Origin of the sequence: Paenibacillus roseus (assembly GCF_016424485.1) — a bacterium.
GTDB lineage: Bacteria > Bacillota > Bacilli > Paenibacillales > Paenibacillaceae > Paenibacillus_D > Paenibacillus_D roseus.
The window spans coordinates 64,345-122,015 of the sequence record NZ_JAELUP010000004.1 but is presented as its reverse complement, the minus strand read 5'-3'; the positions used below and the strand labels follow the sequence as shown (position 1 = coordinate 122,015).

Here is a 57,671-nt window from a genome sequence, read left to right as displayed (position 1 = left end):
CATGCCGGTAATAGACGGAACTGTTCTTAAGGCCTTTGCTATGAGCCGTTCGTACATAATCCTCCCCTAGCTGCTCGAGCATCGTTGTCCGCAGATACCGCACGACAATTGCAATTTGCGGGATCGCCAGCGCAATTGCCGGAAGTGTCAGCGATTTGAGAGACAACCATATATTTTCCGACCAGGGCACATAAGCGCTGACCGAGAACCATTTCAGCATAAGTCCAAAGACGAGAATAAGCAGAATGCCTGACCAGAAGGATGGGATGGCAAGCCCCAACTGTGTGCCAATCGAAATGATCAGATCCACGGCCTTCCCTCTGGCTCTGGCGGCAGCAATGCCCAGCGGAACAGATACGATTATTGTAATGAACAATGTCAGAACAGCTAATGAGAATGTCACAGGGAGCCGACTGACGATCAAATCAAGCACCGGTTCGGAAAATCGCAGCGATTGTCCGAAATCAAATTGCAGCACGCCGCCGATCCAGCTAAAAAACTGCTCATGCAGCGGTCCTCCGAGCCCGAGCTTCTGTTCCAGCTCTGCGATCTGCTCCGGGGACGCATCCATGCCAAGGATCGTATGCGCCGGATTGCCGGGGATAATCCGAAAGGCCAGGAAGGTCAGCAGAATGACGAAGAGCAACGTAAGAACAAGAGTCAGCATTCGCCGCGCTACGAACACTTTAGGCACCTCCCCTTCCTTGCTATCTGATTGCACGGCGTAAACGCGCGTGCCGGCCGCCCGAGCTTGAATCAAGCTTGGACTTCCGGCCGCTGCTTCTGAGAACGTCTTCCCCTTACTTCGTCCAATAGACGGTGGACAAATCCTGCACATAAAGCGGATATTGCTTGTAGCCCTGGAGCTTCGGCTTGAGAGCAACATTCAAGTAAGGGTCCATAATGTACACCGCTGCCGCGTCCTTGGCCAGTATGGTCTGCGCCTGCTTGAACAAGTCTGTACGTTTGGCGGCATCTACCTCAGTCACCGTAGCTGTCAACGTTTTGTCGAATTCAGGGCTGTTGTAGTTAAAGAAATTATTCGACGAGTCGGATAAATACTTGTTCAAGATATCATAAGGGTTGAGCTTGCCGTCAAAGCCAATAATTGTCGCCTCGTAATCCCGGCCTTTATAGATGCGCTCCAGCCATACTGCCCATTCCACCGGCTCAATCGTTACTTTGATACCTACCTTGGACAATTGCTGTGCAATCACTTCTCCCGTCGATACATGGAACGCGTAATTGGACGGAACCGACAGTTTGATGGAAATATCGTCAGCATGTCCAGCCTCAGCGAGCAATGCTTTCGCTTTATCTGCATCATAAGCGTACAGATCCTCCAGCCCTTCTTGGAAATAATGCTTCATAATCGGACTGAGATGGGAGCCTAGTTTGATGCCACGGCCAATCGCTACGCCTTGAATCAGCTCATCCTTGTTGACCGCGTGATTGATAGCCTGGCGTACCCGAATGTCATCGAACGGTTTTTTCGCAATATTGTACACCAGCACTTGCACCAGATTTTGCGGTCCGCTGACAGCCTGGTAGCTGTCGCCAAGCTCTTCCAGCTTTTCTGTTCCGATTCTCGGGTAGATATCGGCCTCTCCGGATTTGAATGTCAGGAATCCTGCTTCCTGGTCCGGTATAATGCGGAACTCGACTTTATCGAGCGATGGAATTCCACTGACATAGTAGGTTTCGTTCTTTTCTACAACAAGCCGCTGGCCAGGCAAATATTCCTTGAACTTGAACGGCCCGGTGCCGATTGGTTTCGTGTTGCTGTCGGCATAATCCTTTGGAATAATTGCTGCTGTCAATGCCGTGAGGAAAGATGAATTATTCTCCTTCAGTTTGAATACAACGGTCGATTCGTCGGGAGTCTCAATATTCGCTATACCGGCAAAACTGACATTGAGCGGCTTGCCTGTATCTGCACCTGCCAGACGGTCGTAAGAATATTTCACATCCTCAGCCTTGACCGGGTTGCCGTTGTGGAATTTAACACCGGAGCGAAGCTTGAACGTATACGCCAGTCCATCCGGTGAAATCTCATAGGACTCGGCAACCGCCGGGTAGAGTTCGCCTTTTTCATTCGGCTTCAGCAATCCTTCGAAAACATTGAACATAATTTCTGTCGTCCCGGCAGCGACAGCCAGGTGAGGGTCGAGATAATCCGGGTCTTGAGGGACGATGACGACAGCATTTCCCCCTTCGATTTTATCCCCTTCGGCCGGCGTATCTTCTTTTTTGTCCACTTTGTCCGTTTCATTGGATGATGCCGGCGGATTGGCGGCTTTGGCAGCATTGTTTTTGTTCCCCGTATTTCCCCCGGCACAGGCAGCCAGCATGACAAGTGCAAGCAGGCTAACGCTTATCTGCAGCAGATAGCGGGCGGATTTGGATTTGACAGTTGGTTTCACAGACTTCTCCTCCTATAGGCACTCGTTAAGAGCGATGGAATTTCCTCAATAGAATGAACAGTCAGGTCATGCTGGATCTCCTCAATGCCCAGTCGGCCAAATCGATTGACCAGTATTGAGTCAAGGCCAGCCTTTGCGCTGCCTGCAACATCGTCATAGTAATTGTCTCCGACATAGATGCATTCACTCGGGGTTACTCCTGCCAGACGGAGGGAATAATCGAAAATTTTACGCGATGGTTTCTCTTCTCCTGCTTCGGATGAAATGACAATATGATCAAAAAATGGCGTCAATCCATTCTCATCCAATACACGGCGCGCTGTATGGTCCCAATTGCTGATCAGGCCGATGCCGATGGAACGGCGTTTAAGCTCTTGCAGCACTTGAACAGTAAAGGGGAAGGCCCGCCAGTCGTGGCCCTGCTCCTTCCCAATGGCGGTCAGCCGCTGATGCTGCTCATGTAGACCAACATGGACGCCAAGCTCATAATTAAGCAGCCCCAGATACCAGGGGAAAAAAGTCTCCTGCGCTTTTCCCAGCACGCCGGGGTACTGGCGCATAAACAGTTTGTCTGTCAGATGATAGGCGCGCTCGATTTGTCCGATATCCCGGTGAATGCCCTTCTCCTGCAACCATTGTTGAAATCCTTGTTCTCTGGGCAAGTAAACCAGGGTATAGCCCAGATCAAACCAAGCGTAAGATTTATTCATGCTTCCTCCAAGCGATTATGTAGTTGCAGATGAGCTGACAGGCAGCAGAATGTGTGACGGATAGCGCTCGTCATGATAAACGGTCTGAGTAGCCGTACGAAAATCTGCCTCCCTCACCTCCCCCGGCGGCAAAATGCGATTCGGATTGCGATCGAATGTCGGGAACAATGAACTGGTCACATCCAGACGGATTGCATGACCCTTCTTGAGCAGAATGGCGGTCGAGCCGAGCGATATTTCATAGCGGATGACCTTCCAGGGCTCTACAGCTTCCTGCTTCTCCAGAGAGTTGCGGCATGAAGCGCGTATGATGCCTTCTGCAATGTTATAAGCTGAACCATCGGGATAGACGTCTACAAGCTTGGCGACGAAGTCGGTATCCTCTGTCGATGTCGCTGCATACAGCACAACCTTGATTTCACCGGCGATGACTGTATCCTCAGCAAGAGGCGCTGACGTATAGACCAGCACATCGTTGCGGATCTCGATCGGAAGCTGATTCTTCGGCCCCATAGGCGTCAAATCAGGTACTGCGCCCGATCGGCCGCCTAACGCCGGAACCGGGATTGACGGATGATAGACGAATAGATCCGGCTGCTCCTGCAAGGGAGGTTCAGGCGACAGACTGCCGTCCCCGTTAATAGAATTGGCTCTTTCTTTGCTGTGCAAATAATAGGGAACTTGCACCGCGTCGGCAGGCGGCCACTGTGGAGACTGCTCCCAACGGTTCGCACCCATCAAAAAATACTGTACAGGGGCAACTCCATCCCAACTTGCTTCCTTTCCCTTGAGCCAGCGGTCGAACCACCGCAGTTGAAGCTGGTCAATCCGGTTGTCAGCCTCTGACCCAAAGTCGAGTTCGCCGACATACCTGGACCATGGCATATGGAACCAGGGTTCAACTATCAAATATTGATGCTCTCTTGCCTCGCTGCTCGATGCCAGCTGGCGCAATCCGCCAAAATTCTCAATCGTGCCATCAAGGAAAATATCGTACCAGCCTGCCAAGTGCAACGCAGGCACGCCGATCTGATCATACTGCTCCTTGATCGAATGCTTTCGCCAGTAATCGTCACGCAACGGGTGATCTAGCCATTCCTTGTAGTAAGGAGCAAGCTCTCCGATTATACCGGGCGTCTCCGTCAATGGAAGATGCTTGTAGAGCGCAGTTGCTGCTGCATAACGGGCCGAAATCTCGGAAGCCCATTCGCCTCTCCCTTGTCGCAATGCGGTGTCCTGACTGACAAATAGCACCCAGGACAAGTTGCAGGCAAGCGCGAAAGCACCATTGCGATACACCTTGCCCTGATAGGCATCCGAACCTATCATTGCCGGTACGATGCATGTGAGCGCTGGCGGATGCGCCGCCGCAGTCAGCAGTTGGGCAGCGCCGACATACGAAAATCCATACATGCCTACACGTGGCAGTGCAAATGGAAGTGCTGCCGCCCATTCGACCGTATCGTAGCCGTCCTCGGCTTCATGGTCATATGGATGAAAATCCCCTTCGGATGACCACCTTCCTCGAGTATCCTGGGCAATCACGACATAGTCGTGACGCGCGTACCAGGCAGGGTGGGCATAGTTCATCGTCTGTGCATCTTCTTTGTTGTAGGGCGTGCGTATGAGCAGCACGGGATAGCGATCAGCCGTATCAGGCCGATAGATGTCCGCATACAGCTTGACGCCGTCGCGCATGACTACGGGCACATTCCGCTCGATCAGGATGTCTTCGATTCTGTTCTGACTTGCCATCGCTGTCTCTTTCCCCCTTCATCGAACTCAAAAAGGAGATGCACTGCTCGCACAGCACATCTCCGGTTTACCGGTCAATATGACTATTCCCATTAAATTAGTTGGTTTTATGGAGAGATATTACCATTTCTTTCCGTTCGACGTCAACTCTTTTTTGAGAGGAGTTTATAATTCAGGGTCTTTCTTTCCCTTTTAAGCAATGGTATAAATGAGTAACTAGATAAAGTTGTGTCGCAGGTTTCGTATAGGTGTCTAAATAACATTTGTTTTGAATATTAATGCGTGCAAACACGTATAATTATGTCACGTATATTGGTCAATTATGTTATAATAAGACTCAAATAAACACTGTCTATCCACAAAACAGGAACTGCCGAAGGAGGTTATGAACGATGAAGGATTACGATACGGATATTGAGAAAGAATCGTCACTCGGCCATGTGGTCAAAGTCCAGCATGTCATTGATTTTCTTGTTCTGGCTGAGCTGCAAAACGGGCGCCGTTATGGAAAACAGCTGGATCGTGTAATTACAACGGCGCTGCAAGGCGTCGGCGTCAACGACTCCTACCTCGCTCAGCGCTTGAAGAAACTTGCTGAGAAAGGCCATGCCGCCAGTCAATGGGATGACGACAACCGTTATAACCGGTTTTATGAAATCACGGACTCGGGCCTCGAATACTTCAGACAGCTTCAGCGTGATCTTCCCGAACGCGTCGCTCTGGCTCTTAAGGTGTACAAGCTGTTCGAGAATACAATAAAGAAGCATCAAGTGTAACCTTCTTGTGATTCGATCTACTTCTTAACTAGCATTTCGTAGTGTACTGGATTCCCCTTTCCGTTGTATAGTACAATTTTAAAAGTTGCAGAAATTCGGGAACAATAGCGATCGGAAGAATCTCTCACGCAGGCCTTGCCTGACATTCAACAAAGGGGACGATTAAATTGGAATATCGCCAGCTTGGAAGATGCGGAATGAACGTGTCCGTACTAGGACTTGGCACGAATGCCTTCGGAAAACGAGCCGATGAGGCAACATCAATCCGGATCATTCATCAAGCGCTGGACAGTGGCATTAATTTCATTGATACCGCCAATATTTATGCTGGTTCAGAGTCGGAGCGGATTATCGGAGAAGCACTGAGCGGCCGACGTCAGAGCGCCGTCCTGACCACCAAGGCCGGGCTAATCAACGGGCAAGGCCCCAATGACCGCGGCTCTTCACGGTTTCATTTGCAGCAGGAACTGGAAAGCAGCCTTCGCCGTCTGAAGACGGATTACGTCGACTTGTATCAGATTCATACATTTGATCCGTACACCCCGCTGGAGGAAACGCTTCGCACACTCGATGATATGGTAAGCTCAGGAAAGGTCCGTTATATCGGCGCCTCCAACTATGCCGCATGGGAACTGATGAAAGCGCTTGGCATCAGTGATTATAAGGGCTTCATTCGCTATACCTCCACCCAAAACAGCTATTCGCTGGCTGATCGTACAATTGAGCAGGAACTGGTTCCGTTATGTCTGGATCAGGGACTTGGCATTATCCCTTATTTCCCGCTGGCAGGCGGTATCTTGAGCGGCAAGTACGGCAGCAGGGACATTCCGGCTGCATCCAGAGCGAGCACAGACCCAGGCTTTAACCGCTTCCTGGAAGAGAGGAACATTCAGCTTGGACAGCAGGTCAGCAGACTCGCAGAAGCATACGGCACGACGCCAAGCACCCTCTCGCTTGCCTGGCTAATAGACCGCCCTGCCGTCTCTACTGTTATTGTCGGCGCTACGCGTACGGAGCAGCTTGAGGAAAATCTGCAAAGCACCGCGCTTGTGCTAAGTCAGGAGCAGAAGGATGAGCTGGATGCCATTAGCGAACCGTTCCGCCATGGCAAACCTTTTGCCGTTTACCGCTTGCCATAAATGAAACCCATGCAAAAACCGGCTGTCCTCATCTATATCGAGAGACAGCCGGTTCATATTTATGGATATGGCAGTGATTAATAAAGCGTGGCTACGGACTCCCTGGTGTAAGGAAGGGTCTCTTCATCGCGGCCGGTACGAATTTTCTCAACCCATTCCGGGTCAGCCAGCAAAGCGCGGCCAACAGCTACAAGATCAAATTCCTGGTTATCCAGCTTCTCGATCAATGTCTCGATCTTGGAGTCTTCCGTATGCTGCCCGGTCATGTCTACATTAAGCCCGACGGAGCCTACTGTAATGACCGGTTTGCCGCTCAGCTTCTTCACCCATCCGGCAAAGCTTAAAGGCGATCCCTCGAATTCCGGCTCCCAGAAACGGCGTGCCGAGCAATCGAAGATATCTACGCCTGCCTTGACGAGTGGCGCCAGGAATTGTTCCAGCTCCTCAGGGTTATTGGCAAGCTTGGCGGCATATGCTTCCTGCTTGAATTGTGATATGCGCAGCACGATTGGAAAGTCTGGCCCGACAGCCTTGCGGATGGCCTCTACAATTTCAACTGCAAACTGTGTGCGGCCAGCGATATCGCCGCCATAGCGGTCTGTACGTTTGTTGGTGACTTCCCAGAAAAACTGGTCAATCAGATAACCATGCGCCCCGTGCAGGGCCACCCCGTCAAAGCCAATCCGCTTCGCATCGGCTGCAGCCTGTGCAAAAGCCTGTACAATATCCGCGATTTCCGCTTCTGTCAGAGCTTTGCCTGTTTCGTCTCCTTTTACATTCAATCCAGACGGACCTACCGGAAGAACCTCGGGATTGGATACAGGGTCGCCTTGCTTCCGGGCTGTTCCCACATGCCAAATTTGAGGAATAATTTTTCCGCCTGCTTCGTGAACTTCCTTCACTACCTGAGCCCATCCGTTCAGGGCAGCTTCGCCGTGGAAGGTCGGAATATTCGCATGATTAGAAGCAGCCGGATGGTTAATGGTCGTCCCTTCCGTAATTATCAAGCCCGTACTGTTGGCCGCACGACGACGGTAGTAGGCCGCCACATCAGCTCCAGGCACTCCGCCAGGGGAAAAGAGTCTCGTCATTGGCGCCATTACGATCCGATTTTTCACACTGATTTTCTCAGTTGTAAGTGGCTGAAACAGGGAATGAACAGCTTGCACTGTAGAATTAATGGTCATTGGAAGGCCTCCTGAGTTTTTGAATCGATCCAGTTAAAATCTGCGTCTTCTTGTGACATCAAGCCAATCGGGAGTCCATCCGCGCTCGAGATCGTCGAGCGTTATTCCCGGAGGCACAATGGCGTCGATAGCGTCAAGAACATCCGACGTCAAGCTTATCGTTGCAGCCTGGAGCGAATCCTCCAGTTGCTCCACTGTGCGCGGACCAATAATTGTAGAGGTTACCCCAGGGTGCGCCTGGGTAAAGGCCATCGCCATATGCCCCAGCGTCAGGCCCGCGTCATTGGCAATTGTCTGAAGCTGTTTGATCACCTCAAACTTGACCTTGTTTTCCTCACGTGTTGGGTCGACAATTTTACCCATAAAATGTCCCTGAAACTTCTGGGCTCGCGAGCCTTCTGGCGCTTTCTCGCCTTGCGTATATCTGCCGGAGAGCAGCCCCCCGGACATTGGGCTCCATATTAGAATACCCAGTTCATACTTGCGCGCCGCTTCCAGCACATCCAGCTCGATAGCGCGATTTATAATGGAATACGGCGGTTGCTCGCTTGAGAAGCGCAGCAAGTTGCGGCGATCGCTGATCCGCTGTGCTTCTGCCAGTTGCCAGGCTTGAAAAGTGGAAGAGCCAAAATAACGAATTTTCCCTTCGCGAACCAAGTCCGTCAGCACATCCAGCGTTTCCTCAAGATCCGTATTCAGGTCAGGCCGATGGAGCTGGTACAGATCAATGTAATCCGTTTGGAGCCTGCGCAGACTATTCTCGACCGCACGCCTGATCCACAGCCGGGAATTTCCTCTTTCATGCAGCCCTTTCCCCATCGGATTACCCACTTTAGTTGCCAGTATAATTTGCTCCCGGCGGCCCTTGAGGGCTTCACCGACAATCTCCTCAGAACGTCCAGCCGAATAAACATCAGCCGTATCGATGATGTTAACTCCTTTTTCGAGCGCAGCATCAACGATCCGAATACAATCCTCCGTATTCGCGTTTCCCCATTCCCCGAAATTACCTGTACCGAGCGTATAACTGCTAATCTTCAAGCCTGTACGCCCCAGAAGCCGATATTCCACCTTCACCACTCCTTAACAATCGTGACTGTGACGAGACTTGCGAACTGACCACAAACAGACCAATTTCTGAGCATCAACAAGCCTTCATTAAATCAACTGTAATTTAAGAATAATCATTCTTAATCTAAAATGCAAACTGCATTACGTCTCGCAATGACTATACCTGATTTAAGAACGGTCAGTCAAGTATGTTTTTTGAATAAAATTTTTGGCCTAACCTTCAAATCAAGGAATCGGGCTTTAACAGCGATCGGAACAATCCTCTGCCCTGTAGCGTTCCCCGCCTGCCTGGAGATAAGCATTAATTATTGTTTACTGATCATTCTTAAACGGGTATGATAAAAGAAAAACAGGAGGCGCAGATGGCACGACCAAGAGAATTTGATCAGAATCAGGTGCTGGAGAAAGCAATGGAACTGTTTTGGGCCAAAGGTTATGAACGTACCTCCATTGCCGATCTGGTTGCATACACCAACGTCCATCGGGGCAGCCTTTACGATACATTTGGCGATAAGTATCAATTGTTTCTGGCTTGTTTGAATCGTTTTCAACAGAGCAGTTACAAATTCGTGGCGGAGCGACTGAACTGCCCCGGCGATCCGAAGGAAATATTAAGATTATTTTTTGAGCAAACGATTGACTGGGCCTTGAATGAAAATGAGAAAGGTCTAAAGGGATGCTTCATGACAAACACGGCAATGGATCTGGCAGCTTTCGACGCGAACATAGCGAGTCATGTAGAAGCCTTCAATTTGAAGCTGGAATCAAGTTTTTGCGATTTGCTGCAGCGAGCGCAACCTAACGGCAATCTCGCCAGCAAGCATAGCGTGCGTGATTTGGCGAGATTTTTAGTCAATACCAGACACGGTCTGTATACGATGGCCAAAACAGCGACCGACCGCGCGGCGCTGCAAAGCGTCTCTAACGTGGCCCTTTCATTCCTGGGCTAGGCATTATCGCTGCACAAGCGTAAACGGCTTTGCCGTCCTTTGACGGAGAAACTTCATTTCGTGGTGAAAATATAAGCACATTTTAGGCTCAACCTAAAAAACAGTGTTTGACAGACAGGAGAAAGCAGCGAAGGGGCAAAGGAATTCTGGAGAAACGATCGTGGTCGCCTTTAAAACCCGATTCCCTCGCTAATGGTCAAGCACTGATTTTGGTTTTGAGCCTCATTTTATAGAAGGAACTTTATAAATGCTTATTTAAAAAGCTGCCCCGAAAAAATTACGGGACAGCTTTTAAGCTTAACTGTATTGATATTGTGCATGATGTAGCCGGCTATAGATGCCGCCGGAAGCAATGAGTTCCTGATGACTGCCTTGCTCTGCAATGCCACTTTCGTCAACGACAATAATCCGGTCCGCATTCTTGATTGTTGCCAGACGATGAGCGATGACGAGTGTCGTTCTCCCCTGGGATAGTTCGGACAAAGATTTCTGGATCATCGCCTCTGTCTCTGTATCGAGCGCCGAGGTCGCCTCATCCAGGATCAGAATCGGCGGGTTCTTGAGGAACATGCGGGCGATTGCCATCCGTTGCTTCTGACCGCCAGAGAGCTTGACCCCGCGTTCCCCGATGACCGTATCCATGCCATCTGGAAGCTGCTTGATCATGTCCAGCAAGGATGCCCGCCGCGCAGCCTCCCAGATTTGCTCATCGGTAGCCTTCAAGTCGCCATAGGCGATATTCTGCCTGATCGTACCGGAGAACAGGAACACATCCTGCTGGACAATCCCGATATTTTTGCGCAGCGACTGCAGCTTGAGCTTGCGAATGTCTTTGCCATCGACTGTAATGCTGCCCTTATCCACATCATAAAACCGCGGCAGCAGGCTGCAGATCGTTGTTTTGCCCGCTCCGGACGGACCAACGAAAGCTATGGTCTCCCCGGCACGAATGGACAAGTTAATGCTTTTTAAAATATCTCTGCCCTGCTCATAACCGAAGGTCACATTGTTGAAGCGAATGTCTCCGCTTAATGACTTGGCCTCGGTCGCATCCTTTGCATCCACGATATCCGGTTCTGTATCCAGAAGCTCGACATAACGCTTGAATCCGGCGATTCCCTTTGGATAGCTCTCGATGACGGCGTTGATTTTCTCGATTGGACGGAAGAAGATATTGGACAGCAGCAAAAATGCCATAAATTCCCCAAGCTCCAGCTTGCCGTTAATAAAGAACCAAGCACCGCAGATCATAACAAAGACCGTAATCAAACGCATCAGCATGTAATTGATGGACAAACTTTTCGCCATCGTTTTGTAGGCCATCAGCTTCGTTTCACGGAAATTCTGGTTGTCCTTGGCGAACAGCTTTTTTTCATGCTCTTCGTTTGCGAACGACTGAACCACGCGAATTCCGCCCACATTTTCTTCAATTCGAGCATTGAAGCTGCCGACATTGCCGAACAGGCGGCGATAGGTTTGCGTCATTTTGCCCCCGAACACAATAATGAGCCAAGCCATCACCGGAATAATAACAAACGTCAGCAGCGCCAGTTCCAGATTAATATACGCCATCACAGAGAATGAGCCGATAAGCGTCATAATCGCGATGAAAACATCTTCCGGACCGTGGTGCGCAACCTCACCGATCTCATTCAAATCATTGGTCACGCGACCCACCAAATGACCTGTCTTGTTGTTGTCATAGAACCGGAATGAGAGCTTCTGGAGGTGGTCGAACACTTTCCTCCGCATATCAGTCTCGATGTTGATCCCCAGCATATGCCCCCAGTAAGTGACCACATAATTCAACAAGGTATTGAGTGCATATATGGCAAGCAGTCCAATACCTGCCACCACGATCATCCGCCAATTTCCGCTTGGCAGCAATTCGTCAATAAATCTGCTCACAGCCAGTGGAAAAGCAAGTTCGAGCAGTCCGGCAATAATGGCGCAAGTAAAATCGAGCACGAATAATCCTTTATAAGGACGATAGTATGAAAAAAATCTTCGAAGCATGCCTTCCTGATCTCCTCTCTCTTTTCCTGATCATTCTCCAATTCTATTCGTCTGATCCTGAAGCCTGCCGACTTGCCGCTCATGCAAGAAGGCAGGACGCTGTCCTGCCTGCGGTCTGTGCTCCGGTACCAAACGAATAACCAATCTGTGTACAAATGTATACGATTAGGCGCCTGCTGTCAACGCTCTGGACAGTAAAAAGGACGAACTTTTCATTAAATCTCAGATGGTACTCGTTGCCATTGATAGTCTTCCAGGCCGCCGGGATTTGATTGGAGACTTCGCAGGGTTTACAATACATTCAGGCAATCTGATTGATACCTATTAAAGGGAGGTTATTTTGATGGAGACATTGCTGTTGCTCGGCAGCTTGAATTTGGCGGTTGTCATCATGCTGGGAGCATTCGGCGCTCATGCGCTTAAGAAAAAGCTCACTTCGGAGATGCTCGACATTTACCAGACAGGGGTCCACTATCATATCGCTCATGGTCTTGGACTGTTATTGCTCGGGGTGCTGGCTGGAGGTGTATTGCAAAGCGGGCTTGTGCTGACAGCAGGCTGGCTTCTGTTTGCAGGGATTATACTATTCAGCGGCAGTCTGTATGCGCTTGCGCTTACCGGGGTCAAACGACTGGGAGCCATTACGCCGCTTGGCGGCTTATGCTTTATCGCCGGATGGATTGTTCTGGCTCTTGCTGTTATTCAAGGTTAGTTCAGGCATAAAAACACCGGCAAGCGCGGCTTGCCGGTGTCATTTTGAACCGTTATTATTGCTCTTACTTGGCTTGTACTTGAGCTCTCAATGCGTCATTAGCAATGACGATTTTTCCAAAGCCGCTTCCTTTTTTCACATCTTTTTGTCCAAATCCGATTGGTGGAACCATAGGCGCACCTCCTTTTGTGACGTTTTGTAACTACTTTATCCATTATAGTGAATAGAGATGTCAAAATATAGTGCCTGGATCACAAAAAAACGATTCACACCTTGCGTACACTAAGGTTAAAATTTGGGCATTGGATCGGGCAATTCTCGCCAATTGCCTGCTGTCATTTCCGCATCGGTCAGCAACGTCTCATCCAATGTGCGGATGATTTCCTCACGCTCCATCTGTACCCCGATGAATACAAGCTTGTTCACGCGGTCGCCCCACTCTTCATCCCAATCCGGGGTTTTTGGAATATTGCTGCCAAAATAAGCGAACCGCTCCTCTACCGACAGTGCCGCCACCCAAAGTCCCGCAGGCGACAGCTGCAAAGATATGCCGGCTTGGCTAAACGACAATGCCATATTATTGCGGGTAGCAAGCCACATAATGCCTTTGGAACGAACAACGGACTCCGGCCATCTGCTCATCCATTTCCGCAATCGTTCGGGATGAAACGGCCTTTTCCTCAAATAAACGAAGGATGATATGCCGTATTCCTCCGTCTCCGGTGTGTGATGTTCCTTCTCCAGCTCCTGAATCCAGCCTGCCGAGCGGCTGGCGGCTTCAAAATCGAACAGACGGGTGTTCAGAATCTCCTTCGGATCAACAGCCCCATGTGAAGTACGGATCAGCTTCGCTCTCGGCTGAAGCCCTCTTAAGGCAGTTTCCAGCTTTTGAAGTTCGTCTTCGCTTGCCATGTCGCATTTGTTAATGATTAGCACATCGCAGAACTCCACCTGATCAATCAACAGATCGACAACACCTCGGTTGTCCCCTTCACTCGCTTCCTGACCACGATCCATAAGACTTTCCCGTGTGTGATAGTCCTTCCAGAAGGAGCTTGCGTCAACGACGGTTACCATACAATCAAGTCGGGTCAACTTCGACAGATCGATGTTCTGCTCTTCATCCACGTATGTAAAAGTCTGTGCCACCGGCAGCGGTTCTCCTACACCTGTCGATTCAATTAATATGTAGTCAAATCGCTTCTCCAGTGCAAGCCGCTCGACCTCCTTCAGCAGATCATCCCGCAGTGTACAGCAGATGCAGCCGTTAGACATCTCCACCAGCTTTTCCTCTGTGCGGCTTAAACCGCCCCCGCCCTTCACCAATTCTGCATCGATGTTGACCTCGCTGAGATCGTTGACAATTACTGCTACCCGAAGACCTTCACGATTGTTCAGGACATGGTTGAGAATCGTAGTTTTCCCCGCTCCCAGATAGCCGCTCAATACCGTGACGGGGATTTTATCCTCTATCGTCTGAGTGTTCATGCTTTAACACCTCTTTAATAGTAATTATTACTATTAATTAATATACAGACGTTTTAGTGGACTGTCAACACATCAAACGTTGTCGTGTTGAAGGCAATCCCCTGTCCGCCCCGGTTGCAAATACGGTTTTGTTCATCGTTATCCCCTTTCCGTCCTTTGACGGGCAAAAACTTCGTTTCGTGGTGAAATATAAGCCATTAAAAAGACCGCCTCAAGGACGGTCTAACAAATAAATGAGTTACCGAATTATTTTGGTTGAATGTAGCCTTCTGCTTTCAGCAACTCCGCGATCAGGACGGCTCCGCCGGCAGCCCCGCGCAAAGTATTGTGGGATAGACCTACGAATTTGTAATCGTAAAGGGAATCCTCACGCAATCTGCCTGCGGATATGCCCATACCATGCTCAATATCACGGTCCAGATTGGTCTGAGGACGATTCTCTTCCTCGAAGTACGTGATGAACTGCTTTGGTGCGCTTGGCAATTCCAACTTCTGCGGACGGCCTGTGTACTGCTGCCAGCGGTCAAGTATTTCTTCCTTGGTCGGCTTTTGCTCGAAGGATACGAATACCGTAGCCAAATGACCGTCTGTAACCGGTACACGAATACATTGAGTTGTGATAAGCGGCTCGCTTGCTTTTACAATTTCCCCGTTCTCCACACTGCCCCAGATGCGCAGCGGCTCCTGCTCGCTCTTCTCTTCCTCGCCGCCGATATATGGAATCACGTTATCCAGCATCTCTGGCCAGTCGGTAAAGTTCTTGCCTGCGCCGGAGATCGCCTGATAGGTGGAGGCTACGACGGTGGTCGGCTTGAATTCCCGAAGAGCGTTCAGCATCGGCACATAGCTTTGGATCGAGCAGTTCGGCTTCACTGCGATAAACCCGGTGGAGGTGCCCAGCCGCTCGCGTTGAGCAGCAATCACTTCCAAATGTTCCGGGTTGATCTCCGGAATAACCATCGGCACGTCCGGCGTCCAGCGGTGTGCGGAGTTGTTGGATACAACAGGCGTGCCAGTCTTCGCGTACGCTTCCTCCAGCGCCTTGACTTCATCTTTCTTCATATCGACTGCACAGAAGATAAAATCAACTTCTGCAGCGAACGCATCGACTTTGGAAGCGTCCTGTACAACAATAGATTTAATCTCCTCAGGTATCGGAGTGCTTAGCTTCCATCTTCCCTGAACCGCTTGCTCATAGGCTTTTCCTGCCGATCCGGCGCTTGCGGCAATCGCTGTAACCTGGAACCAAGGATGCTGATCCAGCAGTTCAATAAAGCGCTGGCCGACCATGCCGGTGCCGCCAACGATTCCTGCTCTTAATTTTTGTGTCATGTAGGTATTCCATCCTTTCAAAGGTTGTCATAAGTTGTTGTAATCTTGCCAATAGATAACAAAAAAATCCCATCCCTAAGACTATTGTCTCAGGGACGAGATTGTATCCTCGTGGTACCACCCTAAATTTGCTCATATGTCGCCATATCAGCCTCTTCAAGTACGGCATTGCCTTGGCAATGCATATACTCTAGCTCTGTAACAGGAGCCCCTGGCACATCACCCTCCCTATGCGGGATTCCGATATGCTGCTCAGAGTCTTTCTTCAATAAACAATTCTTTACTCCTTCTCAGCTTCCGGAGCTCTCTGCGAAAGAATTCATTTATCTACTCATCTCGTCATCGCATTTGCTTATGGAAGTTATATTATCAAAAATTAAAGATCAGGTAAACAGTATTTTTGAAATTTGGGCAAAATATTTGCTGACTGCCATGGACAAGACCAACAATCGGGAAATGAAAGACGAATTACTCTCTAACATGTCGACACCGGCTCTAACAATTGAAGCTGAGAGGGTTTGCTTTCAAATAGTCCAACACTTGTCGATAGGAGTCCAGCAAATACGGAATGCTGCCGTACGGAGAGCGGATCAGCTCCGTCTTTATCCCAGTGATACTCTCCAGCGTCGCCTGGCCTTTGATCATCTCGTCAAAAGCCGTTTGCTCGGAATGGTAAAATTTATGCTTATCATGCGTGACGCCATGTATCCCAACCCCATGGCCTTCCTTCACCATCCGCTTCAGGATTTCCGGGTATGTCCTCATATGAGGCTCCAGCATGAAAAACGTTGCTTTGACCTTGTACTGATCCAATATATCCAAAATTTTATCGCTTACAGATGATGGGCCGTCATCGAACGTTAAATAGATCCATTTCCCGTCACTGCCTGTATCTTCGTCGTCGGCATCCGGATCAAGGAGCAAGTGCTCGGTATCTGTAAAATTTGTGCTGTCAGCAGAACCTGCTGAAGTCGAATCGACAGGAGACTCAACCGGCGGCGTCCGGGACTTGGTTCCGATAATGTAATGGTTGCCCCATACAAGCAGAAGAATGATCCTAATTGCTAAAATAATAGCCAGGATGAGTTTCTTCATGTTATATCGTGAGTTTGTTCGAATTGTATGAACTGGTATAGAATAAATTCATGCTTTCCATTTGGACCAGTCAGGCGTATAATCGCTCTTATTAATGTAACATACAACCACTTCAGGGGGTAAAAAATGAACTCAAAATTAGCTGTAATTGTAGGAGCGGGTCCTGGTGTCGGCAATCATGTAGCCAAGAAATTCGGAGAGAATGGGTTCCGCATTGTGCTCATTTCGCGCAACCCGAACAGCCTGGAGCAATATGTTGACGAGCTGCGCGCTCTAGGCATTGAAGCCCACGGAGTAGCGGGGGATGCAGGAAGTACCGAGTCTCTGCAAGCTGCCTTTGCTCAGGTGAAGCAGCATCACGGGGTAACGGACGTATTGGTATACAATGCCGCTGTACTTGGGGGTGGAAAACCAACCTCCCTCACGGCAGAAACGCTGATCCGGCATTTGCAGGTTGATGTGGCGGGAGCTTTAACAAGCGCCCTGCAGGTAGTTCCTGATCAGACAGAGCGGCAGGACGGTACGATTCTGTTTACAGGAGGCGCTCTGTCTCTCTATCCTTCGGCAAACTATGCGTCTTTGTCCATCGGAAAAGCAGCCATGCGCAACCTGGCGCTCTCTTTGGCCGAGGAGCTTTCACCCCAGGGTATCTTTGTAGGTACGGTGACGATAGCTGGACAGGTAAAGCCTGGCACTAATTTTGACCCCGCCCGGATTGCTGAGTTGTATTGGGACTTGTACGAGACACGGGAAAAGCATGAGATCGTATTCACAGGAAAAGAATGAAATCGTGTATTCGTTGGAAATATTTCGGAGGGGGTTGGGAAAATGGCTGCTGATACAGATCAAATTCTGACCGAATTTCCTGAAAGTTTTGAAAGTGAGAGGCTGCTTGTTCGCGCCCCGCTGTGGGGAGACGGCGCAGTGGTTAACGAAGCGATTCGGGACAGTATTGAAGAGCTTCGCCCGTGGATGCCTTGGGCACAAACCGTTCCTTCGGTTGAAGACACGGAGTCGAATATTCGGTATGCCCGGCTGGACTTTTTGGCACGCAGAGATTTGAGGCTTCATATATTTCTTAAAAAAACGGGAGAGCTTGTCGGCGGCAGCGGCCTGCATCGGATAGACTGGCAGGCACGCAAGTTTGAGATTGGGTATTGGGCGAGAACATCGCAAGTCGGAAACGGGTATATTACGGAAGCGGTCCATGCCATTACGAACTATGCGATCCATGAGTTGCAGGCCAATCGCATTGAAATTCGCTGCGACTCCCGCAACTCGAACAGCCGGAAGGTCGCAGAGCGTTCAGGCTACACATTTGAAGGCACGCTTCGTAATGATGCATGTGATGTAAATGGCGGTCTTCGACACACGCTGGTCTTTTCCAAAGTTCGCGGGGATGAGTTTTAAAATAGAGGGGTTTCCCCCTCTTCATGCTCCGAAAGTCTAGTGTGATGAAACCGCAGGCAATTCGGCGAACTCACGGAAAATTGTACGTTTCAGTTCCGGCCACTCCGTATGAATGATGCTGTAATACACATCATCTCTGCTTTCTCCTCTGGCATTCAAATAGTTATTGCGGAAAATCCCTTCCTGCTTGGCGCCCAGCTTGAGGACCGCCTTTTGAGACCGGATATTTTCTATATCAACGCTAAACTGCACACGGTGGAAGCCCATTGCCTCAAAGGCAAACTTCAGCAGTTCAAACTTGGTCGCTTTGTTAATTTGCGTGCCTCTGTAAGGCGCGCCATACCAGGTCCACCCGATTTCCAGTCTTTTGCTGAAAAATGCCAGATTTCCATATCGGGTTGAACCGGCTACTTCACCTGTTGCCTTGTCAATGACTATGAACGGATAAGAGACTTTCTCCACCTGGTCAGCCAGCGTTCTCGCTATATAATGCTCCAGCGCATAATCGTCCAGGATATGATCCTCGGTATATTTCGTGATTTCCTTATCGAAAATAATTTTTCGCAGGCCATCTTTATATTTGCCGTGAAAGGGCACAAGTTTCACAATATGATTCTCTAGTACAATATCCCGTTGAAAAAAATGCATACCGGATACACCATCCTTCGTTCGCAAATGCTAGTCTTCCTTTAGCATAATACTTTCCTGGCGTTTAAAGGATGGAGGAAATGAATGAAAATTTAGAATTATTGTATACAAAGCGGTATCCAGGCTGACTGGCGCACAAAATTAGTGGTTGCCCTCCAGGTGGAGGGAACGCTGCGTGGCAGAGGATTCTTCCGATCGCTGTTAAAGCCCGATTCCTTTATAGGATAGAGGCTAGCAGAGGGACTCGGGCTTTAACAGGCGAGCGCTTCGCTTCTCCAGAATTCCTCTGCCCCTTCGCTGCTCTCTCCTGTTTGTCAGCACTGATTTATAGATCAACTCTCCTGAATCATCCAGGGACCTCGCTTCAGATGCGGCCTGTTACAGCAGCAAAAAGGAAAATGATGAATTGTTTGTTTTTCTTATTGCTGCTCCACCTTCCGGCTAACATTGCATTTCGAATTTGCTTGTGAATGAGAATCAGAATAGCACCTTTTGTATCTTTTTTGCTTTTAAAATGTAAACATACGAAAAAGCCCTCCGTCTTCCTCAGAGGGCCTCAAATCACTACAGAGTAGTGGAGTTGTCAAAAAAAGTGCAGTTTGAAAACACCCTCATACAGAAATCCCGTTGCTATGCTGCTTGTAACAGCATTCTTTCGCGATAAATAGCTGGGGGCCAGCCTCCTGGATTAGAGGTGTAGATCCGCCGCCTGTTGTAGTAAACCATAATGTATCTAAAGATGATCGATTTTATATCGGCCATCGGATAGCGCTCCGTTTTGATCTTGTACACCTTCTCTTTCTTTAGCGTAGCAAAAAAGCTTTCCTTGCGTTGTCATAACAACGGCCCGTGCCGTTCATGCTTTGAATGGCGTTACGTTTAGCCAGACTCTCCCGGAAAGCATGACTCGTGAATGGGCTGCCTCGATCGCTGTGAAAAGTCATTCCGCGAGCATTTCTCGCTTTGCAGGCGTTCTCAAAGGCTTGGATGCAGAGTTCCTTACGCATGTTGTCGTCCATGGCCAGGCCCACGATCTCTCCGTTGAAACCATCCAGGACCGCGGACAGATAGAGCTTGCCGTCTGAACAAGGGATTTCGGTGATATCCGATAGCCATTTCTGGTTGGGTGCTGAGGCTTTGAAGTCTCTCTGGATCAGATTCTCGCTCTTTTGAGCTGCGGCATCTTCGCGTGTAATGCCGTGTGGGTGACGCCTCACTTTCTTCAGCAGGTCATGTTTCTTCATGATTCGGTAGACGGTGCTGTAGCTGGTTGTGATCTCGATTTGGGACAGCGCCAGCAGAATACGCTGGACACCGTAATTCCGGTTGTCTTCATGTTCACCAATGATATCTTTGATTTTGACCAGAAGAAGTTGCTGCCTCTCCTGTTTGGGTATGGGCTTCAAGCTACGGTAATAACCCGATTCGCTGACAGCAAGTACCTCGCACATCTCCTTGACGGTCCACTGATTCCGTCGTTCACGGATGTATGCATAGAGCTGGCATGCCTTTACCGCTTCCGGTCTTTTGCGAAAAAACCGAGTGCGTCCTTGAGAATGTCATTCGCGCGACGCAACTCGCCTATTTCTCTTTCTAATTCGATTTCACGGGCCGTCTTGATCCAATCTCATCGCTCAATCTTACGGCTTCTTCTTTAAATGCTTTGTCGTATCGATTCATTGTCACTTGTCCCCTCGTTTGCTTTCATTTTATTTCATATAAGGGAGTTTTTCGACTGCATTTTCATCGTTGTACTCCACGATAAAGTACGGCTCAAAAATCTCAAATAGGTTTGGAGCTAAGTTACTCATCCCGTCGCATTGGGGGTCGGGACACTCATCAGCCACAAATGCATATGCAGCTGTTTTAGCTGTTTTAGCTGTTTTAAGTCCCTCATCTACCTGAAAATGATCATACTGCCTTTTATTTCCCCCACCCGGGTATAATACCTCGGCAGGAAATGCCACGAATCTCATTGAACCTTCCATACATGTAGCCTCCTTTAAGTGATTGTGTGATTTTCAATCGTTTTTCCCTTCTTGTATCCAGGGCTCCTTACCTTATTATTCTATGTACCCCCTCCCAATTGCGACTCTAGTAGTTACCTATTTTTAATATCAATGATCCAGGAACCTCTACGCGCTGATTTCAGAAGTAATCGTTTCCTGTTTATATCGGTGTGCCCGTTCCTTACTAACTGCTCGTAAAGTGATCTGTTGGCTTGCCATTTTGAAAAAAGGCACGGGAAATCAGAGCCGTATCCTTGTGAGGAGCTGCAGGGCAGCCCTTAAAAAAACTGTCTGAGTTACTGCTGACAATCCACCCTGCTATACTGCCGTCAGGATTCAGTTTTGCAAGATTGCTTATTTCAGAAAATTTATCATTTGCCTCTTCCCATAACGGCGGTACCCAGCTGGACCCTTCTGTAGCAAGTCCCTGACCTAGTTTTCCGATAACTGTAAATTTAGATTTAACAACTATATCAATCATTTGTCTTCCTCCCTCTGTCTTTCCCTCAAATTAAGGATATAAATAACGGCTCAACCTAAAAATTAGTGGTTTACATAGGGAGAGAACAGCGTAGTGGCAGAGGAATTCTGGAGAAGCGAAGCGCTCGCCTTTTAAAGCCCGATTTCCCCTGCTAACCTCTATCCTATAAAGAAATCAGGCTTTAACAGCGATCGGAAGAATCCTCTGCCACGCAGCGCCTCCTCCACCTAGATGGCCAACCACTAATTTTGGTTTTGAGCCGGAATAACGAACCTACATTTCTTTTGCATTTCGGCTAAAGAAAGCAACCAGCCCTGCCGCTATTAGAAGTCCTGAACAAAACGCGTACATCGCAGAATAAGACCATACATCCGCCACTAGGCCCATTACAATGCCGCCCATGGACATTCCAAAATCAGCCATTGCGATGAACAAGCCGATCCGTACATTTCTTGATACTGCAGGAAGGACAAATGTTAAATAAGTCATCAGGATTGGATACAACAACGCCTGCGCCGTTCCCATTAAAACAGCCGAAGCGTAAAGCAGGCCGGCTCCCGCCAGCTTCGATAAGGACAGCAGTTCCGCCGCCCCCGCGGCAATAAGGAGAATCCCAATAACTAACCGGGGATGCCACTTCCCATCGGACGGAATCCGGTTGCGAAGCAGAAAACGCGACAGCACGACAACAGCTGCTTGTATCATCAGGTAGATGCCTGCATTGCCGTTATTAATCTGGGTCGCGTACAACGGAAGGAACATGGTGACCGCACCAAACACAACAGACGCGGCGAACATAAGGATGCTGCTAATCATTAGCGAGCGGTTGGTAACAAGTTGCCCGAAAGCTTTGAACATCCCTGGACTGGATTTCACAGCCCCGCCTTCCGCTTTGGGAGATGACTGAATCGGCGCATTAAACCCGAACACCGCGGTAATGACTGCAATGCCGACCATAGCCATCGTAAAAGCATTCATCCCGCCCCACTCCCAGATGCCAAGCGCAAGCAACGGACCAATAATGGACGGTATGTAAGTCGATAAGGTTAACAAGGATACGCCTTGAGAACGTTCATGATCAGGCAGGGCGTCAATAATCCCCATTTGCAGTGCCATCGAGACAAAGGCTGTTGATACTCCCTGTATGAGCCTCGCTGCCACAAAGCCCTCCAGCCCACTGATGGTGTACAAGATAAGCGCCAGACCATTGGCAACAAGCAGTATGCGTAAAATGTTAAGCGGGCCGTATTTTTGCGTAAAATACCCGGCCCATGGACGGAGAACCATGCTCGTCAGCATATAGCTTCCCATAACCAGACCAATTTGGGCGTTGTTGGCGCCCAGACTTTCACCGCGGAGCGGAAGAATAACGTTCAATATCGGATTGGCGCTGAAAAATAGAAAAGCAAGCCCATATAAACGCAAAAAAGGCCAGGTCATTGCCTGTTGAGTTTTCAAAACTTTCCCCTCCACATTCGTCTCCAAAGTGCAGCAACTCTTTTTCTATTCTTCTAAATGCTGAATACGCTTATCCAACTCTCTTTATTAACGAGCAAAAATCCGGCCGTGGCCGGATTCTCAAAAATATAAGAATTTATAAATTTCCTTTTATAAATGGCTTATATCTCTCCGTGAAACAAAGCTTTTGGCCGTCAAAGGACAGCAAAGCCGTTTGCGCTTGGGTGTAGCAATAGTATAACAAATGCGATGGTCGCCTTACTAGGATTTTATTTCAGGAGAATGTCGTTTTTGCAAGTCTATTCAAGTGCTTCAATGCATTTGTACTCATAAAAAAAGGGGGTCGGCGCTTGAGACAGAATATTACTTTTAAGAAGCTTCTTGCTCAGGCAACAAAATCATAAGGCATATCGGAAAAAGGAGATCCGCCCATGAGTAATTACAACATCATCTTATTCGACCTGGACGGGACATTATCAGACCCCAAAGTCGGAATTACCAAAAGCGTCCAGTATGCACTGGAGAAATTCGGAATTTCAGAGCCTGATCTGGACAAACTGGAGCCGTTTATCGGGCCGCCGCTTGAAGAATCATTCGAGAAATTTTACGGTTTTAACGAAGAACAGTGCAAACAAGGCATCGCCTACTACAGGGAGCGCTTCAAAGTGAAGGGTTTATATGAAAACATTCTCTTTCCTGAAATTCCGAAGCTGTTGGAGCAATTAAAGGCGGCAGGAAAAGTGCTTGTCTTGGCGACGTCGAAGCCGACTGTGTTTGCAGAACAGATTTTGCAATACTTTTCTATCGACCATTACTTTGACCTCGTCATTGGCAGCAACCTGGACGGAACAAGAGTCGCCAAGGCAGAGATCATCAGCCACATTCTGGGAGAGTTGAATTCATACGATAAACAGGAGTTTATTATGATCGGCGACCGGAGACATGATATTATCGGGGCTCATCATACAGGAATTCATTCCATTGGCGTCCTTTACGGTTACGGCCCTCTGGAGGAAATGCAACAGGCTTCACCTACGTATATTGTTGAAGATGTAAGAGGAATTTCCGGCATTCTGCTTTAAATAGCTCGATTTGCATTCAATCAGCCATCAGATCACACATGAAGACGGTCCTGAATCGCCCTCTTCATGTGTTTCCTATCATTTTATATCATTTTATAAATATTTCCCCCCTAAAAAACATATTTTATCCCTTCCATGTACTTCCAACTAAATTTATCATGGAGTTACACGTACGAGTAAACTAGCTTTCTGAGAAACTACGAGATTCATCCATGTTCAATCAGAAAGGGTGGTGATCGATGCGAAAAACCTCAAAACGGGTTTAAGCCGTGTTTACCTCAACTGATGACGATGTCAACTCTTCATAAGCGCAAACGGCTTTGCCGTCTTTCGACGGGCAAAACAATACCCCTAACCTATTTTTCCACCCAAACCTCTTAGACTCAATATAACCGGTCAAAAAATGATTCGAAAAACTCATGCATCTCAAGGAAATACGCCTGCATTCCCTCGACACTTCAAGATACAAAAATTTTATAGTCAAATTCACTGTAATCGTTTTCAAAACTGATCTCACGACTATTATCACTGCCAAGGAGGACTTCTCACACCAATTCCGTCATAGGCACAACAAAATTAGATATAGAGGTGAAAAGCTTGTACTACTCCACAAAAAAGCAGCTCCGTCCGTTAAGTTTGCTCCTATGCATCGCCCTGCTACTAGGCTCTGTTCTCAATGCGTCGATCTTGTACGCAGCCGATGATGAGACATCACAACAACCCGCAGAAGCCCCGAAAGCTCCCCAAAACCTGAGAATTACTGAAGGGACGCTTACCCATGACTCCGTTGGCATCGAATGGGATTTTATCGGGACGGACCTCGATCCGCAAAACCCGAATAATATCGATATTTGGAATGCAGACACCGATGCCTCTATTACCTACGGTCATCTTTGGAAACGTGCAATTGGCGGTCTCAAACCCGAGACGACCTACCGCATCTACATTACCTGGGATGAAAGACCGGCAACCCGGCTTCATAAAAGCAACATTGTGGAATTCACCACACTAGCGGATACATCGGAATACAAAAAGCCCCCTCTGACTCCCCCGCAAAATCTGAAAGTATCCGCTGTAACCGACTCCGGCATCACCTTTACATGGCAAGGCAGCCCGGGAGCCAGCGGGTATGATTTCTACGTCAATGATGGCTGGAATGGCGGCGTATGGAACGGCTCTGACAGCTACTACACATTCGCATGGCCTGAAGGAAGCGCTCCAGGCACAGCCTACAAATTCGAAGTTGCTGCGCAACAAAAAATCGGGGATGGTCCTCTGGAGACATCTGAAAAAAGCAATACGGTCCGTCTGATTCAAGGCGAACTGGCAACAGCCAAGGATGTGCAGGTCATTACAGCAAACCGGACAACAGCCGTTATTGGCTGGGCCTCTGTACCCGGAGCTACAGAATATGATATTTATCAGGATGAACAACTCGTCGGTACATCAGATAGCAACCGTTATACGGCTAGCGGTCTGACAGAAGGTCAATCCTACAGCTTCACAGTTGTGGCGCGCAATGACTTGTGGACTTCGGCTGCCAGTGAGCCGACAGTTGCGGTACCGGGCGCCAATTATACGAATGTAACCTATTATACGCAATGGTCAATCTATGACCGCAAGTTTTATCCAAGCGATATCGACGTTTCACAGGTTACCCATATTAACTACGCTTTTGCTGACGTTTGCTGGAATAAGAAAGGAACAAATCCAAACAATATTTGCCAAAATGATGAATTGCCTCTACAGAAAGACTATGTATATAACGGGGAAATCATTATCGGCGACCCTGAAGCAGATCCTGCCAACTTTGCTGCATTTGCAGATATCAAGCAAGCCAATCCGGATCTGAAGCTGTTGGTGTCCGTCGGCGGCTGGTCCTGGTCCAGGAGCTTCTCCGACGTGGCAGCCGATGAGATTACCCGCAGAACGTTTGCGAATTCCGCCGTCAAATTTCTGCGTGAATATAAGCTTGACGGCCTTGATATTGACTGGGAGTACCCGGTAGAGGGCGGGGAAACACATAATATTCACCGTCCGGAAGATAAGCAAAATTTCACCCTGCTAATGAAAACCTTGCGTGAAGCGCTTGATGCGGCTGGCTCCGAGGACGGCAAATATTATTTGCTGACGATCGCTTCCGGTCAGAGCGACAGCTTCGTCGTCAATGCTGACCTGGCAAACTCAGTCTCCTATCTGGACTTTATCAATATTATGACCTACGACTTCGGCGGTAGTTGGGAAAAGCTCGCCAACCATAATGCACCGCTCTATTATGACAGCAAGCTTCCGAAAAGCTCTGCACCCCGCAGCAACGTAAGAGGCGGAGCAGTCGGGCATCTGAATGGCGGCGTACCGGAACATAAGCTTGTGCTTGGACTCCCGTTCTACGGAAAAGGCTGGAGCGGATGTGCGGAGCCAGGCCAATATGTCACTTGTACCGGCGTACCTCCAGGAACATGGGAAAGCGGAGTTTTCGATTATCATGATGTGGTCACCAATTATGTCGGCCAAAACGGCTATGTCCGTTACTGGAATGAAGCTGCCAAAGTTGCTTATCTCTACAGCCCGGAAACCCAACAGTTCATCACCTACAATGATCGCACAACCATGATCTACAGCGCTTCACTCGTCAAAACACTGAACCTCGCTGGCGTTATGAGCTGGGAAGTAAGCGCAGACCGTGAGCGGGTACTGCTTCGGCAGCTTAATCGTGACCTGCCTGCGAATGGCCGCTTTAATGAACAAGCCCTGGAAGCCCCTGCTCATCTGTCCGTGAATCAATCCAAATCAACTTCACTGAAGGCGCAATGGAATACAGTTGCGGGTGCAACAGGGTATGAAGTATTCATCAATCATGCTTACGCCGGCTACACAACATCAACCGAGTTTGAGGCAAACGATCTTCAACCAAACACAACCTATGATGTCTATGTATTTGCAATTCGCAAATCAGATGATCAAATCGAGGAGGTCTCTCCAGCGAGCAAGACGGGGAGCGTAAGAATACCAAGCAATATCTACTATCCGTCTGCACCTGTATTCGATACTAGCAAGACCGAACTGGATGTCACAACGGTCAAAGATCAGGATACGCTGCGCTTGACCGTAACGAAAAATGCCGGCGTTCAGACGATTAATGCCAATAAAGACAACGATAGCTATACCATTACAGTCCAGGACGATGCAGCGGCCTCCACCCTTGAAGTTTTCATTCCAAAAGAGGTTGCGGACGCGCTTGCCGAAAAAGGAAAACAAGCCTTGCTGACCGTTATCTGGAATGGCGTTTCCTATCAAATTCCGGCCCCTGCCATTAACCGCTCTGCTGACATTAAAATTACACTTGCTCCCCCCGGCACAGCAGTTGCAACAGATATTACGAAATTTGCAAAGGATAGCCAACTGAAACTGGTTGGAAAAATACTTGAGCTGAAAGTCGAAGTTCTCGGAACCGATGGCAAGTATGCGCCGCCAGCCGATATCCTTACACATACGTTCAAGCGCAGCTATACTCTGGATGGGAAGCCATTGAACAACGAGCGCCTGACAGCAGTTGTATATTTGCCGGATGGCAAGGAATTCAGAGCGATCCCGACAGCTATCATTAAAGGCACGGACGGCAAACTGCATGTCGAATTTACGCAAACGGCAGGCAGCTTGAATGTCATAGTCGAGTCCCTCTTCCAATACGAGGATGTGTCGGCAGAATGGGCCCGCAAAGCTGTCGAGAGAGCTACTGCCAAGCTGATAACAACCGGCGCAACGGATAACCATTTTGGAGCTGCAACTGAAATCACCCGTGGTGAATTCGTCTCTATCATTGTTAGAGGTCTCGGCGTCCTGCCAGATTATTCTGAGCAGCCATTCCAGGATGTACCTGCTGGTTCAGCTTACGCTGGAGATATCGCTGCCGCCAAGAAACTGGGCATTATTCAAGGCCGGACAGCAGATTCATTCCAGCCTGGCAATACGCTGACAAGACAGGAAATGGCCACTATTCTGGGCCGCGTCTGGCAGCATGCAGGCTTGCAGGCTGATACTGATCCATCCGTGCTGGATCGTTTCACAGATAAATCCGCAGTAAGCGGCTATGCCAAAAATTCAATCGCACTGCTTGTAGAGAAAGGCATTTTACAAGGGGTATCTGCTACCCGCTTTAGTCCGCAAGCCAATCTGACGAAGGCACAAGCTGTCGTTGCCGTCATCCGCTTGCTGGATGCTGCCGAGCAGAGCAAGTAAACGGAGAGCAAAGAAAATGAAATACTAGAAATAAGCAGTATGGCAGTATCCGCGGCGCTTGGCGCTTAATGATACTGCCTTTTTTCCGTAAAAGTCGTGTTTCTCTTGCAACATATGGACTCTAATCCGACTCATAAACTCCTTCTGGAATTTTTCCGGAATAGATTAAGCATCTGTTCAGCACACTCTCCAACTGCTTGCCATCGTAAATTTGTGCATAATGATTACTCACAATAAGCTTGCTGACCCAATCGATAGCCTTGTAGTAGGCTTCAGAGTTGTAGATCGGAACCTTAAAATGGGCGAGTTGCATATGAATGGCGTACTCTTCATCAGTCGGCGTAATTCCTATACTTCGTAGTTGGTTATAGTGTACTTTTTTTGCACTTTGCTCTTGTAAAATCGCATGCTGTATAGATACCTGTCCGACATGTGCCCGATAATAATGAACATATTGGGGTAAATTCGCCAACTGGGTTATATGGCCCAGACGATCCCATAATTCATAATCCTCGGCATGAGGATATTGTTCATCATAACGAATGGCATGATCATGCAATACGCGTGTGCGCATCATGATGGTCGGATGGCAAAGACATGTGTGGAACAATTGCCAGCAGCGAATACCATGATGTGTGATAGGCTTGGGAATCGGTTCGTTGTTATGCAACCATTTCATAAGTCCACCTAGTACCCCTACTTGAGGATTCGCATCAAGAAAAGCCACTTGATGTTCGAAGCGATCCAGCACCGCGATATCATCAGCGTCCATTCTGGCGATGTACTCCCCCGTAGCTAGTTCGATACCTTCATTCAGGGAGCGAATCAAGCCTTGATTCTGTTCGTGGATGACGAGCCGTATTCTAGGGTCTGTAAATTGCCCCAATTTTACTAAGGTGTCGTCGGTTGATCCGTCGTCAATGATTATTAATTCAAAATCTTTAAATGTCTGGTCCAGGATACTTTGTACAGCAGCCTGGATATAGCCGGAAGAATTATACGTTGAGATCAACGCAGTAATCTTAGGCAACTTTATCGCTCCTTTCAAATTACATATTTGTCTAAGACATCGTATGTCAGGTCTACTCGGCAAGACACGGACACTTATCGGACGTCAGAAAATATAAAATTATGAAACAGGAAAATTTAAAAACGTTGTCGAATATTGTATAGCCAAAGTTCAAATAAGGAGAACTGAAGTATGCAAGGAGGGTATGGCACCTGATGAACGTATTTATTATTACAGGCACCTCAAGGGGAATCGGTGAAGCCTTGGCCGCACAGTTGATGGGCGACGACTCTCATCATGTTTGCTGCATTTCAAGAGCTGTTAATGAGAACCTCATCAATCTGGCAAGAGATAACAATAAACGATTAAGCTATCATTCTTTTGATCTGAATCATATAACTGCGATAGATGACCTCTTTGCAGAGTTAATGGGTACGATTCAACAATTGCCGGGTATCAATGCCATCTGTCTGATTAACAATGCCGGAATGTTGTCTCCTATTGCACCAATTGAACAAATCAACGCGGCCGATATCGTTGAAAATGTGACGGTAAATTTGCTTGCGCCAATGGCAATGACATCAAGTTTTATCCGGCATACGCTAGCGTTGCCGGTTGACAAGCGAATTATGAATATCTCTTCGGCATCAGCCAAATACTTGCTGCCCTCGCAAAGCTGCTACAGTACCTCCAAGGCCGCATTGGACTCATTCACCAAAAGCGTATGCCTGGAGCAGATGAATAACCCGAATCCAGTTAAAGTTGTCTCCGTCTATCCGGGAATGGTCGATACGCAAATGCAGACCGAAATCCGTTCAATCAGCCGGGAAACCTTCTCCTTTGTGGATCAGTTTATCCAGATCGCCGAACAAGACCATCTGCAAACTCCCGCATATACCGCAGGCAAACTAATCGATATTTTGCTCAGCCCTGATTATGGCCATACTGCGGTGATTGAGGAACTGTAGCCTTCCTTTTCAACAAGAAAGAACGCCGCACAAAGCGACGTCCTTTCTTGCTCCGAGGGCTGCCCTCGTTCACCTCAGGTTATCTTCGTAGGCTGATCTTAACCAGTTCCTCCATCCGCCTGACGCGGAGATATTCCGTTCAGTATCTGCTACATGGCTCTCGCACAAGAAACCAGGCACTGCGCGCCCATCCGCCAATTCGACCTTGCCAATGCCGAGCGGAGCAGGAATCGACGCTGTAAATCTTCCAAAAGCATCAAGCGGCATTTTCCACAGCTCTATCGAAATCGCAGAACCAGTCCCCTCTCCTCTTGCCCGCACAAGTCCTGGCTTGGGCGGAACGGTGGACAACTGATACATTTCATAAACCGGAGCCGTCTCTGTTTCCTCCATAAAAACTGCACCAAGACCTAGCATTTGCTGCTCCAGTGCCATACCTCGCATATGCAGTCCGCACACAGCTACTGTAACGCTCTCCCCTTGACGAAGGAATGCCCGTGCGGCTTGGCCCAAATTCCCTTCCTCATTCGCAAGTGAAAACAGTGTAATGCCAAAAGGCAGCTTGTCATCCGCTTCACCGGCCGGAATCGCAATGGCGCTCAAGTCGAGCAGATTGCAATGATTGGTATACAGCCCCATTTTGAGATTTGTCGCAACAGGATCGGCCTCAATTTGCTCGCGCGTCCATGTACCTCCCGCTGTAGGCAGCACCAGCACCGCATTCCTCAGCAATTTCTCGGTCTCGCGCCTGATTTGGGCCAGCCTATGCTGCGCGCGGTACAGAGCCGAAGCCGAATAGTCTGCTTTCGCACCCGTACGAAGAATTTCTTCCGTAACCGGAAGGGCCGCACCAGGATGATTCGCTACAAATGTCTCCAGATCCGCCCAACGTTCTGCCACTAGCGGTCCCTCATACAGCAATGCCGAAGCTTCAAGCAGTATGGAAATATCTGTTTCCACCACCCGGCATCCTGTATCGTTAAGCATGATCTTGGCCCGCTCCCAGGCTTGTTCATAGAGAGCCGCGAAGGGACCGAAAAACTCCAGCGAACCTTGAGGGATCAGGAAGACAGCAGGCATAACCGGATGCGCCAGGGGGCGAGCGGCTGAGTACGGATCGCTCGCCAAATATCCCCTTGCCTGTTGATCGACTGCCAGACAATCGTCTATCGAATGGGCAAATACGGTCACGCAGTCAAGACTGCGACAGGCCGGGATAACCCCCTCTGTAGGCCAAGCCCCTACAGCAGGCTTGTAGCCGACAAGTCCATTGAGCGCCGCCGGAACCCGGCCCGAGCCTGCTGTATCGGTTCCCAGCGAGAACGCCGCTTGACCACGGGCGACAGCGATCGCAGAGCCGGAGCTTGAACCGCCGCTGATCAGTTCGGGCCGCAGCGCGTTATGCGTCCCGCCGTAAGGACTGCGCGTGCCGACAAGCCCGGTGGCGAACTGGTCGAGGTTGGCTTTGCCAACCGGGACTGCTCCGGCTGCAATAAGCCGCTCCACGACAGCCGCATTCCGCTCGGCCGTATAGGCAAAATCCGGGCAAGCAGCCGTTATCGGCCAGTCCGCAACTTCAATATTGTCTTTCACAGCGAACGGAATTCCCCAGAGCGGGCATTGGTCAGGCTCAAGCTTCTCCAGATCATTGAGGTAAGGATGAATTCGCTCCAGCGCCGGAGGGGTGATCCATATGCGACTTTCGACGCTTGCCTCCGCACGTTCAACAATCGCCTCAATGACTTCAACCGGCGTAAAGCTTCCATTCCGATAGCCTTGTCGTAAAGCGCCAATAGTCAATATTGAAGGCACCGCTTGCTTGCTCATGATGCGATCTCCTCCTCTTGCGGATAAATGGCGGCAATACAGTCTCCAGCGCGGACCTGATCACCTGGCGACACCAACACAGACGCAATAACTCCGCTGAACGGCGCTTGCTGATGGAATTCCATCTTCATGCTTTCTTCTATAATAATGGTGTCACCCTTGTTAACCGTTTGCCCCGGTTCCACCAGCACTTTCCATACACTGCCGGACATAGAGCTGTTCATCGCCACGCTGCCCTCCGGCAAAGCGCCCTCTTCCTGTCCAGCCGCGGCCTCAGACTCGGCCACATGCTCTGCAATACCAAGCTGCTTCCATAACTCTCTTTCCTGCTGAAAAGCGGCTTGCCGCGATTGTCTGAACAGATCCGATTCTCCCTGAATCGTCTCCAGCCAACTCAAATAGTCTCCCAGGCGGAACTTCGTCTCTTCCGTTTCGACGGTAAAGTCCCCGCGCAGAAAATCTTCTCTCATGTGCAGCAGCTCTTCCTCCGTAACCGGGTAAAAACGGATCTGGTCAAAAAAACGGAGCAGCCATGGTTTGCCAGACTCAAAATTCGCTGTCGAGCGGAATTTATTCCACATTTGCACGGTCCGCCCCACGAACTGATAGCCGCCCGGACCTTCCATACCGTATACGCACAAGTAGGCTCCGCCAATACCGACGGCATTCTCCGGCGTCCATGTCCGCGCAGGGTTGTATTTGGTTGTCACCAGCCTGTGACGCGGATCAAGCGGTACCGCAACTGGCGCCCCCAAATAGACATCCCCCAGCCCCATGACAAGATACGATGCGTTAAACACTACTTCCGCTACCTCTTCAATGGAGCCTAGACCGTTAATCCGCCGGATAAACTCCAGATTGCTCGGACACCATGGCGCGTCCGGGCGAACATTTTGCTGATAGCGTTCAATAGCCAGCCTGGTTGCCGGATCATCCCATGACAATGGAAGCTTCACGATCCGTGACGGCACCTCGATGGATTCCAGGGGAGGCAGGGTCAAGTCCAGTTCCAGAACACGGGCTGCCGCCTCCCGCACCGTGATGCGCGTCCGGTCCAGATGAATTTGCAAAGAACGAATGCCGGGAGTCATGTCGATATATGGAATGCTGCCGCTCTCCTTGACGGCTTGCATAAGCACGTACACCTGGAAGCGATATAATAGATCAAGCTCCCTGTCGCCGTATTCAATCAGAATGTTCTCATCGCCTGAGCAGCGAATTGCCAGCTTGAAGCGTCTCCCCTTTTCCTCATAAGCAAGCACCGGATTGTAGTTGTCACTGGAGCGTTCAGGCAAAAGCGGCAATGCCGGCAACTGTGTCCCATTCTCAGCCGGTTCCGAATTATCCGCAGACGCCCCCCTCCCGATGATCCTGCTAAGAAACCGCTCCTGTTGCTGCCGCATCCTTGCGGCTTCTTCAACCGAGATCAATTGGAACCGGATTTTGTCGCCCGGACGAAGCTGCCCGATCTTCCACAATTCAGCGGATGCCGTTGTCACCGGACAGACGAACCCGCCAAGGCTCGGACCGTCCGGGCCCAACAGGATCGGCATATCTCCTGTCAAATCCAGCGCGCCCACCGCATAAGCATTGTCATGAATATTGGATGGATGAAGTCCCGCGTCGCCGCCGTCTTCCCTTGCCCATAGCGGAGCCGGACCAATCAGACGCACCCCCGTGCGAGAACTGTTAAAATGCACTTCCCACACGGTGTCGGTCAATTGCTTCAAGTAAGCAGGGAGCAGATATTCCTGGGTACAATGCGGACCCGGAATGACGCCGATTGTCCATTCGTTAGCCAGTAAAGGACGGGACTCCAACGGAAGCGGCTGCATAGAAACAGGCTGTATATCAGGTTGTGTTTGCGGCTTGACGCGCAGCACAGCTCCGGGCCGCAGTGCGCTGCCGCCATGACCGCCGAAGCCGCCAAGCGTAAAGGTTGAGGTGCTGCCCAGTGTAAGCGGCATATCCAATCCGCCAGCCACCAGCAGATAGCCCCGCATCCCGGTCAAAGATTCGCCAAAGGTCAGTACCGAACCTGGGGCAGCTTTTACCGGAGTATAGAGCGGTACCCGCTCGCCGTCCAGCGTTGCCGACATATCAGCGCCGGTCAGACAAAACAACAAGCTGTCCCGGAATCGGTAGGCGCCCCCGCGCAGGGTCATTTCCAGGCCAGCAGCGGACTCATCATTGCCCAGCATCCGGTTGCCCAGTCTGAATGCCAGTGCATCCATTGGCCCCGATGGCGGCACCCCGATATCCCAATAGCCGATACGCCCCGGATAGTCCTGGACCGTCGTCTGGATTCCGCCATCTATCACTTCAATCGCCCGCTCTGCAGGCTTGAACCCGGTCAACATACTCGTATAGACATGACCGCTCTGAAAAGCTTCCGTCCCAAGAAAAGCCTCAATGTATGCCTGATTGGTCGTTATTCCGTACACACGAAGTTCGTCCAGACATGCAATCATTCGCCTGATGGCTTCGTCTCTTGAATCTGCATGGACAATCAATTTCGCCAACATCGGATCATACAGCGTCGTGACTTTGGCACCCGGCTGAATCCAGGTCTCCACCCGCGCGTTCTCCGGCCAGACAATGCCATCAATCTGTCCATCGCTTGGTCGAAAATCCTGATCGCAATCCTCAGCATAAAGACGAACTTGCAGGCTATGTCCTTGCGGCTCCCGCAGCCTTCCCGTCAAACCCTGCAATTGCCCCGCCGCCTCCACAATCATCCACTCTACCAGATCGATACCCAGCACTTCCTCCGTTACTCCGTGCTCCACCTGCAACCGGGTATTCACCTCTAGAAAATAATAGCGCTTGGTATCCGCATCGTACAAAAATTCGACCGTTCCCGCATTCCGGTAGGAGGAAGCAGCAGCAAGCTTTCTGGCGCTCTCATGCATTTCCCTGCGAACAGCCTCCGGCAGCATCGGAGCAGGTGTTTCTTCGATGATTTTCTGATTGCGGCGCTGTACCGAGCAATCCCGCTCTCCGAGCGCTACCGCTTCACCATAGGCATTGCCGAAGATTTGCACCTCGATATGTCTGGCGCGCGGGATATATTTTTCCAGAAACACACCGCCGTCGTTAAAATTAGCCGCCGCCAGACGTGTAACGGATTCATAGGCTTCTGTCAACGCAGCTTCACTCTCGCATATGCGCATTCCGATGCCCCCGCCTCCGGCTGTGCTCTTGAGCATGACAGGATAGCCAATCGTCGCCCCATGTTCGATTGCCTCACCCAGATTGCCCATCAGCCCGGTGCCCGGCAAGAGCGGCACACCAGCCTGCCGCGCCATGTCTCTTGCTGTATGTTTCAGCCCGAACAGCTCGATATGCGCGGGAGACGGACCAATAAATGTGATGCCTTCCCTGGCACAAGCTTGGGCGAAGGAGGAATTTTCACTTAAAAATCCGTATCCGGGATGAATAGCGTCCGCCCCGAATGCAATTGCCGTCTGCAAAATCAACTCCGCGTTTACATAGCTTTCCTTTGCCGGCCCTTCTCCGATCTCAGCCGCTTCATCCGCCATCGCCACATGGAGACTGTCCCGATCCGCGCGTGTATAGACGGCAACCGATGCGATGCCCATTTTCTTCAGCGTACGGATAATTCGCACTGCAATAGCTCCTCTGTTGGCAATTAAAACTTTGTTAAACATGATTCTGTTCCCCCTCCCCATTCCAGATCAACACCCGCGCCGGTGTCGGATTATAGGCGTTGCACGGGTTATTAAGCTGCGGACAATTGCTGATCAGCACCGTGACCGCAGTGAGTGCAGTCAGTTCCACGTAACGCCCTGGACCTGAGATGCCGTCTGCAAAGGTCAGCTTCCCTTCCGGTGTCACCGGCACATTCATGAAGAAGTTGACATTCGGAGCCAAGTCCCGTTTGGTGAACTCGCTGCGGCTGGACAGCATCAGCATAAACGTGTCCCGGCAATTATGCATCGGCAGCGTATCGTGCGAATAGCGAACTGTATTGCTCTGCGCGGAGCAGGCCCCGCCAATCGTATCATGCCTGCCGCAAGTGTCAGCGATAATTCGCAACAGCTCGCGCCCTGATTCTGCAAGAAGCACAGAACCGGTCGTCAAATAAAGATTGTTCTGATTCGTAATGGTACGAATGGCACTGTAATGGTCGGAAGGCTCCTCAGTCGAGTAAAACAAAGTATCTACCGCCTGATTGCCCTCCATATCCACAATACGCAGTATCTGTCCGGGCAGCAGATCATGCAGCCAGCCTTCACCTGCCGGAATGATATGATCATATACGGCATCCTTCGGATCAAACGCGCTGGTTACAGAAGTAAATGCTGTCGTAGTCATGATTGAATAGCTCCCCTCATCAGTTCGTAAGCGTTCCATGTATTCTCGAAAGCCCTTCGGTTCTCGGCGCAATAGTTCAGACAGCAGTCATCCTCTTGCAAGGGCCGCGCATCGCTCACTGCAATCTCGATGGCAGTGGTCGGGTATCCGGTGTCCGGATCGAACGGATTCGGAGTGTTGGAGAAGACGACCAGCACATCCATCTCGGTTCGCAGTGTGACGCTGCGTCCCGCAGTTTCCTGACTCATGTATCTCATGGAGCCGTCCAGCTCGCACACTACCTTGGAGAAAAAGTTGACCGGCGTGGTCAGATCCCTTGGCGTTAGCTGATGCCGATACATTTCCACCGTGAAGTTCTCCGCACCGCTTCGGTACCAGTTATTGCGCTCCGTCTGATAGCGGGTCAACCCGTATTTGGCATCCGTCCCGCTTCTTGTTGTATACCCGGATAACGGATCATGCCAGCCAACGCTATCCTCCGTAATCGAGATCATGGCCTTGCCCTGGTCGCTCATTAGAATATGGCCTTGCGTTAAATAAGCGCTATGCTGTGCTTTCAATGTATCCGGCATATTATAGCGCTCGGAAAAATACGGGGCGTGAAAGAAGAGTGCCGAAAGATTGGAACGGTTCCCGAGAGCTTTCATGTTAATCAACCTTCCACGCCCGATAATGCCAGACCATTTTTCCCCTGCTTGAACCGTAAAAACTTTTGTCATATCGCATACCTCCTCGAAATGGGCTGAAAAAATAGATAAAAGCCCGGGAGAAAAAGCAAAGCACACACAGGCTTTGACAGATTCTCCCGGGCTTTTATCCCGCCGTGGACAGCTACTGCTTATTGCAATAACTGCGTTTTCTCTCGGACCAGCCAGCCTCTTTTATAGCTCGGAACCCTAGAAAACATCTTTATTTTGTTTATGTAAGAAATACTAACATCAAAATCAAATAAACGCAATATATAAATTTTTCGTAGTTAAAATTATGCGTGTTTAGAAGAAGACATCCGTTTTTCAGTCCTGAAACAGAACATATATTCTTATTTACAGACTTATAAAAACCTTGTTATATTCAAATTGTTCTTATTCGCGTTAGATAATATTACACATTTAAATTTCTTCACAGAGATTACACATCGAAAGAGGGGAACCGCATGTCAAATCACAATGTGCTCAAACGGGATTTATCCTTATCCCATGTCGTCACGATGGGTCTTGCCTGGATGTCACCGATGATTTTTTTTACCAGCTTCGGGGTTCTTCATGAAGGTTCGGGAGGAATGCTGCTTGCCGCCTACATGCTTGCTTTTACAGCTATTATTTTCACAGCATCCAGCTACGGGCAAATGGCCTCCGCTTTTCCTGTATCCGGTTCGGCATACACCTACGTCTCCAAGGCGATGAATCCGCTCGTCGGGTTTGTGGTGGGCTGGGCAATATTGCTCGATTATCTATTCTCCTGTATTGTGGCAGTTCTCATGTTCGGCATTAATCTGAACGCCCAATTCCCCGCGGTCCCTTCGTACATTTGGATTTTGTTATTGACGTTAATTATTATGGTCATTAATATTATTGGGATTAAAACATCAGCGAATATCAGCAAAATATTCGTGCTCATGCAAATTTTGTTTATTAGCGGCTTTTGTGCGCTGCTTGTTTACAAGGCAATGAACGGTGGAATTACTGCGGGGTTAGATCCGTTTGCTGCCAGCGGCGAAGGTGTTTCCTTAACCTCTATACTTGCAGGGGCGTCTCTCGTATGCTTTTCATTCCTTGGCTTCGATTCCATTACGACAATGGCTGAAGAAACAAAGGAGCCGAAGAAAACGATCCCCCGCGCCATTTTGATTATTGTAGTTACCGCTGGCCTGTTGTATTTTGTAACCGCGTATTTAATTCAGCAAATGTACCCCGCTTTCAAATATTCGAATGTCGACTCCGCAGGCTACGAGCTGATGCAGATGATCGGCGGCGGGACCTTGGCGGCAATTTTCACCTTTGTCATTATCTTTTCTATCCTGTCGCAGGGGATGTCGTCCATGACGACTGTGACCCGGCTGCTGTTCGTTATGGGGCGCACCTCCCTGCTGCCCCGAAAGTTCGCATCTGTCCATCCCAGGTACAGGACTCCCGTGTTCAATATTATTCTGGTGAGCATCATCTCGCTTTTCGCTCTATTTATCAGTCTGGAGACTGCAATCAAATTCGTCAGTTTCGGCGCGTTAACCGCATTCCTCTTCGTCAATCTCTCCGTAATATGCCACTATATTGTTAGGCAAAGGCAGCGTTCTCCCCAAGATTTGCTGCTGCGCTTGATCTGTCCGCTCCTTGGCGCCGGATTCATTCTTTACCTGATCACACAGCTCGACAAGGCTTCCTTAATGTTAGGGTCAGCCTGGATTGTGATCGGTCTGGTTTATTACGCCTTGCAAAAAACAACCATTGCTTCCTCGCGGGAAGCAACGGTAACGATTTCCGAGAGTTGACATGCATCCTGAATCTCATAAAATAACGAAAAGCCCTGCAGATTTGTGTCTACAGGGCTGTTGTTATGTTAGCAGCTTGACAGTTGCTCCTGCCAGGCTGACCGTTTGTTAATTCACCTCTTTAGAGTCATGTATCCAGCGCAAATTAAGGTTGTCCAATCCTGCTGCCCATTCTTCAGGAGGGGCTTGATCGGACACCACAATGTGAATATCTGCCAGATCGGTAATTTTGGCTACCGTACGTTTTGCAATTTTGGAGTGATCCGCCACTACGATCGAGGTCTCCGAGCAGTTTATTAATTTCCTTGTGAAAAAGGAGCGATCATAGTCATAGCTCGTAACGCCGTGTTCCAATGAAATCCCGTCCACAGAAACAAACGATTTATTGACGAAGAAATCTTCCATTATTTTCTCGGCAATTGGCCCGGACACGCGCAGATGCTTGGCATTGACTTCTCCGCCAATAAATATAATCTTGCCGTCAAAAATTCCCCGTTTTTGATGTTCAATCAGCAGCATAAGAGCAGGAATGGAACTGGTCAAAATCGTCAGATTATGTTTATTATCCAGAAAATGAATAATTTGCAGGGCGGTGCTTCCTTCATCAATGACAATCACATCGTTGTCCTCGATTAACCCCGCGGCCAGAAAACCGATCTTGCGCTTTGCTTCCGCACGAATAATCTCTCTTTCGTAGTGGGCCGGCTCTACTTCCACTTTGAACTTGACTGCGCCGCCATAGACCTTCTTGAGCTTATTATCTTTCTCCAGTTCATCCAGATCTCTTCGGATCGTTTCCGTTGACACTTCGAACAACTGGGAAAGCTCGCTCGCAATGACTTTCCCCTTCTCATTGAGCAGAGTCATTATGCCTATCCGCCGTTCTTCTCCTGCAAGCGACACTCTACTCCCCCCTTTTTTTCGAAAATATAATCTTTACTTTATCGCAACCATTATACCAAATGTTAACATGTATAATATATACTTTGGCCGTTATTTGTCATATCGAAAAGATGAAATTTATTTGCTTTGACTTTGATATAAATCAAATCTCCCGGCTGGATTTCTTTTTCATTATCCGTCAGCAACCGGATCATCGTTTCGAGTTTTCCCTGCGTGTCCGTCACCTTCACCAGCTTCCCGCTGCCCAGATGCTCAACCAAATCAACCTTCATCGGAATCGCCTGATTATCGTTTTTGTCACAGACTACAAGGTCATGCGGCCGAATACCGAATTTAATCGTCTTCCCCATATAGGTCCGGTCCAATATTTTGTCCTCCGGAAGTTTGTATTCAAAGCCATCTGTCACCACAACCTGGTCCCCGGATTTGTCCTCCAGCTTGCCGTCCACCAGATTCATCGGAGGGCTGCCCAGAAAGCTTGCCACGAATAAGTTGATCGGATAATTGAATAATTCATGCGGTGCGGCGTATTGCTGAATTTTGCCGCCGTTCAAGATGGCCACGCGATCGGAAATCGCCAGCGCCTCTTCCTGATCATGGGTGACGATAATTGTAGTTACGCCCAGGCTCAACTGGATTTTGCGAATTTCGTCCCGTACATCCAGCTTCAATCTTGCATCCAGATTGGACATCGGCTCGTCCAGCAACAGAATTTCCGGATTCTTCGAGAGCGCTCTCGCCATTGCTACCCGCTGCTGCTGCCCACCCGATAATTGAGACGGTTTACGATCCAGCAAATGATCGATTTGCAAAATCTTACTCGTTTCCTTGGCGCGCGCATAGGCTTCCTGCTTGGGAATCTTCCGTTCTCTTAACGGAAAGGCAATGTTATCCCTGACGGTCAGATGCGGATACAATGCATACGATTGAAAGACCATTCCGATATTGCGGTCTTTCGGCTCCACGTGATTGACCAGCCGCTCGCCAAAATAGATTTCTCCCGCTGTTGGTTTCAGCAGTCCTGCAAGCATCATTAACGTCGTCGTTTTCCCGCACCCGGAAGGTCCGAGCAAAGCTACGAATTCGCCTTTGTTAATCTCCAGATTCAAGCCGTCCACAGCTTTGTTGCCTGCTTGCTTGCCGTCATATGCCTTGACGATATTTTTCAACGTAATCATACCTGCTTCGCTCCTCCCAAGTTCACCTTCATGAATATTTTCTGGGTGAATATATAAAACACAACAATAGGCAGCGTATAGAATAATCCGATGGCGGTAATCAAACCGTAATTGACGATTTGATTTTCTTTCGTTACCAGTTTGGATAAATAGCCGGCAAGCGTCAGCATATCGTCATTGAATATAAGCAGCTTGAACAAAAACCATTCCCCGTAAGCGCCGAGAAACGAGAATACCGCAATTGCTCCGATTCCGGGAAGAACGTAAGGAACCAGCACTTTCTTGAAAGCGCCAAATCGGGTGCATCCATCGACCATGGCTGCCCATTCGATATCCCATGGAACTTCGTCGAAAAAACCTTTCATAATATAGACGCGCCCAGGCAAGGAACCGGTAACCGCAACAAGCAGAACGCCCAAATACGTATTAACCAGATTCATCTGCACAAGGATAAAGAAAGTCGCGATAATAAGGGTGATGCCCGGAAAGGACCGCATCAGGAACAAAAACTTCATTGCGGATCGTCTTCCCTTGAAATCCAGTCTTGAGAAGGCATACGCAGTAGGCACAGATATGCACGCCTCAATGATCACAATTAATATCGAATACATCATCGTATTCAAAACAATCGGCCAGATCATCGGCAGCTTCACTCCGGAATATTGAACAGGCTCCTGGAAAAACGAGAAATTGTCCAAGGAGAATTGTCCGGTTGTAAAGTTCATGGTCGCCGCAAGAAAGTACCACACGATCATAGCCGCAATAGGCAGCGTAAACAACGTCATGTACGTGTGTACAAGCGCTTTTTTGAGCGTACTTGTTGACATCGGGCTGTTTCCTCCCTGGATTAATCCTCAATTCTGGAGCGTTTAATCATCTGGTCAAAATCGAACAGGCGTAAGAAAAATAAAGTCAGCACAAATGAAATCAGCACGACAATTAATGAAACGGCCGCACCATAACCGTAATACTTGAGGTTGAAGGCCTGCTGATAAGCATAGAGAGACAAGGTTGTCGTATCTCTCATCGGTCCTCCGTTTGTCAAAAGCATGATGAAGAAGTACGACGATACGAAGCCGATCAGCTCTGAGATGGTAATATACATTAAGGGCCATTTCAAAGTAGGCAGAATGATTTTGAAAATAACCGACTTCTCACTCGCTCCATCAACACGGGCGGCTTTGTATAAGTCTTCGGGGATGGAGTTAATAGCAGCTGATAACAAGATCATGCCCCCCGAAATGGTGGAAACGATCGTCGCCAGGATTACAATTCCCATCGCGCCTTTCGTAAACCAGGACACAGGATCAGTGGTGATGCCGAAGTCATGCATCAAGCTATTAAGAAATCCTTCATCCGTAGGATCGAATACGTACTTCCAAAATGTAACATAGACAACAGCAGGGATAATACTTGGAATCAGCCACAGCACTCTGTAGATAACGGCTGATACTTTGCCTTTCAGAAAATATTGCGTCGCAATAGCTATAATCAGCGCAAAGATCAGGGAGAAGGCTAAAGACAAAACAGCAAAGATAGCTGAATTCCATAATATTTGCGGCAGATTGTAGTCCGAGAATATTTTCGCAAAATTACTAAAGCCGACGAATTTTGGTTTCAACGATGCATTTAAATCCGTAAATGCCATTACTACTGTCGCGATGGCAGGCAAGATGAAAAAGACAAATACCAGCAACGCAAACGGCATAATGAACAAATAAGGATAGATTTTTTTGCTGAACGGTTTTTTGTACGCTTGAGGCACTGCGTTTTCCATACCGACCATTCACCAGCTTTCGCTAAAATGAAATGGAAGGCGCCCTAACCTGGATTAGAGCACCTTCCGTTAAGAAAGACTCTTGCTATATAAGTTGTACTTAAGACACGGTGGCGGGTAACCGGAGTGTGAAAGGATTCTGGAGAAGCGGAGCGCTCGCCTTTGTTCCCGGATTTCCCCTGTTACTACCGTTCATTCAAGAAATCCGGGAACAACAGCGATCGGAAGAACCTTTCACACGCAGGCCTGGCCTTATTCAATGATGACCCGATCCGCAGGAACATTTTGCTTAACATCCTTTTTGAATAAGTCATACGCTTCATCTGCGGACTTGCCTTTGGTCAGAATCGCGTCTACGCCCAACGTATAGCCTTTAACAAAGACAGCATAATCCGGTTGTGGCGGACGAGTCCGAGTGAACTCAACCAGGTATGCATGGTCTTTGTAGAACTCCATTTCTTTAAAGCGCGGGTCCGCTTGAGCTTCAGGCGTGACAGGCAGTTTTCCGCTGGCAATCGTATGGTTGACCTGCAGATCAGCATCAAGAACATGTTCAATCAGTTTTTGCACGTATGGCATTTTCGCATCATCGACTTTAGGACCTACGAAGATCATAGCCGGGTTGCTGTACGAGGACGGCTTGCCGCCTTTGGTCGCTGATGGTACGGGAATCCATACCACATTTTCTTTGAACCAGGCATTGTAGCCTTCGATATTATCTTTCATTCCATTGGCTTCGCGCATCATTTGATAAAATTCCGTACGGGCAAACTCAGCAAAAACGTCTCCTTTGACAAACATAGGCGCAGCCTTATCTGTATCAATATCTGCGATGCCTTCCGCAATGACTCCGCGCTTCACCGCATCAGCCCAGAAAGAGTAGACATCCTTCGCCTTGGCAGCAAGAACCATCTTGTTCTGTTCCGGATTATAGTTATAATTGCCGAACGTATAGTTCCAACCTTCGAATCGGATGTCTTCTACGGCGAAGCCGATTTTTACCAGACTTTTCTTCTTCGCTTCGTCTGCCAGATCGACCAAATCGCCGAATGTGAAGTCTCCGGAATCTACACGGCCCTTCAAACCATTGATTTGCTCGTCCGTCCAACCGAGACCCTGCAGCGCTTTGCGGCTAATGAATACCGGGGAAGCATCCATGTCCTGGATAGCGCCATAATAATGGCCCTCGTACTGCATAATATTTGTATACGATTCCGGCACGTTCTTAAACACTTTAGAATCTTTCACCCAGTCAACAGCCTGGATGATTCCTGCGTCACGCTGCCATCCAATATCCACACTGGAATTAATGAAGACGTCCGCTGCTTTGCCAGCTTGCGCCTGGAGAATCAGCTCGTCATCGCCAATTCCCGGCCACCAATCGATTTTCACTTGAACGCCTTCCGCTTTCAAATCTTCATTGACACGCTTCTCGGCTTCGACGAAGTTATCTTTGCGCGCTCCCCAATTGTTCTCACGAACAGAAATGGTCACGACTTTTGTGTTCTCTCCTTTGCCGGCAGAACCGGAATTGCCTTGCGTCACCGGGGAATCCGATCCTTTGTTCGGTGCACAACCAGCCAATAACCCTACACTCACGACCATACTCAAAGCAGCAATAATAAGCTTTTTCATTTGTTCAGCTCCTCATTAAGATGTCCTCACTCATTTTTTGCTTACTCATTCTGTTGTTGATCATTTTGTCCTACAAACCAAGTATACGTTTCGAGTGTAAAAAGAAGATTAAAACACATTGATTATTTGTTTTCTTGTTGTTTATTATGAAATAATGTTGTTTTTAATTTGTAAAAACGTCTCCAATTGCTTCCTCCAAAATGGACAACGCCTGTTCTACCTCCCCTTGTGTGGCAATTAGGGGCGGAACCAAAGTAATAACATTGCCATTCGAAACTTTAAAGCTAAGGCCCTTCTCCAGACAACGGTACATGACCTTCTCGGCTCCTTCTACTGCTTTTTCTTTCGTTTGACGATTCGTGACAAGCTCCACCCCTGCGAGCATTCCCTTAACACGCACATCTCCAACAATTTCATGCCTGTCCATCATTTCCTTAAGACGCTGTTCCATGAATACGCCCATTTGCTCGGCATGAGCCAGCAGATTGTGGTTTTCAATGAATTCAATTGTAGCCAATGCAGCCGCACAGCCTACTGAACTCTTCTCATGGGTGTAATGACCAAGCGAAATATCTTGAGCTACGTTCAGGCCTTCGCGGGCAATGATCCCTGCCATCGGGAACACCCCTCCGCCGAACCCTTTGCCGATCACGACGATATCCGGGACAATATCATAATGCTCATGGACGAACATTTTCCCCGTTCTTCCGAATGCTCCAGGAATTTCGTCCAATATGAGAAGAACGCCATATTGATCACAAAGCTGGCGAATTCTCTGGAAGTAGGCTTTAGGAGGAATCTGAACATCGGTACTCCGTATCGGCTCCATAATAATTGCCCCGATATCATTCTCCATCTCCAGCATATACGCCAGATATTCCAGCGACTTCATGCCGCTATCTTCACTGCCACTGAAGAGACCGCGATACGAATTGTATGGCATCATATGCTCGGCGCCCGGCAGCAGCGGTCCGATCTGATTGCGGAATACCCCTTCGCCTCCAACGGAAATGGCATCCAGACCAGCGCCATGAAAGGAATCCCATGTCGATATGGTTTTAAACTTCCCCGTTGCTTTCCGCGCAAGTTTCATCGCCAATCCGACCGCACTGGTACCGCCCGGCGTAAATAATACCCGATTCAGATCGCCAGGCGCCAGGTCCACCAGCTTCTTGGCCAATTTAACGGCAATAGGGCTCGTATAGCGACGCGGTAAAAAAGGCAATTCATCCAGCTGATTCTTCATTGCATCGATGACATAACGGTTTTTATGCCCAACTTGATGGACGCTATTGCCATGAAAATCTATAATTTTGCGGCCGTCCATATCCTCCAAATAAATACCCTCGGCATCCGTGATCACATTCAAGCAGGGCGTGGACATCGACTGATGAAGGAAATAACGACTGTCTTCCTCCAATACATCCAACGTTTGCTGGCTCAAGTGATTCTCCTGCCATTCACGACGCTCGTTCGATAAATTAATATCCCCTTCAGTTCTTAAAAAGGGTTTTACATCCACTTGATTGTTCCCCTTCCTGCAAACGATGATTAATGGTTTCAATAATGTCAGGCAACTGTGACATGTCTTCAATAACAGCATGTGCTCCGCTCTGCATGAACCGGCTTCTTGCGACGTCCATCAAGCTTGTTAGCTCATCCGCTTCCAAACGGTCGACTTCATCTTCGGTCAAACCCAGCATGGAGCTTCCTTTGATGACACCTATGGCCCAAACCCCGGCGTTTCTTGCTTCTTGCATATCTGATTCCGTATCGCCAACCTTCACAACTTGTGATGGCACTCCCATATCCAATTGAATCATGTTGGCATAGATCATATATGGCGACGGGCGGCCTTTACCTTTCACACCATCCGGTGTGACAAAATAATCCGGCGCGTAACCTGACTCCTCCGCTTTGTCGGCAACAATTTTCATCATCACGTCGTTGTACCCGGTCGTACCTCCGATTTTCAAGCCAGCCTGCCGCAGTTGCTTGACAACATCTACGACATGCTCAATCGGCTCTGCGAAACCATGAAGAATCGCAAGCAGCTTCGGTTCAAATTCTTCGTGCATCTCATCGACATCACTGTCGTTATATGGACGCCCCATCTGCTCTTCAAACAGCTTCCCGATTCGAGGCATCTCCAGCATCGTTTTCATATGATCCCATTTCAGCAGTCCCATCGGAGCCCGTACTTCCTCCAGCGTCGGTTCGATGCCTTTGGATCTGAATATATCGATAAATACGTGGACAGGCGCCATACATCCGTAATCCACTGCCGTACCTGCCCAGTCCATAATTACGCCATTCACTTTCATGGTTCATTGCCCTCCCATTATGTCCGTCACATACGCAGACACAGCCTTGCCAAGCTCAATCATTTTTTCCATACTGATGTCACCGATTGTGCCAATTCGAAAAACATGTTCCTCGCTTAACTTTCCAGGATAGATCACAAAGCCTTTCTCCTTAAGAAAACGATAGAACGATTCGAATGTGAATTCGCTATGGAGCGGATATTTAAACGTTGTAATAATCGGCGATTGCAAAGATTTAGGAAGAAGAGTAGCAAAGCCTGCCTTCTCCATCAAGGAAACTAACGCCAACTGGTGAAGCACATACCTTTCGTGGCGTTTCTCCACCCCGCCTTCTTGCTCAAGTTCGATCAATGCCTGATGAAAGGCGCGAACGACATGTGTAGGAGAAGTAAACCGCCATTTTCCCGGTTCGCTGTCCATTACCCGCCATTGGTCGTACACGTCCAAGGACAGGGATCGGGCACGGCCTTCGCACTTGGCCAATTCACTTATCCTGCACAAGATGAAGCTGAAGCCGGGAACGCCCTGAATGCATTTATTGGCGCTGCTGATGACGTAATCGATGCCCAAATCCTCCACTGCTATCGGAATGCCGCCGAAGCTGCTCATCGCGTCAACAATTGCGATTTTACGATGTCGTTTAATGACCTTCATCAATTTGTCAATCGGATTTAAAATTCCTGTCGACGTCTCACAATGGACAAAGGCAACATGTGTGATCTCATCGTCCCGCTCCAGCGCTTCATTTACTTGTTCCACATCCAGCTTCTGATTAAAAGCAAACACCAATGTTTCGGATCGGATGCCAAGCACCTTCGCAATGTCCTGCATACGGGTGCCGTAGGCGCCATTAACCAGAATGAGGAGCTTGCCGTCTGCAGGTACTGCCGTTCCAATAGCAGCTTCGACTCCGAATGTTCCGCTGCCTTGCATGAATACGGTCGTATAATGCGCTTCCGATACTTGGCCGACTTGAAGCAGCTTGCTTCGTATCGACTGCACAATTTGCTTATAGTCGTCATCCCAGGTACACCAGTCTTTGAGCATCGCTTCCTTAACGGACGACGTCGTTGATAGCGGGCCAGGCGTCAATAATAAATAGGGATTGCTCATAATTCCTCCTGTAGGTCACGCACGAGATTCCGAGCCCATTTGTTGGAGCGATATCTAAAGAACCCGATACAGGCCTTTGACACTTCCTCCAGCGTGAACATCAGATACACCCATTCTACCGGCCAACGAAACCAGTACGCGCCAGCAAATACAAGCGGCAACGTGATAACCCACGTTGTAATCAAAATTAAATTCATCGTATACAGGTTGTCGCCACCTGCCCTGAACATGCCCACAATCCATAAATTGTTCAAGAAGAACATGACCATGACCAAAGCTTGAATAATCATGATGTTGCGGAAAGATGACTGCACTTCCGTGCTCAGATTCGGGAACAACTTGTAGAGAAAAGGACTTATTAGAAGAATGACTACGCTTGCGATCAATGCGGCATACAATCCAATCCGGGTGAATTTGCGCGCGTATACAATCGCTTCGTCCGGACTCTCCAGGCTTAGTTTTTGACCGATCATCACTTTAGCCGCATAGGCGAAGCCGAAGATTCCGACCATAAAATACCCTTGAAATGTGTTCGCCAGTTGAAAAGTCGCAAGGGCAGCTACGCCAAGATGACCGAATGCAACGGCATAAAGCATGTTGCCGATCGACCACATTCCTTCATGAAACAGAAGGGGCAACGTTGTTCCATATACTTTTTTGATGAAAGGCCAATCCAATGAAAATAGTTCTCTTAATTTGAGATTAATTTCGTATTTTTTCCAATAGACGTAACCGATTAACAGAATTGCGCCAATCATCGATGAAACGAGTGTTGCCCAAGCCGCGCCGACAATGCCGTACCTCGGAAATCCCAATTTTCCATAAATGAGGACATAATCCAATCCTACATTCACAATCATCGCAATCACGCCGACAACCAGCGTCAGCTTCACTTGACCGATTGAGCCAAGCGCGCTCCCGTAGACATCTTTGATGGAATTAATCAGGTAAACAAATACGATAACCGATAAATAATGAACGCCATATGCAACAGCAACTTCATCTTTCATAAAAAGTGATAAGATCGGCTCTTTGAACCCAGACACCAAGGCACATACTACTAAAGTAATGACGACACTGGAAATGAGCATAAGACCAAATGCTTTTCTCATATTCATCCTGTCTGCTTTGCCGTAAAATTGTGTAATGAATGCGGTTATCCCGAAAATGGCGGATAAAATCATACTGAGAATGAAACTGATTTGACCTGCTGCTGCAATAGCTGCAACGGCTGCGTCTCCCAAACTTCCAACCATCAGCGTGTTGATCAGAGAGAATGAATTCCCGACCAGCATCTGTAATACCGATGGCAGGACGAGCTTCCTCATATCGATGCGGAATTGCAAATCCAAGGTGCTCAAATGTCCTCCTACTGCAAATCCGCCGGAAAAATGGGGTTGGACCAGGCGATATTGCCTGCGAAGTCCACGCATTCGATACGGATATATTGCTCATTGCCTTCAATCCTGTAAGCTCCTGTGCTTATTGAAGAGGCATCTTGGTGATATAAAGTGCGACCATTGAAAGGATGCGTAATAAATTTAATAAACTTTACAGGTGAGCATTCGATCTTGATAAAACCATCCTCCACACGAAGGTCCGTAATTTGCGGGCCGCTTGATGAGTAATAATGGCCGCTCTTTAAGGCGTTAATGATCGATTGCTGTTCCAGCTTTTCTGCTTCTACCTCAACCCAGCCTCCGAAGAACTCGGAAATCGCGGCGTCTATCTCCCCGCCATGGGCATCATCTCCCGCAATCCCGAACACTTTCCGGCCATTTTTCAGGAGATAATCCCAGTGGTTAACCCCGAAGCCAACCGCTTCATCAAGCTCTGACTGATGATTGTAGATTTCAATGGCAAAATAGTTGTTCAACTGCAATAAATCCTCCGGTTTATTCCGGGACCATTCCGGATGGTTCATAATGACCAAATTGCCTTTATGCCGCATGTCGTCAATTAATTCCTGAATGGTATCCAGGCTTTCATAATCCGGCTTCGCATGTTCTTCGTCATGCTCAAATTCGCAGTCCGATTGCAACGACCGATCAAGCAAGCCATGAATATGATACTGCTGGGCCATCTTCTGCCAGCTCATCTCACATGCCATTTCATAACCATCTATCATGATGAAGCGATCATCGTCGTACGCATCGGATTTGAAATAAATTTCGTGATCACTCAAGCACATGAAGTCATAGCCCTTGTTCTTATAAGCATGGATGACCGTTTCAGGCTCATACTGTCCGTCGCTTCGTGTAGAATGCGTATGAAGATTCCCCTTATATTTGAGCTTTCTCCCGTCCAGATAGATGATCGATTTCATTTTATTCCCCTTCCTGGAGCAGATCGGCGACAAACACCGGATTGGACCAAGCTACTTTTCCTTCAAAGTCAACACATTCCACTCGAATGTACTGCATGTCCTCTTCGATGGTCATGGATGCGAACGTCAGCGGTTCGCCATTCTCGAAATTCCCGACGAATGGTCCTCTCAGTGGGAATGCCTTAAACATAATAAACTTGCATGGCGAGCATTCAATCGCCAGTTGCCCGTCCTCCACTCGCAGATCATAAATTTCAGGCCCGCTGCTCGAATAGAATCGGCCTTCTTTCAGATTGCTTACAATGCTTGCAGGCGTTAACGCATCCGCTTGAACCTGTACCCAGCCACCGCCATATTCGGGGATGTTCCAATTCGGGTTATGCTCATGGGAGTCGTCTGCAGCGGTTCCGAATACGCGTTTGCCGTTCTGCAGTGCATGATCCCAATAAGCTGCGCCGTAAGAGCTTGACGTCGACCACTCCGTAGCGTGATTATAGATTTCAATCGCGAAAAATCCATCGTATTTCACCATATCTTCAAAACGCGTCAAATGCCATTCCGGGTGATTGAACACAACCAGATTGCCGTGGGCACGCATCTTATCAATCAAGTCCTGCGGCGAATGGTCGCCTTCCCATGGGATTGGCGTCGGGAAAGTTTGCAAATGTTCGAATCTCTTCTGTTCCGGCTCTACAGTCGGATCATCAAGAACACCAAAGTGATAACCCGGATCTTTGTCCGCAACCAGATTCAGTCCGCCTCTTTCCATTCCCGGCAATGTAATGAAATCTTCGCCATTGAATTCGGTCGTTCTCGTATACACCTCATGATCGGATAAAGAAATGAAGTGATAGCCTTTGGCTTTAAAAGCTTCGACAACTTGATCGGCCGGCAGCGATCCATCCGACCATGTGGTGTGAAGGTGCAAATTGCCTTTGTACGTTGTTTTGTTGCGATCTAAGTAAATTTTGTTTTTCACAAGATCCATCTCCCCAAGTTTGGATTCTAAAGTTGTTTTCTTGTGTTTTTAGTTTTAATTATGTTGTTCACAATCATCATACTCGCAAAAACGGAACGTTTCAACTGCTTTCGAGAGATTTAACGGTCGCTTTACAAAGTTAACACAACGATAAACCACATAAAAACAATATGAAAGAAACGATAGGTTAAATGGAACCATTATGGGAATAAAAAAAGACACGGAAGAGGTTTCCGTGTCTTGAGTATTGTGCGCCCGTCATGGGAGACTAGGCGGTGAAAGTCCGCTCTCTTATCCGATTTCCGGGCTTATACGTCTGTTTTTATTGCTTCTTTTACCCATTGAACGAAAAGCTTGGCCCCAACAGTCAGTACATCCTCGTTCACCTCAAACAGCGGATGATGAAGCGGATAGACGGGTTCCCCTGACGGGTCTCCAATACCAAGGAAGGCGAAAGCCCCGGGCATTTTCTGAACGTATAGAGCAAAATCCTCTCCCGCGAGGCTGGGCCTATCGAGCAATACGACGCTTTCCTCGACTAAAAATGTTCTGCCTGCCTGCACTGTCAGCTCCACCGCAGCCTTATGATTGATAAGCGGCGTTCCCAGTCGATATTGAGACGAGTAGCTTCCTCCGTATGCACTGGCTATAGCTTCCGCCCGACTTTCCAATATGCGGTGCAGCTTGTCTACCATTTCCGAGCTTAAAACCCGATATGTACCGCTTAACTTGCTTTCTCCGGCAATGGCATTGATCGCTGTTCCGGCATGGAGAGTTCCAAAACATAACACATTGGTCTCGAACGGATTCAATTCCGTTGCAAGCGCATATTTAACATCCGTAATATACTGAGTCGCCATGGAGAGAGCGTCCACCGCCAGATGCGGCGTGCTGTGATGCCCGTTTACTCCTTGAAATGAGATATGAAAATGTGAGGAAGCCGCCATTGCATGGCTGCGATGGATGCCGATCGTACCTGCTGGAAGCTCCGGCCACACATGAAGCGCAAAACAAAGATCGGCGTCATCCAGCGCTCCCGCCTCAATCATATCCCTGCCGCCGCTAATCATTCGTCCGTCAACAGGACTTGGGACGGCGCTTTCTTCAGCCGGTTGGAACACAAATTTAATCGTTCCCGCCAGGTGATCGCGATAGCGAACAAGTGCCTTGGCAGCTCCCAGGAGTATCGCCATATGCGCATCATGGCCACAGGCATGCATCAAGCCATCGTGTTCTGAGCGAAATGAATGCTGATGGCCTTCCTTGATCGGAAGCCCGTCCATGTCGGCTCGAAGAACAATAGTAGGACCGCTCCTGCCGCTGTCGAGAATGCCGATCACACCCTTGCCAAAGTGCTTGCCTACATGGGTGTGCACCTCCAGTCCCAAAGCTCGCAAATAATCGGCTACTTTGGCGGAAGTACGGGGAATATCAAACAAAACCTCCGGGATGCGATGAAAATCTCTGCGAATTGCAATGATCTCTTCTTTTAACGAATCGATATAGTCCAAGATGCCTTCTGTCATCAAATTCCTCCTTTAAATGCGGAAAAGCCCTGCTTCTTGCTCCGCTCGGGCTTTCTTCGCTTGATGATTCGGTCATTCCATTCGTAATTAAACCTTCTCCGCTTCCTGATATTGTTTGATATCAGCAGACAGCCATTCATAAGTTTGAAGTCTTTGTTCCAATTTATGAACGGCAGGCAAAATCATTATTTCTTCGATGTTATGAGCTTCGCTAATATTAAGAATCTTGCGTACAACCGTTTCCCTGGTACCATAAATAATGCTGGTCGGCTTCGAACTGATGGTGTACGGTTCATTGGCCTGCTGACCAATTCTCTCTGCGTGCTCCAGGGATTGAATCGAAAGCGTTTTGCCGCTGCTTTGCAAGTGAACCTGATAGGTCACCTGTTCCGCTGCGAGGCGTTCGGCTTCTTCATCGGTATCCGCATAAAGCACATAGATCGCTAAAATGAGTTCCGGTACTTCTCCCTTGGTTGCGTTGAACTTCGTTCTATATGTCGATAACGATTCCTTGAGCAAAGGCTCGTCCCCGTTAATAAAATGCGCATATACGTAAGGAAGTCCTTGTGCAGCCGTCAATTCGGCGCTGGATTGGCCGGTCCCGAGCACATACAGCTCTGGCGGGGAGGTCGGAACAGGCTGCGCGCGCAGTCCTTCGACTCCATCGGGCTGAAGGTAACGATTCAAATTGTCTATTTTATCCTCAAGCGATATCGGTTCCCCGTTTACGGCCGGGGTGAGGGCATGCGTTGAACGCGGCAGCCCTCCGGGGCCTCGGCCGACGCCAAGATCTATCCTGCCGGGAGCCAAAATCGACAACAAATTAAAATTTTCCGCTACTTTATAGGGACTATAGTGCTGCAGCATGACGCCGCCCGAGCCGATACGTATATGGTTGGTTTGGGATACCAAATAAGAAATCAGGATTTCGGGAGAAGAACCGGCCAATGCATCAGAACCGTGATGTTCCGATACCCAGAAACGATGAAATCCCAATTCTTCCGCTTTTTGCGCCAGCTTCACTGTGTTTAAAATACCATCTGTCGGATTTTCCCCTTTATTTACAGGGCTCCTGTCTAATGCGCTCAATCGAATTGACAACGTGCTCCACCTCGTTTTAATAATGCCATTCATTTTACTTCCATTTAAACAAATCAAAATAATCGGAATTAAACTACTAGAATTAATATAGTTACATCCCGATTATTTGTCAACTTTTAAATTTCTTCGGGCTTTTTCTTTTAGTCCGTCAATCCTTTCCCGTCTAAAATTTGCTGCATACATTTTTCAATCCTGGACTCCCGGGTTTTGGATTGTTTGGGCTGAGAAAAATGCAGGATGTACGCTCTTTGCCGTCCGGGCGTCAATGCTTCAAAAGCTGTTTTCAAGGCGGGCAGCTCATCGAGTTTTTGTTGAAACTCCGCAGGAATAATGTATTCTTTATGTTCCTTCAAATCTACTTTTAGACCCGCTTTTTCAATGTGAATGGCCTCATTGATATAGGCTTTCAGAACAGGCTCCATTTCAACGATTTCTTGAATATTGGTGAAGCGGATTTGCCGCCCTGCCTGCACATTCTCCGTTTGCTGGACTAGAATTCCATGCGGATCTTTCAACAAGGCGCCTTTGATGAATAGAAGCGCACAGTATTCTTTGAACCCGTGTATTAATACGACGTTTTTCTTATCAAATGTGTAGCAAGGATGCATCCATTTCACTTCTTCAGTCAGCTCACAGTCAAGAGCAATATGTCTGAGCTTCTCATATTCTTGCTTCCACTTGGTAGCTTTAGCCAAAAATTCATCAACTTTAGAATTCATTCTACTATTAGTCATCAAGTAACTCCTCGCTTCTGTTAGAGTTCGGACCCCCCGAAAATTCCGGTCTGCCCTCACCGTTATATCTCGCAATCTTTATGATAACAGGAACAGTCGTATCTTGCCATTCAACTGCCGATTTGTCCAGCGTAAGTCCGTTTAAATCGATTTTTTTTTAATGCCTTCATAAAATACCCAAAGTCACATACCTTCTCAATTGGGACCTCACGCGGGCTACAAGTCCATCGGATTGAACGGTTGGTAACATAATTATCGGCACCTATATGAAGGCCCAATATCTTGTCAGCATCCTCGCTTTTTGCACTCAAAATAATGATCGGGATATTGTTCTTTTCGCGGATTCTTCCGATCGCTGTTAAAGCCCGATTCCTGTATGCAATGAGGTTTGCAGGGGGAATCGCGCTTTACAGGCGAGCACTACCGTTTCTCCAGAATTCCTCTGCCCTTTCGCTGCTTTCTCCTGTTTGTCAAGCTGCTGCCCCAGCTAGCGCTAGTAATAGGAATGGAAAAAAGGACCAAAGCCGCGGCTCTGGTCCTCTTAGACAACTGGTATAAGCTATTAATATTGCAGATTTTCTAATGTAATACTAATGATTTTACTTATTGATAGAGATTGCTTTTAGAATGACCGCCGCCGCTTCTGCACGAGTCGCATTCCCTTTTGGTCTTAATGAACCATTGTAGCCGCCGATTAATCCTTTTGAAGTCGCGGCAGCCATGCTAGGTACTGCCCATCCCGAGATATCCGAGCTATCTGTAAACGTTTTGCCTTCCTCTACTAATGGAAGCTTGGCAGCCTTTACAATCATTGCTGCCATTTGCTCACGAGTAATCGGATCGTTTGGACCAAAGGTCGTTTCGCTATATCCGTTTACAATTCCTAGCTCTGCAGCTGTGCTAATAGCAGTTTTTGCCCAGTGATTAGCTGTATCGGAGTAAACTTTGCCATTTGAGGTCTCCAACTGGAAGGCCTTAACTAGAACGGAAACAAATTCTGACCGCGTAATATTGTTGTTAGGCTTGAAGGTATGATCCGGGTAACCGCTGATCGCTCCCAGCTTAATAAGCCCCACAATGCTCGCTTCTGCCCAATGCCCCTTGATGTCAGTCAGAGCCACTTCCGGTTCTGCCGGCTTTTGCTTCTCTGTAGCGAGAACAGCAAACTTCGTAAAGTGATTGACTGTACCGCTGATCGTTCCGTTATTGAAATCAATCTGCTGGTTATCCAAAGGAACCCACTTACCAGTCGTTTCATTCAGCCAATAAATTTTAGTTTCAAATTTTTCTAATTCTACCTTGCTTTTATTAAACGGCAAGGTGATCGTTACCGTTTTATCGAATAGGCCGTCTTTGTCTTTCGTAATTTCAAAGACATCACTAACCAATCGTTGCAAAGCATCAATTGGCAACTTTGCAGGATCGCTTACCTTTTCTACCGTTACTTTGATATTGCTGCCCAGGACTCCTGCCGGGAAATTGATCGTTACCCCATTCAGGGTCACCGTCCCGCCAATGGCTGCTTGAACAGTAGCTGTATTCGTCGGTGGCAAACCACCTCCGCCGCCTCCTCCGCCACTACCATTTCCAGTACCCGGATTGCCTGTACCCGGATTGGAGGCAGATACGTTGAATTGACCAGTTACGACATCAGTACCCTTACCCGCTACAATCGTGTACGTTCCTACATCTGCATTGCTCGGCAATGTAACTGAAACCATATACTTCCCAGTAGTATCAGGGATTACTACATCATAATAAAACACAGTGCCATTTGGACGAATAATCTTAATCAGGATTTCCTCATAGCTAGTTGTTCCTTCAACCGTTAACGAATTCCCTTGTACTTTATTGGCAACATCCTTTAACGTCACATTCGTAGGTTCGGCCATAACACTTAACGGAAGAGATATTAGCAAGAGTGCGGCTATTAGCATGATCTTGAACAATCGAAACTTCACAGTACATTTCCTCTCTTTCATAGAATAATCGAACCCGGGAGTGGGCGGGTTCGATTACAGGAATTAAATGACGTTAACTATTCCAAAACGATGGCGGATGCAAGGCTGTTACCAACCTCTGTAAAGCTTCCACTGTAAGAATCAACTACAAATACCTTAACAGAATAACCTGTACCAGATACATTAAAGCGCGCAGTCAGTTTCTCTGCAGCAACAATGTCTTTTTCCAACACAACAATGCTGATTGGCTCGGTGCCTTTCATCAGTTGGAAGACGACAACTTCTTTGCCAGTATGCGCTGTTCCAGCAGTTGGGGTAACCGTAACTGTCGCGGAAATACCATTGGTCGTAACCAATTCATTTTCGGAAATAACAAACGGTTTCGTTCCTTCTTTCGCATAATTAACCGTGACTTTCTCACTTTCGTCCAAAGTTCCGCGGGTAACCGTAACTTTCACGGATCCAGCCTCTACGCCAAGCTGTGTGATCTGCAAGCTTGCAATTGTTTCGCCGCTGGCAACCGTTGCGGTTCCGATTTGATCACCCTCAGAGCTGTACACTTTCACGATATCTCCTGCAAGCAAACCAGACACCTGAATGAGATCATTTTGTCCTGTCACGTTATTCATGATCAAGATGCTAGAAGCAGCAGGTGCTGCTGTTTGACCGTTCTTCAGTACGATGACGTCGAAAGTTTTCTGCTCCGATACTCCATTTTTCGTAATCGTAGCAGTTAATGTAATCGCTGTGTCACCTACATGATGAGCTGGGCGCGTCACTGTTCCATCCGATTTAAGGAAGGCCTCATTGCTGGATGACCAAGTGATCGTAGTCCCGTTCACACCTGTATTCGGCAACGTCAGGTTTTTCGTAACATTAACGGAAGTTTCACCGCTGGCAAAAGCAATGTTCAAAGCTGCTTTATCCGCTTGAACCGACTCTGTATCGTTAAACGCTGTTAACTTCAGAACGTTTACTGTGAACTGCTTCGTTTCTTGCTCGTCGCCCTTTTTAATCGTTGCTGTCAATGTCACAATCACATCGGTTGCTGTTTTCGCTGGCCGGTTTACCGTTCCATTGGTCGCGATTACTGTTTCGTTACTGGAAGACCATGTAATCGCTGTTCCGTTCGCTCCCGCCGTTGGCAACGTCAAGTCTTGCGTCACGCCCGCTGCTGAATCTCCCGAGACATAGCCTACATTTAGCGATGCTTTGTCCGTTGCTACCGACTCTACATCGTTAAACGCTGTTAGCTTCAGAACGTTTACGGTGAACTGCTTCGTTTCTTGCTCATCACCCTTTTTGATCGTTGCTGTCAATGTCACAATGACATCATTCGCTGTTTTCGCTGGCCGGTTTACCGTTCCATTGGTCGCAATTACTGTTTCGTTACTGGAAGACCATGTAACCGTCGTTCCGCTCGCTCCCGCTGTTGGCAAGCTCAAGTCTTGCGTCACGCCCGCTGCTGAGTCTCCAGAGACATAGCCTACATTTAACGATGCTTTA

Annotated in this window: 46 protein-coding genes, 2 pseudogenes, 1 riboswitch and 1 other annotated feature (1 of these 50 running past the window's edge); of the genes and pseudogenes, 10 read left to right on the top strand and 38 right to left on the bottom strand. The window is 48.5% G+C overall.

Going from position 1 to position 57,671, the window contains the following annotated elements; genetic code table 11:
- The 4 genes from JFN88_RS02110 to JFN88_RS02095 form a co-directional block, all read right to left on the bottom strand.
- Nucleotides 1–685: the 5' portion of an ABC transporter permease gene (locus JFN88_RS02110; protein ID WP_332908419.1), read on the bottom strand. Its footprint begins 248 nt before the window's first position; the window shows 685 of its 933 coding nt (coding positions 1–685); the start codon lies at nucleotides 683–685; its stop codon lies off the left edge, out of view.
- A 115-nt stretch (nucleotides 686–800) separates the two neighbouring features.
- Entirely contained in the window at nucleotides 801–2,423 is a 1,623-nt protein-coding gene (locus JFN88_RS02105) for an ABC transporter substrate-binding protein (protein ID WP_332908417.1), read from the bottom strand.
- Nucleotides 2,420–3,133: an HAD family hydrolase gene (locus JFN88_RS02100; RefSeq protein WP_199017633.1), complete on the bottom strand. Its 714-nt coding sequence runs from the start codon at nucleotides 3,131–3,133 to the stop codon at nucleotides 2,420–2,422. Before JFN88_RS02100 ends, JFN88_RS02105 begins: the two co-directional genes overlap by 4 nt.
- 15 nt (nucleotides 3,134–3,148) lie before the next feature.
- Nucleotides 3,149–4,888: a CocE/NonD family hydrolase gene (locus tag JFN88_RS02095; RefSeq protein ID WP_199017632.1), complete on the bottom strand. Its 1,740-nt coding sequence runs from the start codon at nucleotides 4,886–4,888 to the stop codon at nucleotides 3,149–3,151.
- A gap of 392 nt (nucleotides 4,889–5,280) precedes the next feature.
- Between JFN88_RS02095 and JFN88_RS02090 the strand changes: the two genes are divergently transcribed.
- Both JFN88_RS02090 and JFN88_RS02085 read left to right on the top strand, forming a co-directional pair.
- Nucleotides 5,281–5,664 (top strand): PadR family transcriptional regulator, encoded by a 384-nt coding sequence (locus tag JFN88_RS02090; protein ID WP_199017631.1) that lies wholly within the window; start codon nucleotides 5,281–5,283, stop codon nucleotides 5,662–5,664.
- A gap of 167 nt (nucleotides 5,665–5,831) precedes the next feature.
- Nucleotides 5,832–6,803 (top strand): aldo/keto reductase, encoded by a 972-nt coding sequence (locus JFN88_RS02085; RefSeq protein ID WP_199017630.1) that lies wholly within the window; start codon nucleotides 5,832–5,834, stop codon nucleotides 6,801–6,803.
- A 77-nt stretch (nucleotides 6,804–6,880) separates the two neighbouring features.
- Here JFN88_RS02085 and JFN88_RS02080 read toward each other — a convergent pair whose 3' ends face one another.
- Together JFN88_RS02080 and JFN88_RS02075 are read right to left on the bottom strand one after the other, a co-directional pair.
- Nucleotides 6,881–7,990, bottom strand: a complete 1,110-nt coding sequence (locus JFN88_RS02080) for an NADH:flavin oxidoreductase (RefSeq protein WP_199017629.1) — start codon at nucleotides 7,988–7,990, stop codon at nucleotides 6,881–6,883.
- A gap of 33 nt (nucleotides 7,991–8,023) precedes the next feature.
- Nucleotides 8,024–9,061 (bottom strand): aldo/keto reductase, encoded by a 1,038-nt coding sequence (locus JFN88_RS02075; protein ID WP_199017628.1) that lies wholly within the window; start codon nucleotides 9,059–9,061, stop codon nucleotides 8,024–8,026.
- A 362-nt stretch (nucleotides 9,062–9,423) separates the two neighbouring features.
- On the opposite strand from JFN88_RS02075, the gene JFN88_RS02070 reads away from it, so the two are divergent.
- Nucleotides 9,424–10,011: a TetR/AcrR family transcriptional regulator gene (locus JFN88_RS02070; protein WP_199017627.1), complete on the top strand. Its 588-nt coding sequence runs from the start codon at nucleotides 9,424–9,426 to the stop codon at nucleotides 10,009–10,011.
- Nucleotides 10,012–10,308: 297 nt separating this feature from the next.
- On the opposite strand, the gene JFN88_RS02065 is transcribed toward JFN88_RS02070, so the two are convergent.
- On the bottom strand, nucleotides 10,309–12,027 hold the full coding sequence (locus JFN88_RS02065) for an ABC transporter ATP-binding protein (RefSeq protein ID WP_199017626.1): 1,719 nt from the start codon (nucleotides 12,025–12,027) through the stop codon (nucleotides 10,309–10,311).
- A 343-nt stretch (nucleotides 12,028–12,370) separates the two neighbouring features.
- On the opposite strand from JFN88_RS02065, the gene JFN88_RS02060 reads away from it, so the two are divergent.
- Nucleotides 12,371–12,739, top strand: coding sequence for a DUF423 domain-containing protein (locus JFN88_RS02060; protein ID WP_199017625.1), 369 nt, complete (start codon nucleotides 12,371–12,373; stop codon nucleotides 12,737–12,739).
- Nucleotides 12,740–13,027: 288 nt separating this feature from the next.
- Here JFN88_RS02060 and JFN88_RS02055 read toward each other — a convergent pair whose 3' ends face one another.
- From JFN88_RS02055 to JFN88_RS02045, 3 genes are all read right to left on the bottom strand, one after another.
- Nucleotides 13,028–14,227 carry a GTP-binding protein gene (locus JFN88_RS02055; protein ID WP_199017624.1) on the bottom strand — a complete coding sequence of 400 codons (1,200 nt, stop codon included), beginning with the start codon at nucleotides 14,225–14,227 and terminating at the stop codon, nucleotides 13,028–13,030.
- A gap of 246 nt (nucleotides 14,228–14,473) precedes the next feature.
- On the bottom strand, nucleotides 14,474–15,559 hold the full coding sequence (asd, locus tag JFN88_RS02050) for an aspartate-semialdehyde dehydrogenase (protein ID WP_199017623.1): 1,086 nt from the start codon (nucleotides 15,557–15,559) through the stop codon (nucleotides 14,474–14,476).
- Nucleotides 15,560–15,647: 88 nt separating this feature from the next.
- Nucleotides 15,648–15,911: a binding site (T-box leader), on the bottom strand.
- A 143-nt stretch (nucleotides 15,912–16,054) separates the two neighbouring features.
- On the bottom strand, nucleotides 16,055–16,654 hold the full coding sequence (locus JFN88_RS02045; RefSeq protein ID WP_199017622.1) for a polysaccharide deacetylase family protein: 600 nt from the start codon (nucleotides 16,652–16,654) through the stop codon (nucleotides 16,055–16,057).
- Nucleotides 16,655–16,780: 126 nt separating this feature from the next.
- Here JFN88_RS02045 and JFN88_RS02040 point away from each other — a divergent pair, with 126 nt between their 5' ends.
- Together JFN88_RS02040 and JFN88_RS02035 are read left to right on the top strand one after the other, a co-directional pair.
- Nucleotides 16,781–17,440: an SDR family NAD(P)-dependent oxidoreductase gene (locus JFN88_RS02040; protein WP_199017621.1), complete on the top strand. Its 660-nt coding sequence runs from the start codon at nucleotides 16,781–16,783 to the stop codon at nucleotides 17,438–17,440.
- 42 nt (nucleotides 17,441–17,482) lie between these two features.
- Nucleotides 17,483–18,064: a GNAT family N-acetyltransferase gene (locus tag JFN88_RS02035; RefSeq protein WP_199017620.1), complete on the top strand. Its 582-nt coding sequence runs from the start codon at nucleotides 17,483–17,485 to the stop codon at nucleotides 18,062–18,064.
- Nucleotides 18,065–18,100: 36 nt separating this feature from the next.
- Here the strand turns inward: JFN88_RS02035 and JFN88_RS02030 are convergent, their stop codons facing one another.
- From JFN88_RS02030 to cntE, 6 genes and pseudogenes are all read right to left on the bottom strand, one after another.
- A complete protein-coding gene (locus tag JFN88_RS02030; protein ID WP_233167335.1) occupies nucleotides 18,101–18,739 on the bottom strand; it encodes a GNAT family N-acetyltransferase in 639 nt (212 codons plus the stop codon).
- Nucleotides 18,740–19,342: 603 nt separating this feature from the next.
- Complete coding sequence (locus JFN88_RS25110) at nucleotides 19,343–19,504, bottom strand: hypothetical protein (RefSeq protein ID WP_199017619.1); 162 nt, start codon at nucleotides 19,502–19,504, stop codon at nucleotides 19,343–19,345.
- A gap of 11 nt (nucleotides 19,505–19,515) precedes the next feature.
- Nucleotides 19,516–20,217: pseudogene (locus JFN88_RS02020) on the bottom strand (IS3 family transposase); the annotation flags it as partial.
- A gap of 204 nt (nucleotides 20,218–20,421) precedes the next feature.
- Nucleotides 20,422–20,700, bottom strand: coding sequence for a hypothetical protein (locus JFN88_RS02015; RefSeq protein ID WP_199017618.1), 279 nt, complete (start codon nucleotides 20,698–20,700; stop codon nucleotides 20,422–20,424).
- A 205-nt stretch (nucleotides 20,701–20,905) separates the two neighbouring features.
- Nucleotides 20,906–21,202, bottom strand: a complete 297-nt coding sequence (locus JFN88_RS02010; RefSeq protein WP_199017617.1) for a hypothetical protein — start codon at nucleotides 21,200–21,202, stop codon at nucleotides 20,906–20,908.
- 273 nt (nucleotides 21,203–21,475) lie between these two features.
- On the bottom strand, nucleotides 21,476–22,660 hold the full coding sequence (gene cntE, locus JFN88_RS02005; RefSeq protein ID WP_332908416.1) for a staphylopine family metallophore export MFS transporter CntE: 1,185 nt from the start codon (nucleotides 22,658–22,660) through the stop codon (nucleotides 21,476–21,478).
- Between the two features lie 431 nt (nucleotides 22,661–23,091).
- Between cntE and JFN88_RS02000 the strand changes: the two genes are divergently transcribed.
- Together JFN88_RS02000 and JFN88_RS01995 are read left to right on the top strand one after the other, a co-directional pair.
- Complete coding sequence (locus tag JFN88_RS02000) at nucleotides 23,092–23,742, top strand: HAD family hydrolase (RefSeq protein WP_199017616.1); 651 nt, start codon at nucleotides 23,092–23,094, stop codon at nucleotides 23,740–23,742.
- Nucleotides 23,743–24,339: 597 nt separating this feature from the next.
- On the top strand, nucleotides 24,340–27,981 hold the full coding sequence (locus JFN88_RS01995) for a glycosyl hydrolase family 18 protein (protein ID WP_199017615.1): 3,642 nt from the start codon (nucleotides 24,340–24,342) through the stop codon (nucleotides 27,979–27,981).
- A gap of 121 nt (nucleotides 27,982–28,102) precedes the next feature.
- Here JFN88_RS01995 and JFN88_RS01990 read toward each other — a convergent pair whose 3' ends face one another.
- The gene (locus JFN88_RS01990) at nucleotides 28,103–29,011 is read right to left on the bottom strand and encodes a glycosyltransferase family 2 protein (RefSeq protein WP_199017614.1); all 909 of its coding nucleotides are present in this window, start codon (nucleotides 29,009–29,011) and stop codon (nucleotides 28,103–28,105) included.
- Between the two features lie 194 nt (nucleotides 29,012–29,205).
- On the opposite strand from JFN88_RS01990, the gene JFN88_RS01985 reads away from it, so the two are divergent.
- Nucleotides 29,206–29,958 carry a (S)-benzoin forming benzil reductase gene (locus JFN88_RS01985; RefSeq protein ID WP_199017613.1) on the top strand — a complete coding sequence of 251 codons (753 nt, stop codon included), beginning with the start codon at nucleotides 29,206–29,208 and terminating at the stop codon, nucleotides 29,956–29,958.
- Between the two features lie 69 nt (nucleotides 29,959–30,027).
- On the opposite strand, the gene JFN88_RS01980 is transcribed toward JFN88_RS01985, so the two are convergent.
- The 4 genes from JFN88_RS01980 to JFN88_RS01965 are packed head-to-tail and all read right to left on the bottom strand — an operon-like array spanning nucleotide 30,028 to nucleotide 36,842.
- Nucleotides 30,028–31,785, bottom strand: coding sequence for an allophanate hydrolase (locus tag JFN88_RS01980; RefSeq protein ID WP_199017612.1), 1,758 nt, complete (start codon nucleotides 31,783–31,785; stop codon nucleotides 30,028–30,030).
- A complete protein-coding gene (uca, locus tag JFN88_RS01975; protein ID WP_199017611.1) occupies nucleotides 31,782–35,456 on the bottom strand; it encodes an urea carboxylase in 3,675 nt (1,224 codons plus the stop codon). Before uca ends, JFN88_RS01980 begins: the two co-directional genes overlap by 4 nt.
- The gene (locus JFN88_RS01970) at nucleotides 35,449–36,123 is read right to left on the bottom strand and encodes an urea amidolyase associated protein UAAP2 (protein ID WP_199017610.1); all 675 of its coding nucleotides are present in this window, start codon (nucleotides 36,121–36,123) and stop codon (nucleotides 35,449–35,451) included. The genes uca and JFN88_RS01970 overlap by 8 nt, the downstream gene beginning before the upstream one ends.
- Nucleotides 36,120–36,842, bottom strand: a complete 723-nt coding sequence (locus JFN88_RS01965) for an urea amidolyase associated protein UAAP1 (protein WP_199017609.1) — start codon at nucleotides 36,840–36,842, stop codon at nucleotides 36,120–36,122. Before JFN88_RS01965 ends, JFN88_RS01970 begins: the two co-directional genes overlap by 4 nt.
- Before the next feature lie 81 nt (nucleotides 36,843–36,923).
- Nucleotides 36,924–37,034: riboswitch (guanidine-I (ykkC/yxkD leader) on the bottom strand.
- 242 nt (nucleotides 37,035–37,276) lie between these two features.
- On the opposite strand from JFN88_RS01965, the gene JFN88_RS01960 reads away from it, so the two are divergent.
- Nucleotides 37,277–38,608, top strand: coding sequence for an APC family permease (locus JFN88_RS01960; RefSeq protein WP_199017608.1), 1,332 nt, complete (start codon nucleotides 37,277–37,279; stop codon nucleotides 38,606–38,608).
- 108 nt (nucleotides 38,609–38,716) lie between these two features.
- On the opposite strand, the gene JFN88_RS01955 is transcribed toward JFN88_RS01960, so the two are convergent.
- From JFN88_RS01955 to JFN88_RS01880, 17 genes and pseudogenes are all read right to left on the bottom strand, one after another.
- On the bottom strand, nucleotides 38,717–39,511 hold the full coding sequence (locus tag JFN88_RS01955; RefSeq protein WP_199017607.1) for a DeoR/GlpR family DNA-binding transcription regulator: 795 nt from the start codon (nucleotides 39,509–39,511) through the stop codon (nucleotides 38,717–38,719).
- A 62-nt stretch (nucleotides 39,512–39,573) separates the two neighbouring features.
- On the bottom strand, nucleotides 39,574–40,689 hold the full coding sequence (locus tag JFN88_RS01950) for an ABC transporter ATP-binding protein (protein WP_199017606.1): 1,116 nt from the start codon (nucleotides 40,687–40,689) through the stop codon (nucleotides 39,574–39,576).
- Nucleotides 40,686–41,516: a carbohydrate ABC transporter permease gene (locus JFN88_RS01945; RefSeq protein WP_199017605.1), complete on the bottom strand. Its 831-nt coding sequence runs from the start codon at nucleotides 41,514–41,516 to the stop codon at nucleotides 40,686–40,688. Before JFN88_RS01945 ends, JFN88_RS01950 begins: the two co-directional genes overlap by 4 nt.
- A 20-nt stretch (nucleotides 41,517–41,536) precedes the next feature.
- Nucleotides 41,537–42,466, bottom strand: coding sequence for a carbohydrate ABC transporter permease (locus tag JFN88_RS01940; protein ID WP_199017604.1), 930 nt, complete (start codon nucleotides 42,464–42,466; stop codon nucleotides 41,537–41,539).
- Nucleotides 42,467–42,718: 252 nt separating this feature from the next.
- Complete coding sequence (locus tag JFN88_RS01935; protein WP_199017603.1) at nucleotides 42,719–44,101, bottom strand: extracellular solute-binding protein; 1,383 nt, start codon at nucleotides 44,099–44,101, stop codon at nucleotides 42,719–42,721.
- A 163-nt stretch (nucleotides 44,102–44,264) separates the two neighbouring features.
- Complete coding sequence (locus JFN88_RS01930; protein ID WP_332908415.1) at nucleotides 44,265–45,623, bottom strand: aspartate aminotransferase family protein; 1,359 nt, start codon at nucleotides 45,621–45,623, stop codon at nucleotides 44,265–44,267.
- A complete protein-coding gene (gene phnX / locus JFN88_RS01925) occupies nucleotides 45,595–46,425 on the bottom strand; it encodes a phosphonoacetaldehyde hydrolase (RefSeq protein WP_199017601.1) in 831 nt (276 codons plus the stop codon). Before phnX ends, JFN88_RS01930 begins: the two co-directional genes overlap by 29 nt.
- 3 nt (nucleotides 46,426–46,428) lie before the next feature.
- Nucleotides 46,429–47,538, bottom strand: coding sequence for a 2-aminoethylphosphonate--pyruvate transaminase (gene phnW / locus JFN88_RS01920; protein ID WP_199017600.1), 1,110 nt, complete (start codon nucleotides 47,536–47,538; stop codon nucleotides 46,429–46,431).
- The gene (locus tag JFN88_RS01915) at nucleotides 47,535–48,899 is read right to left on the bottom strand and encodes an MATE family efflux transporter (RefSeq protein ID WP_199017599.1); all 1,365 of its coding nucleotides are present in this window, start codon (nucleotides 48,897–48,899) and stop codon (nucleotides 47,535–47,537) included. Before JFN88_RS01915 ends, phnW begins: the two co-directional genes overlap by 4 nt.
- Before the next feature lie 8 nt (nucleotides 48,900–48,907).
- Nucleotides 48,908–49,864 carry a PHP domain-containing protein gene (locus tag JFN88_RS01910; RefSeq protein WP_199017598.1) on the bottom strand — a complete coding sequence of 319 codons (957 nt, stop codon included), beginning with the start codon at nucleotides 49,862–49,864 and terminating at the stop codon, nucleotides 48,908–48,910.
- Nucleotide 49,865: 1 nt separating this feature from the next.
- A complete protein-coding gene (locus JFN88_RS01905; RefSeq protein WP_199017597.1) occupies nucleotides 49,866–50,843 on the bottom strand; it encodes a CehA/McbA family metallohydrolase in 978 nt (325 codons plus the stop codon).
- 308 nt (nucleotides 50,844–51,151) lie between these two features.
- Nucleotides 51,152–52,369, bottom strand: a complete 1,218-nt coding sequence (locus JFN88_RS01900; RefSeq protein WP_199017596.1) for a M20 metallopeptidase family protein — start codon at nucleotides 52,367–52,369, stop codon at nucleotides 51,152–51,154.
- 87 nt (nucleotides 52,370–52,456) lie between these two features.
- The gene (locus JFN88_RS01895) at nucleotides 52,457–53,470 is read right to left on the bottom strand and encodes an LLM class flavin-dependent oxidoreductase (protein WP_199017595.1); all 1,014 of its coding nucleotides are present in this window, start codon (nucleotides 53,468–53,470) and stop codon (nucleotides 52,457–52,459) included.
- A gap of 140 nt (nucleotides 53,471–53,610) precedes the next feature.
- Nucleotides 53,611–54,204, bottom strand: coding sequence for a YdeI/OmpD-associated family protein (locus JFN88_RS01890; RefSeq protein ID WP_199017594.1), 594 nt, complete (start codon nucleotides 54,202–54,204; stop codon nucleotides 53,611–53,613).
- Between the two features lie 187 nt (nucleotides 54,205–54,391).
- Nucleotides 54,392–54,518: pseudogene (locus JFN88_RS24320) on the bottom strand (response regulator); the annotation flags it as partial.
- 285 nt (nucleotides 54,519–54,803) lie between these two features.
- Nucleotides 54,804–56,165: an S-layer homology domain-containing protein gene (locus JFN88_RS01885; RefSeq protein WP_199017593.1), complete on the bottom strand. Its 1,362-nt coding sequence runs from the start codon at nucleotides 56,163–56,165 to the stop codon at nucleotides 54,804–54,806.
- A 77-nt stretch (nucleotides 56,166–56,242) separates the two neighbouring features.
- The coding region (locus JFN88_RS01880) for an immunoglobulin-like domain-containing protein (protein WP_332908414.1) at nucleotides 56,243–57,671 on the bottom strand (1,429 nt) is incomplete at its 5' end.

Excerpts from the sequence above, each read along its gene's own strand:
- JFN88_RS02100 (WP_199017633.1), bottom strand. The coding sequence starts at position 3,133 with ATGAATAAATCTTACGCTTGGTTTGATCTGGGCTATACCCTGGTTTAC.
- JFN88_RS02095 (WP_199017632.1), bottom strand. The coding sequence starts at position 4,888 with ATGGCAAGTCAGAACAGAATCGAAGACATCCTGATCGAGCGGAATGTG.
- JFN88_RS02090 (WP_199017631.1), top strand. The coding sequence starts at position 5,281 with ATGAAGGATTACGATACGGATATTGAGAAAGAATCGTCACTCGGCCAT.
- JFN88_RS02080 (WP_199017629.1), bottom strand. The coding sequence starts at position 7,990 with ATGACCATTAATTCTACAGTGCAAGCTGTTCATTCCCTGTTTCAGCCA.
- JFN88_RS02070 (WP_199017627.1), top strand. The coding sequence starts at position 9,424 with ATGGCACGACCAAGAGAATTTGATCAGAATCAGGTGCTGGAGAAAGCA.
- JFN88_RS02065 (WP_199017626.1), bottom strand. The coding sequence starts at position 12,027 with ATGCTTCGAAGATTTTTTTCATACTATCGTCCTTATAAAGGATTATTC.
- JFN88_RS02060 (WP_199017625.1), top strand. The coding sequence starts at position 12,371 with ATGGAGACATTGCTGTTGCTCGGCAGCTTGAATTTGGCGGTTGTCATC.
- JFN88_RS02055 (WP_199017624.1), bottom strand. The coding sequence starts at position 14,227 with ATGAACACTCAGACGATAGAGGATAAAATCCCCGTCACGGTATTGAGC.
- asd (WP_199017623.1), bottom strand. The coding sequence starts at position 15,559 with ATGACACAAAAATTAAGAGCAGGAATCGTTGGCGGCACCGGCATGGTC.
- JFN88_RS02045 (WP_199017622.1), bottom strand. The coding sequence starts at position 16,654 with ATGAAGAAACTCATCCTGGCTATTATTTTAGCAATTAGGATCATTCTT.
- JFN88_RS02040 (WP_199017621.1), top strand. The coding sequence starts at position 16,781 with ATGAACTCAAAATTAGCTGTAATTGTAGGAGCGGGTCCTGGTGTCGGC.
- JFN88_RS02035 (WP_199017620.1), top strand. The coding sequence starts at position 17,483 with ATGGCTGCTGATACAGATCAAATTCTGACCGAATTTCCTGAAAGTTTT.
- JFN88_RS02015 (WP_199017618.1), bottom strand. The coding sequence starts at position 20,700 with ATGGAAGGTTCAATGAGATTCGTGGCATTTCCTGCCGAGGTATTATAC.
- JFN88_RS02010 (WP_199017617.1), bottom strand. The coding sequence starts at position 21,202 with ATGATTGATATAGTTGTTAAATCTAAATTTACAGTTATCGGAAAACTA.
- JFN88_RS02000 (WP_199017616.1), top strand. The coding sequence starts at position 23,092 with ATGAGTAATTACAACATCATCTTATTCGACCTGGACGGGACATTATCA.
- JFN88_RS01985 (WP_199017613.1), top strand. The coding sequence starts at position 29,206 with ATGAACGTATTTATTATTACAGGCACCTCAAGGGGAATCGGTGAAGCC.
- JFN88_RS01980 (WP_199017612.1), bottom strand. The coding sequence starts at position 31,785 with ATGAGCAAGCAAGCGGTGCCTTCAATATTGACTATTGGCGCTTTACGA.
- uca (WP_199017611.1), bottom strand. The coding sequence starts at position 35,456 with ATGTTTAACAAAGTTTTAATTGCCAACAGAGGAGCTATTGCAGTGCGA.
- JFN88_RS01970 (WP_199017610.1), bottom strand. The coding sequence starts at position 36,123 with ATGACTACGACAGCATTTACTTCTGTAACCAGCGCGTTTGATCCGAAG.
- JFN88_RS01965 (WP_199017609.1), bottom strand. The coding sequence starts at position 36,842 with ATGACAAAAGTTTTTACGGTTCAAGCAGGGGAAAAATGGTCTGGCATT.
- JFN88_RS01960 (WP_199017608.1), top strand. The coding sequence starts at position 37,277 with ATGTCAAATCACAATGTGCTCAAACGGGATTTATCCTTATCCCATGTC.
- JFN88_RS01950 (WP_199017606.1), bottom strand. The coding sequence starts at position 40,689 with ATGATTACGTTGAAAAATATCGTCAAGGCATATGACGGCAAGCAAGCA.
- JFN88_RS01945 (WP_199017605.1), bottom strand. The coding sequence starts at position 41,516 with ATGTCAACAAGTACGCTCAAAAAAGCGCTTGTACACACGTACATGACG.
- JFN88_RS01940 (WP_199017604.1), bottom strand. The coding sequence starts at position 42,466 with ATGGAAAACGCAGTGCCTCAAGCGTACAAAAAACCGTTCAGCAAAAAA.
- JFN88_RS01935 (WP_199017603.1), bottom strand. The coding sequence starts at position 44,101 with ATGAAAAAGCTTATTATTGCTGCTTTGAGTATGGTCGTGAGTGTAGGG.
- phnX (WP_199017601.1), bottom strand. The coding sequence starts at position 46,425 with ATGAAAGTGAATGGCGTAATTATGGACTGGGCAGGTACGGCAGTGGAT.
- phnW (WP_199017600.1), bottom strand. The coding sequence starts at position 47,538 with ATGAGCAATCCCTATTTATTATTGACGCCTGGCCCGCTATCAACGACG.
- JFN88_RS01910 (WP_199017598.1), bottom strand. The coding sequence starts at position 49,864 with ATGAAATCGATCATCTATCTGGACGGGAGAAAGCTCAAATATAAGGGG.
- JFN88_RS01900 (WP_199017596.1), bottom strand. The coding sequence starts at position 52,369 with ATGACAGAAGGCATCTTGGACTATATCGATTCGTTAAAAGAAGAGATC.
- JFN88_RS01890 (WP_199017594.1), bottom strand. The coding sequence starts at position 54,204 with ATGACTAATAGTAGAATGAATTCTAAAGTTGATGAATTTTTGGCTAAA.